The sequence below is a fragment of the Rhizobium sp. BT-226 genome, assembly GCF_025847085.2.
Taxonomy (GTDB): domain Bacteria; phylum Pseudomonadota; class Alphaproteobacteria; order Rhizobiales; family Rhizobiaceae; genus Rhizobium; species Rhizobium sophorae.
On the sequence record NZ_JAOYTI010000007.1, the window covers coordinates 1 to 55,665 of the forward strand.

Genomic DNA, 55,665 nt, shown 5'->3' on the forward strand with positions numbered 1-55,665 from the left:
ATGCGCGAGACGTTGATGCCGGAGCGGCGGGCAGCCTCCCTGTTGCCGCCGACGGCATGCATGGAGCGCCCCCATTTCGTGCGCGTCAGCGCATAGTTCATGGCGGCGACGAGCCCGACGAAAAGGCCGAACATCCAAGGAATGCCGCGCGACTGGTTGAGATAGAATGCGACTGCTTCGAGGGCGACCGTGATGATGACAGCGCGGATAAGCAGTCCGCCGGTCGATTTCGCAGACAGGCCGGCAGCCCGCCGGCGCGCCGAGGTGCGGTAGCTGGAGAAGAAGAAGGCAATGCCGGCAAGCGCCACCAGCAGATAGGCGACCGGGTCCGGCATGACCATGATCTGGCCGAAACTCACGAGCCAGGAACCATAGGGAAGATTGATCGAACCGGTCGCTCCGAGGATATAGAGCTGCAGGCCGAGAACCGCGAGCAGCCCCGACAGCGTCGACACGAAGCTCGGCATCCCGAAGCGGTTGAAGAGAAACGCGTAGAGTGAGCCGATCAGGGCGCCGATAATCATGGCGGCGAGGATCGCCAGGACCACCGGCCAGCCCTGGTTGACCCAGAAGACGCCGACCAGTGCCGAGGCGAAGCCGCTGACGGAGCCGACGGACAGATCGATCTCACCCACCATCAGGATGCAGACGATACCCAGCGAGATGACGCCGACGGTCGAGCAGTCGAACAGCATGTTGACGAGGTTGCTGCTCGAGAGAAACACCGGATTGAGCGCCTGGAACACCGTCCAGATGATCGCCAGGCCGACAATGACCGGCAGCGAACCGAGATCGCCGGAGCGGATGCGATCCCCAAAGGCGCGGATCGAGCCGGCGAGGCTATCGTCGTGGTGCACTCTTTCGTCACGTCGGTCGAGGAGCGCAGGTGCTGCCGGTTCATTCTGGATAGTCTTCATCATGGCCTGCCCTCCTCGTTTTGGTGGCTTTGCGCCTTGCGGCGCATCGCGCGGCGGGAGACGGAATTGTTGGATGCGCCGGTGATGGCGCTGACGAGCTGTTCGTTGGATGCGTCGGGCAACATGGTGCCGTTGTTGCGGCCGAGCCGAAGAACGACAATACGGTCCGCGACGGCCCGAACGTCCTCCATATTGTGGCTGATCATGATGACCGCGAGGCCGCGCTCCCGCACGCGCTCGATAAGGTCTAGCACCTCGGCGGTCTGGGCGACGCCCAGTGCAGCTGTGGGTTCGTCGAGCATGATCAGTTTCGGCTGGAGCAGCAGCGATCGGGCGATGGCCACCGTCTGGCGCTGTCCGCCGGAGAGTGAGGCGACAGGCTCGCGCACGCTCGGAATGCGGGCCGAAAGCTCGTTCAAGAGCTTCCAGGCGGCGATCTCCATCGCGACTTCATCGAGCTGATAGGGGTTGAGCTCCTTGCCGAGAAAGATATTGGCGACGACGTCCAGATTTTCGCAAAGCGCCAAGTCCTGGAAGACGGTTGCGATGCCGAGGTCGAGCGCAGCACTTGGGCTCGACAAGTTGACCGGCTTGTCCTCGAAGATGATCGTGCCCGAGCTTGGCTGGTGCACGCCGGCCAGGATCTTGACCAGCGTCGATTTGCCGGCGCCGTTATCGCCCACGAGCGCCACGACCTCGCCGGCATACACATCGAGTTCGATATCGGTGAGCGCCGACACTGCTCCGAAGTTCTTCGATATTCCACGCAGACTGAGGACAGGCTGACGGGAAGGGTCAGGAGTATGAGAGGTTTCAGACATTGCCTGGCCTTTCGAAAAAGCGAAAATCGGAAGCGCGGCCGGTGGCCCAGCCGCGCTTTCCCTTGGCTCGATTACTTGGTGATGCCGAGCTTCTTGCAGCCGTCGGCATAGCGGCCGGTGCACAGCTCCTCGGCGGTGTTGATCTTCTTGTCGATGATCTCGGCCTTGAGGTTCTCTGCCGTAACGACAGCCGGCACGAAGAGCTGCGCGGGCGTGTCGTAGAGCGTCATTTCGGCCTTGATCGTTTCTCCGGCCAGGAGCTTCACGGCGACGTTGGCAGCGGCAGCGGCGACAATTTCGCTCGGCTTAGAAATCGTATTGTACTGATCCCCTGCTATGATCAGCTGCAGCGCAGCGATCGTCGCATCATTGCCGGTTACCGGTGGCACCGGATCGACACCCGCCGCCTTGAAAGCTGCGATGGCGCCACCGCCGGTGCCGTCATTGGCGGCGACCACGCCGACAATCTGTTTGCCGAAGCGGGTGATCTGGCCGCCTGCCCATTGCTGGGCATTCGCCGGCTGCCAGTTCGGCGTGTCGAATTCGGCAAGCGTCTTGTATCCGCCGCTCGCCAGCCCCTCGTGGATACCGTCCTTGATTAGCCCGGCAGCCGCATCGGTCGGCGAACCGTTGATCTGCAGGATGCCGCCGCCATCGGTCGGCACGTTCTGCGCCTTCAGATGCTGGACGAGCGATTCCGCTATTGCCTTGCCGATCGCCTTGTTGTCGAAGGAGACGTAGAAATCGGCCTTGCCTTTGGGAATAGGACGGTCATAGGCAATGACCTTGACACCCTGGCTCTGCGCGAGTTGGACGAGCGATGCGGCGGCGGCCGAATCCACCGGGTCCAGTACGATGACCTTCGCGCCTTGCGTGATGGCTGAATTGAACTGCTGTTGCTGTTTTGCGATATCGGCATCGGCGTTCTGGTAGAGAACCTTGCATGACGCGCAGAGTTTCTTCATTTCCGCGACGAAGCCCGGGTGATCGTGCTCCTCGTAGCGGGTCGAGCCCTGATCGGGCATGAGGAATGCCACTGTCGCATCCGAAACGGCGGTTTGCGCAAAGGCGGAAGTACCGCCTGATAAGGCTAGGGCAAATGCCGCGGCGCCTGCCGCCTTTGTCGAGAATTTCATCATTTCCATCTCCTCCCATTGGTAAAAATTGTGTAGGTTCGTGATTGCACTGTCTGCCGTGGCCGTTCGGCTGAAGGAACGGTCGCGCCTGTCCTGGCGTTTGACGTTTTTGAGGACAAGCATCTCCGATCGCGAGCCGCTCATCGCGTGCCCGCGTTCAAGTCAGTGTCAGTTTCTGTTCCTCCTCCTCCTCCTCCTCGTCCTCCCTCGTCCCGTGCTTGTTCGGTTGTCTATTTTTTTGTTTTACGCAATTCCGGACGCAAAACCGCTGCGCACTTTTGCTGGTATTGCTCTAGGCCGCCTTTGCCACGTTGATATTGTCACCCAACAACCGCCGGAAACGGGACGGCGTCATGCCTTTTTCCGCGAGGAACTGCCGGTTGAAGTTGGACAGATTGTTGAAGCCGACCTCGAAGCAGATATCGGTGATCGATGCGTGGTCATCACTCATCAGGATCTGGCAGGCGAGATTGATGCGCAGGCGTTTCACATACTGTACCAGCGACATGCCGGTATGGCGTCGGAATGCGCGCGAAAAGGCGCCGGTCGACTGTTCGGCGATCGCCGCGAGATCGGCTTCGTCGAAGGATTTCGTCAGGTTCTCTCTGATATAGGCGAGCGCCTTGTTGATGCCGGCCGACATGTAGCCCGATGGATCGGGCAGATAGCTCGGGCTGGCAAGAAGCCGGGAATCCTGCGCCCGGCTGAGCAGGCCGACGATCATCATGAAGAGCTCGATACGACGCACACCGTGGGCCTGCTGCACCTCGTTCATCAGGGGAGCAACCTGTCGGCTGGTATCGGCGCCGAAGAGCACGCCACGGCGGGAGGCTTCAAGAACCGGATCGAAGGACCCAAGTTCGGCCAGCACCTTCATCGTGCCGCTGATGAAATTCTCGCTGAACTGAATGAGCTGACAGCGAAGCGGAATGCTCGATCCTTTCGGGACATCGCTGATCCAGTTATGGGGAAGATTAGGCCCGGCAAGCACAAGGTTACCCGGCTCGAACTCGCCGATGAAGTCGCCGACGAAATAGCGTCCCGTTGTCGCCACGACGAGATGAAGTTCGTATTCCGGGTGAAAATGCCAACGAACCGTATGGTAGGGGTAGCCATGCGCTTTCGTTGCGAAAGATTCGCCCGGGCGGATCTGAATGACTTCCAAGTCAGGTTCCATGTCTCCTCCTCCGAGGACGGTTCTAGGCCCGCCAGCCAAATTCCCTTTTTGGCTTTATTGTTGAAGGGGAGTGTAGTGGGCTCGTGTCACGCCCGCCACCACGATTCCCGGCTAAAACCGATACTTTTTTGACAATTGATGCCGCACAGCCGGCGTAAAGACGATAGCAATCCGCATGCACATCGTCCAACAGCGTGCCTCAGGCCGCCAAGGCAGCGATGACATTTCTAACCAGCGCAGAAGAGGACAGCCGGCTCGTGGCGCAGCTCGGAGCGCCGATCGCGCCGACACGCACCGAAACGCCGCCACGCGCATTGGCGATCGCAAACATCGACTCGTCGGTCAGATCATCGCCGATGGTAATCGGGCAGCGGTTCTTGAAGGGGTCGGACTGGAAAAACCGCTCCAGCGCATCGCCTTTGCTCGACCGTGCCGGGCGCAGTTCGAATACCATCTTGCCGAGCTGCAATGCCCAGTTCGGCCCGGCGAGCGCCGCATAATGGTTCATGCGGTCTTCGAGCACCTTTTCATATTCGGGCGCGAGCCGGTAGTGGGCGGCAACGGCCGCACCCTTATCCTCGATCAAGACTCCAGGATAGTGCTCGGCTTCCGCGGTCAGCGCATGCTTCAGCGCCTGAAACTCAGCTGTCGCCTCGACCGTCTGCATTCCCGCCGCGTTCCTGATTTCCGCGCCGTGAAGGCCTGCTGTCGGAAATGCAAAGGGTTTAAACAGCTCGTCTGCATAAGCAAGCGACCGGCCGGTGACCAACGCCAGGGCGCCGCCGAGCTTGTTGGACAGGCGATGAAGTTGTCCGGGAAGCGCCTCCGGGACCTCAATCGCATCCGGTGTAGGCGCGAGATTGAGCAGCGTCCCGTCGATATCGAGAAACATTGCCCAATGATCCGGCTCTTCCAAGACCAGTGAAAGCATTTCCTGAGTAGCGTCGTCGTCCTGCACGGCATTCTCCAAAACTCTGCAATCACTGAAGCTAGGTCGCTGGCCGACAAGGACAAGGTGGCTTTTCAGACTCCGGAACATCCGGAGGCTAGTCCGCGTTGTATCTCGCCGCCCGTTCGAGCACTCGCGCCGTAGAAGGTACATTGATGGCCAAAAGCAGTTCCGATCCCCGTGATGAGGTGAATGCCCCGTTGGCGCATGGCGCGTTAAACCTGCCATTGGTCACGATCGACGATTACAACAACGAACTGCGTGACAAGGATGGTTTCGTTGGCGACAACGCCAACAAGAAGACTTTTCAGTTGAAGCTCGACGATTGGAGAAAACGCATCCGCAAGGTCGGAGACGATCCGCTCGGCAAGGCCGCCACCGAGAAGCTTTCCAAGAAGAAGATCGATGCCTTTCTCAAGGGCGACGATATGGCGGCGGCGGCATTGGTCATGGGGGCGGTGGAGGACTTCTCCCAGGACTTCGCCGACGTGATCGGAAAGTTCCTGAAGGACAAGCGCTGGGTAAAGACGGAACGCATCGTCGTCGGCGGCGGCTTCCGGCAGAGCCGCTTTGGCGAGCTCGCGATCGCCAGGACCATGGTTATTCTCAAGGTGGCCGGCGTCGACGTCGAGGTCGTGCCGATCGTTCACCACCCCGATGAGGCCGGACTGATCGGCGCGGTCCACCTAATGCCGCGCTGGATGTTCAAAGGGCACGAGGCGATGCTCGCTGTCGATATCGGCGGCACGAATGTTCGCGCCGGCGTCGTTAAATTCGGAAGGGACGACGTGCCGAATTTTGCGGATGCAAGCGTCTGGGATTCAGCCATCTGGCGTCATGCCGACGACGAGCCAAGCCGTACGGCAACCATCGAGAAGTTGGCCGCGATGTTGCAGGATCTGATCGGCAAGGCCGAAAAGGCCAATCTCAAGCCGGCGCCCATCATCGGGATCGCATGCCCCGGCATCATCAAAGCCGATGGCTCCATCGAACGCGGCGGACAGAACCTGCCGGGCGGAAACTGGGAGAGCGATAGCTTCAACCTTCCTGCCGCACTGATGAAGGCCATTCCGGAGATCGGCGAGGACAGCACATTCGTGATGATGCACAACGATGCCGTCGTGCAGGGATTGTCGCAGATCCCTTTTATGAACGACGTGTCGAGATGGGCGGTGCTGACCATCGGCACGGGGTTGGGCAATGCCCATTTTACCAATCGCGAGGGAACGAAGGCGCGCTAGTGAAATGCCTGCCTCGTGCAACCCTGCTAGCAAGGAACGGGCTTGACCGGAGCCGTGGAGCATTATGGTAAATAGCAGGTAAACAAGAAGAAATTCCGCCGACGGAAGCGAACTCGCCAATAAGTTCCGCTAGGAAAGATGACCACGTTGCCGAACAGGGTGAGATCTGGTTGATCAGGCTAGGGCAAACGTCTTTACCAACGTATGATCCCGATTAGCAGGATTGATCTTACCCACCGCCACCTGATTCGCCTAGCATGCGCTGTTGTGATCTTCGCGGGGGATGACCCCCGGGATAGCGGAAACCTATTCGCGCACAACTGCCGGCATCTGATCGGATTGGTGTCTTCGGTCTGGCCTGGCGATCGATCGGATCTCCGGACAAACGATCCCCCACCTTTCAACGCCCCTGCCCTCGGTATTCTGCCGACTTAGACCGGCAAGAAAATCCAGGCCACACCTCCCTTCCCCCGATAGCACGCAGCAACAGCGCTCCCTGGAGTGAGCCCCACACCGACATCTCGGAATTCCGGCGATGCCGCATGATCGGAGACAACGCCGGTTCGCCGGTGAGCGGGCAAGCTTCAGTTTCGCATGGCAGTCCGCTCCTGCGCAGAAGAGAACCGAGACAATTGTCGCTGCCGAAGGCCGCATTTCAGAGCGGCTTGAAGATGGAGGTCTCCCTCCCCTTGCCCGCTTGGCATCGGAAAAGATGGTGATAACGCCGACGGGCGGTTCTCGGCAGGTTCAAATTGCGCTTATCTCTACGGCTTCACGCAATCGATGCGCAGACGAAAGATAGATCATGAACTTCAAGGGAATAAGCGCTCCGCTCAATGCCGGTCGTCTCGAACAAATGCTGAGCCTTGCTCAGCCACGCCGCGTTGCCGAAACCCAAGACGCAAATGACAAGGCCTCCGGCAGCGAACCCGTCCGCGGGCTGGAAGCCGAAAGCCTTTGCCGTTCGTCTGCCTATAAATGAAAAACGGATTGCCTGATCCAGCGTGCCCAAGCGGTGGATGTTGTTTTCAAGTGAGTCGGGTAATGGCGCTCTGTCGTATCGAATATGCTGAAGTGCGTTAGGGCTGCCGCCGATGGAGGAGGACACGGCCCCATTGTCAGCTGACAATCGCGCTAAGATTCCGGAATTCCACATGATTTTTTCGTCGAATCCCGTTTGTTATCCATTGGCTAACCAAGAAATCGCTTGACGGAATCGGCAGACTCACGATCATTTGCGCAAAATGACCCGATTTATCAGGATTTGCGTGAATGCCGACCAAGGCCGCGATTGTTGAGAAAGCCAAGAGAGCGAGTCGAGTTTCGATCGACGAGACGATCGCGCAGGACTCGACGATGCTCAGCAGCCAATTGCAGGTGCTGTTCGAGCGGTTGTTTTCGCCCGACGCCCGCAAATCGCTGCGGCGGTTCAGCAGCACGGAGACTGCCAAGCTGCTCGGCGTTACCGACAGCTATGTTCGCCACCTCGCCGCTCAGGTGGAAAGCATCAATCCGGAAAAGACGGCGGCCGGGCGACGGGTGTTCTCGCTTGAGGAAATCCATGCAATGCGCCACCATCTCGGGCGCACCAAACCCTCCTATCTGCCGATGCGCCGGCCGGGCGACCATCTCCAGGTGATCGCCGTCACTAATTTCAAAGGCGGCTCCGGCAAGACGACGACATCGATCCACCTGGCGCAGTTCCTGGCTCTTCGCGGCTACCGCGTGCTCGCCGTCGACCTTGATCCGCAGGCCTCGATGTCGGCGATGCTCGGATATCAGCCGGAATTCGACGTCGGCGAAAACGAGACGCTTTACGGTGCCATCAAATATGACGAAACGCGACGCGACGTAGCCGACATCGTCCGCCAGACTTATTTTCCGGGGCTCGATCTCATTCCCGGCAATCTCGAACTGCACGAGTTCGAACACGATACTCCAAAGGCGCTTGCCGACACCAACCGCGACGACAAGGACATGTTCTTCATGCGGGTCGGCAATGCGCTGCATTCGCTGGAGCAGAGCTATGATGTCGTCATCATCGATTGCCCGCCGACCCTCGGCTTCCTGACATTGTCTGCTCTCTGCGCTGCCACCTCCGTCCTCATCACCGTCCATCCGCAGATGCTCGATGTCGCGTCGATGAACCAGTTCCTGACGATGACCTCCGACCTTCTGGCCGTGGTCAAGCAGGCAGGCGGCAATCTCGATTATGACTGGATGCGCTATCTGATCACCCGTTATGAGGCAAATGATGGACCGCAGGCGCAGATCGTCGCCTTCCTGCGCAGTCTGTTCGGCGAGCGCGTGCTGACATCGATGATGGTCAAGTCGACAGCGGTCTCGGATGCGGGCCTGTCGAAGCAGACAATCTACGAGGCGGGACGCGAGACGATGCATCGCCAGACCTATGACCGCGGGGTGGAATCCGTCGACAGTGTCAATGCCGAGGTCGAGCAACTCATTCGCAGCGCATGGAGCAGGACATGAGCCCAAAAGGACGCGACATCCTGAAGAGCATGGTCGGCGCCGTCGAGCCGACACGGCCGGAGGTGCCAAGCGTGCAACAGCCGCACCGACCATCCGGAGCGGTCAAGGCGATGAACCTGTCGCTTGGGCGACTGGGAGAGGAAGCCGCCGCCGCCAAGGCTCTGCGCGAATCGCTGGCCTCCGGCGACAAGGTGCTGGAGATCGATCCGGCCGCCGTCGAAATGTCCTTCATCCGCGACCGTATCCCGGTCGACAAGGATGCCGAGTTCGAGCGATTGAAGCAGTCCATCCAGGAAAGCGGACAGCAGGTTCCGATCCTGGTGCGGCCGGATCCGGCAAGGGCCGGGCACTACCAGGCCGCCTATGGCCACAGGCGCCTGCGGGCGGCAGCGGAGATCGGGGTTCCTGTTAAGGCCGTCGTGCGAAAGCTCACGGATGAAGAGCTGATCCTGGCACAGGGTCAGGAAAATGGCCCCCGTGTCGACTTGAGTTTTATCGAGCGGGCACTGTTTGCGCGCCGCATGGATGAGCATGGCTTCAGCCGCGACATGATTGCCAAGGCGCTGGCGACAGACAAGCCGGAAACGTCAAGGCTCCTGCAGGTGGCTCAGACGATCGATCCCGAGATCATTCTCGCCATCGGGCCGGCCCCCAAGGTCGGGCGCCCGCGCTGGTTGGCATTTGCCGAGAAATTCAGGGAGACGGGCGGGCAGAAAAAGGCGCAGGCCGCCGTCAGTGTCGCTGGTTTCGGGACGTTGGAGACCAACAGCCGCTTCGATGTCATCTGGAAGGCGCTGGAGGAGAAGAGCGCACCGCAGCGGGCCGAGCAGACGCTCCGGACCCAAGGCGGCGCGCCGCTTGCTTTGGTGGCCCGCTCCGGCAAAACCTTTCGCATCACCGTCAAATCGGCGGCGTTTTCGGAATTCCTGGCTCAGCGGTTGGTAGGCCTCGCCGCCGAGTTCGAAGAGGAAAATGAGGGAAAATGAGGCAGTTAGACCGGTTGTCAGCTGACAATTCGGATAGGAGATAACGCGCAAAAGAAAAAAGCCCCCGAACGTCACCGTCACGGAAGCTTTCCTCGTAGTCTTGAACACCTCCGAGAATCGCACTTCCGAGAATCGCTGTCAAGAGTTTTTGGCGCCGTTTTGGTGAGCGGATTTCTTTTGCCTCGTTGAGGTGGAAGATATGGAAACCGGAAGTGTGACGACGCCCTTCGGGCGGCGGTCGATGACGCTTGGCATGCTCGCAAGCCAGGTCATGGTCGGGGAGATCAAACCGGATCAGTCGGTCGATAAGTGGAAATTGTTTCGCGCGCTGTGCGAAGCAAAGCCGCTGCTCGGCATCGGCGATCGGGCGCTTGCCGTGCTCAACGCTCTTTTGAGTTTTTATCCGAAGAATGAGCTGGCCCAGGGAAACGGTTTGATCGTCTTCCCGTCGAATATCCAGCTTTCGCTCAGAACGCATGGCATGGCCGAACAGACTGTGCGGCGTCATCTCGCCGCGCTCGTCGAGGCCGGTCTTCTGCTGCGCAAGGATAGCCCCAACGGCAAGCGTTACGTCCGCAGGGACAGGGCAGGGGAGGTCGATGAGGCGTTCGGCTTCTCGCTGGCGCCGCTGCTTGCCCGTGCCGAGGAGATCGAACAGCTCGCGGCCGCGGTGATGGCTGAGCGGCTGCATGTTCACCGCCTGCGTGAACGCATCACCCTTTGCCGCCGTGACATTGCCAAACTGATCGAAGCGGCAGTTGAAGAAGAGATCCCTGGGGATTGGCAAGGCGTATACCGCGAATTCCGGGACCTAATCGAAGGCCTGCCGCGATCACCGACGACAGCGCAGCTTGAACTGTTGCTGGATGAATTGGCGGCCCTGCGCACAGATATTCTTAACCGGCTGGAAATTCGGGTTAAATCAACAAAACAGCGCGGCAATGCCGATTATATCGAGCGTCACATACAGAATTCAAATCCCGAATCCACCTCTGAACTTGAACCAAGCTTCGAAACGAAGCAGGGCGCGATAGCTGAGCAAGACCACGACCGAGGGGCCGTGGCGCCAAAGAAGGCGAGGGGTGAGGCAGCCTATCCGCACGGGCAGAAGAAGGAGGAAGCGCAAAGTCGACGGCCGGACGTCCGCAATGATGGTGGCGGACTGAAATCCTTCCCGCTCGGACTGGTTCTGCAGGCCTGCCCGGAAATCCTTGCCTATGGGCCGGATGGCGCAATCCGCAACTGGCGCGATTTGATGGCCGCAGCCGTCATCGTTCGATCGATGCTGGGCGTCAGTCCGTCGGCCTACGAGGAGGCGGCAACCGTGATGGGTCCGGAGAACGCCGCCACCGTGATGGCATGCATCCTGGAGCGTGGCGGCCACATTAATTCGGCCGGTGGCTATCTTCGTGGCCTGACGCGGCGAAGCGAAAAGGGAGAATTCGCAATCGGCCCGATGCTGATGGCACTTCTGCGGGCAAATGCGCCGGCGGGGCGGAAAGTTGGATAGTGTTCAACCTTCGCGTGGGCAGCGTATGGCTAAGCGCGGATAAGCCTTCGCTCCAGAAAACTCTGCATGTCGCGACGTCCGTCTACGACGCAGTAGACGACGACGTCTGTGCCAAGGATCCGATAGATCATGCGCCACGGCTTATGGTGCAGTTCCCGATATTCGGAAATTCCGATACCCGCCAACTCCTTCGGAATATTTCCGCGGGTGGGAAATTCTTCAAGCTCGACGCAGGCACTCTCGATTTCCGTCAGGATGCGCTCTGCCGTCTCGGCGCCGTCGCGGCTAGCGATGAAGCGATAGAGATCCTCGATGTCGCGTTCCGCGTCTTCGGCGAAAAGAACACGATATGGCATCAGGATCGGCTGTCCGCCAGACGTTTGCGGATGCGCACGAAGGATTCCGCGGCGGGGCGCAGTTTGCCCTCCTCGACCTGCCGGTTGGTGAGCGCCAGCACCTTCAGCAGCGCCAGCGTCTCCTGTGTTTCTTCGTATTGGCCGACGTCCTGAAGGATGGCTTTCGCCTCTCCGTGAAGCGTAATGACGACCGGCTGCGGGTTATCCTTCAGTGTCCGGATGATCTCCGGCGCGTGCGCCTTGAGATAGCTGATCGGCTTGACCTGTTCTGACAGCTTCATGCGGTTACTCCTTTTCGACCAGAATATAGACCATCAAATGGTCGATTGAAAGAAGCCTTTCAATGCCGGCGGCGCACATTCCCGGCATCCGATTTTTTTCACTCAGCGTGTTCGAAAGAGAATGTCATTTCTTATAATGAAGTTTGTCTACTGATTTTATAGATTAAGCTTTGCAACCAGGGATCGGATCGTGGTGTCATGACCTACCTCCTCAGTCTTCTCGACAAAAGCCCGATCGAACAGGGTCTAACGGCCGCAGATGCGCTGCGTGCGACGGTAAAGATTGCCGCTCGGGCCGAGGAACTCGGTTATCACCGTTTCTGGGTCGCCGAGCACCATAACATGTCCAATCTGGCGAGCTCCGCGCCGGAGGCGCTGATAGCCTATCTTCTCGCCAGGACCTCGAGGATCCGCATCGGCTCCGGCGGCGTCATGCTGCAGCACTACAGTGCGTATAAGGTTGCGGAGACCTTCAATCTTCTGGCATCGCTTGCGCCCGGCCGCGTCGATCTCGGTGTCGGCAAAGCGCCGGGCGGGTTTCCGCTCTCGACACGCGCCCTGCAGCTTGCCGTCGATCCGTCCAGGAAGCCGGATTTTGCGAGCCAGCTTTCGGATCTCAACACCTATCTCGCCGCGGACCCGAATTATGACGGTGCGCAGGCAACGCCTTTCCCGCCGACGGCTCCTGAGCGTTTCCTGCTCGGCGCCAGCGTCGAAAGCGCCGAGCTCGCTGCCGAGAAAGGCTGGGAGCTTGTTTTCGCCGGTCATTTGAACGGCGATCCTGACAATTTGCGCAGAACCTTCGAGGCCTATGAGCGGGCATCCGGCGGCAAGCGCCCGATCCTGGCGCTCGCAGCCTTCGCCGCCGAAAGCGAGGACTATGCCCGCGAGCGCGTCGGCAAGCTGCGCATCGTCAAGGTGTTCCTGCCGAACGGCCAGACCGTCAATGTCGGCAGCGAGGAGGAGGCGGCTGAATTCGCCCGCCAGGCCGGCGTCACCGATTACCGCACCGAGGAAAAAGTGCCGAGCGTGCTGCATGGCACAGCGGAACAGATCCGCAAGGAACTGGACGAACTTCATCGCCGCTACGGGGTCAAGGAGTTCGTGCTCGATACGCCGGCGCTTTCGGTTGCCGAGCGCCTGGCTTCCATCGAGCTGCTCGCCAAGGAGCGGCTTTCCCTCGTCGCCTGACCGTTTCCAAGGAGGATTGATCCCATGGCTCAAAAACACGTCACCTTCGGCATCATGCTGCAGGGTCCAGGCGGTCACATGAATGCGTGGAAGCATCCAAGCGGACCGGCGGATGCCAGCGTCAATTTCGACTTCTTCGTCAAGACAGCGCGCAAGGCGGAGGCGGCGGGCATCGCTTTCGCCTTCGTTGCCGACGGGCTCTACATCAACGAGCAGTCCATTCCGCATTTCCTCAATCGGTTCGAGCCGATCGCCATTCTCTCGGCGCTCGCCGCCTTGACCTCGAAGATCGGCCTCGTCGGTACGGTTTCGACCTCTTACAGCGATCCCTTCACCATTGCCCGCCAGTTCGCCTCGATCGATCTCATCAGCGGCGGCAGGGCAGGGTGGAATGCGGTAACCTCGCCGCTCGAGGGTTCGGGGCGCAATTACAGCCGCGAGCATCCCGAGCACGAACTGCGCTACGAGATCGCCGAGGATTATATCGATGCGATCAAGGGCCTGTGGGATTCCTGGGACGACGACGCTTTCGTCCGCAACCGGGAGACCGGCGTCTTTGTCGACAAGACGAAAATGCATCGCCTCAACCACAAGGGCCGCTTTTTCCGCGTCGAGGGACCGCTCAATATCGGCCGTTCCAAGCAGGGCCAACCAGTCGTTTTCCAGGCTGGCGCCTCGGATTCCGGCATCAGGCTCGCCGGCAAACATGCCGACGCCGTCTTCACCAATGGCGGGCCGTTCGAGGAGGCGCAGGCCTTCTACCGACAGCTCAAGGACAGCGTGATCGCCCATGGCCGCAGTGCCGCTGAAGTCGGCATTTATCCTGGTATCGGGCCGATCGTCGGTGCGACGCAGGAAGAGGCGGAAGCCAAGTATCAGGAGATCCGCAACCTCGTCACGACAGAGGAGGCGCTGCTTTATCTCGGCCGTTTCTTCGATCATCATGATTTCAGCGTCTATCCGCTCGACGAGCCGTTCCCCGAACTCGGCGAGATCGGCAGGAACAATTTCCGCGCAACCACCGACCGCATCAAGAAGACGGCGCGGCAGAAGGGCCTGACGCTCCGCCAGGTCGCGCTGGATTCCGCAACGCCGCGTACGGCCTTCATCGGCACGGCCGAGCATATCGCCAACGAGATCATTCGCTGGGTGGACCATGGGGCCGCCGACGGCTTCATCCTCGGTTTCCCTGTCATCGCCGAGGGCTTTGACGATTTCTCCAGATACGTTCTGCCGATCCTGACGGAGCGCGGCTATTTCGATCCGGTCTTGAAGGGCGAGACGCTGCGCGACCATCTGGGTCTGCCCTTCCGCGAAAGCCGCTATGCGGCGGGCGCCGATCAGGTCGAACGCGGAAAGGCTGTCGGCGCCTGAAGCGCCGACGAACCGTCATGAACATCATCGCTCACAACCCGCGCAGCAACGATCCGGTCGAGAAGGGTATCGCCGCCCATCTCGACGAGATCATCGCGCTTCGCCACGACCTGCACCAATATCCGGAGCTCGCGTTTCAGGAGCTCAGGACCAGCAAGCTTGTGGCAACCCACCTTTCCTCCTGGGGCTATGAGGTGGCGACGGGCATTGCCGGAACCGGCATCGTCGCCACCCTCAGGCGCGGCGATGGCAAAAAGCGGATCGGCATCCGTGCCGACATGGACGCGCTGCCGATCGAGGAGGCGACCGGTCTTGCCTATGCCAGCAGCAATCCCGGCGTCATGCATGCCTGCGGCCATGACGGGCATACGTCGATCCTGCTCGCCGCTGCCCGTTATCTCGCCGAAAGCGGCAATTTCAGCGGCACGCTGCGGCTGATCTTCCAGCCCGCCGAGGAGATCGGCGCCGGCGCCCGCAAGATGATCTCGGAAGGCCTGTTCGAACGGTTTCCTGTCGATGCGGTCTTCGGGCTGCACAATTGGCCGGGTGTGCCGACGGGCCAATTCGGTTTCGTCGCCGGCCCGGCCATGGCTTCGGTCGACAAGGCAATCATCAAGATCATCGGCAAGGGCGGCCATGGTGCCGAACCCCACCGGACCGTCGATCCGGTGCTCGCGTCGGCCTCCTTCATCACCGCCCTGCAGAGCGTCGTCTCGCGCAATGTCGATCCGCAGGAGATGGCGGTCGTCACCGTCGGCTCGATCCATGCCGGCTCCGCCTCGAACGTCATTCCGGAAAGCGTCGAGATGCAGCTGACCATGCGGGCCTATAGCGAGGCGGTCCGCCAGCTGTTGCGAGAGCGCATTCCCGCACTTGCCCGCGCCCAGGCCGAAAGCTTCGGCGCCGAAGCGGATGTGAATTACCGCCTCGGCTTTCCGGCGCTGATCAACCATGCGGCGGAGACGGCCTTTGCCCGCGACGTCGCCTATGACGCACTCGGCGCCGCGGCGATCGAGAAGGATTTCCGGCCGAGAACCGCGAGCGAGGATTTTGCCTTCATGCTGCAGGCAAATCCCGGCAGTTATCTCTTCGTCGGGAATGGCGACAGCGCGCCTCTCCACAGTGCCCATTACAATTTCAACGACGCGATCATCGCGCCGGCCGCCCGCTACTGGGTGCGGCTCGCCGAAACCTTCCTCACTGATGACAACGGGTGATGAACGATATGAGCGATACGTTTCTCTATACCAGCCCTCTCGACCCGCGCGCCAAGCCGTTGATCGATGAGTTGATCTACGAATACGACAGCCGCTACGGCAACTATTTCAATGCCGAAGGAGCTGCGGCCGAGTTGAACCGTTATCCTCCCGAAGCCTTTGCGCCGCCTGACGGCAATTTTCTCCTGTTGATCCGTGATGGCGAAACCATCGGCGGCGGCGCCTTCAAGAATTATGACGAACGCACGGCCGAGTTCAAACGCATCTGGACGCGCTCCGATCTGCGCCGTCAGGGCCTTGCCCGCAAGGTGCTGGTGGAACTGGAGGCCCAGGCCGCCCGCCAAGGCTATTCCCGTATCTACCTGACGACCGGCTTTCGCCAGCCCGAAGCCGTCGGCCTCTATCTGAACTACGGCTACACCGCTCTCTTCGACACCTCCGCCGATCCCGAGATCTACAAGAGCCTGCCCTTCGAGAAGGACATCACCCATCTCGCTGAGCCTGCTCACGAAGATGCGGAACCGCGCCTGCGCGTGGCCGGCGCAAATTTCTGAAAACGGCAAAGACCGACAATCATAAAAGGGAAGCACAATGGCACTGACGACGGATTTCGCCGGCATCGACCCCGGCAGCAGGACGGCAGGATCGAAGGATTATTCCCGTTATCGCATCGTGCCTGCCCGCCATCCGGGCCGCTTGGCGGGTACGATCTTTGCCGCCGTCGTCATCATCGCCGTGCTCTATTCCATCTTCACCAATCCGCGCTGGGGTTGGGGCGTCTTTGCCGAATGGTTCTTTGCCGAACCCGTGCTCGTCGGTCTCGGCAGGACGCTGCTTTTGACCGTGCTTGCCGCCATATCCGGCTCCATCCTCGGAACGGCTCTGGCGCTTGCCCGCGTTTCCAAGTCGCCGCTGCTCTCCGGTCTCTCCTGGGGCTATATCTGGCTGCTGCGCTCGATCCCCGTCATCGTGCTGCTGCTGATCTTGAACAATCTCGGCTACCTCTATGAGACGATCAAGATCGGCATTCCCTTCACCGATACTATCTTCCTCGACTATCCCACAGTGCAGTTGCTGACGCCCTTTGCTGCCGCTTTTCTCGGCCTGACGCTCAACCAGTCGGCCTTCTTCGCCGAGATCGTGCGCGGCGGCATCCTCGCTGTGGATCACGGACAGTTGGAGGCCGCCGCAGCACTCGGTCTGCCGCGCCGCCGCCAGGCCTTCCGCATCGTGCTGCCGCAGGCCATGCGCTCGATCCTGCCGACCGGCTTCAACGAACTCATCGGACTGGCCAAGAGCACCTCCATGGTCTACGTGCTGGCGCTGCCGGAGCTCTTCTATACGGTCCAGGTGATTTATCGGCGCAATCTCGAAGTCATTCCGCTGCTGATGGTCGCGACCGTCTGGTATCTGATCATCATGACGGTGCTGTCGATCGCTCAGCGCTATATCGAACGCTACTTCTCCAAAGGCGCCGTGCGCAACCCGACGCCGTTGCCCTTCCAGGCATTTTTCGAGCGTTTCCGCCGTCCGCTGCCTGTCCTCGATACGGCGACCGACACCGTGCGCAAGATCGGTTTCCAGGATGCTGCGACGCTGCGGGCCGCAGGCGGCGCGGTGCGCATCCACAGTATCTCCAAAAGCTTCGGCTCGCTGAAAGTGCTCGATGATGTCGAGCTCAGCCTTCCCGCAGGCAGCGTGACCGCCATCCTCGGTCCGTCCGGCTCCGGCAAGTCGACGCTTCTGCGCGCCATCAACCATCTGGAGCGTGTCGATGAGGGTTTCATCTCGGTCGACGGCGATTTCGTCGGCTACAGCAGGAAGGGCGACACGCTCTACGAGCTCAAGGAGAAGGATATCCTCAAGCGCCGCGCCGATATCGGCATGGTCTTCCAGAGCTTCAATCTCTTCCCGCATCTGACCGTGCTCGAAAACCTCATCGAGGCACCGATCCAGGTTCGCGGCATCGGCCGCGAGGAAGCGGTGCAGCTGGCGCAGGAGCTGCTGGCACGCATCGGCCTCAGCGACAAGATCAACGCCTATCCGCGCCAGCTTTCCGGCGGCCAGCAGCAGCGTGTGGCGATCGCCCGCGCACTGGCGCTCCGCCCGAAGGTGCTGCTCTTCGACGAGCCGACCTCGGCGCTCGATCCCGAGCTCGTCGGCGAAGTGCTCGACGTCATCAAGGAACTTGCCCGCACCGGCACGACGCTCGTCATCGTCACCCATGAGGTCGGTTTTGCCCGCGAAGTCGCCGACACGGTAGTCTTCATGGACAGCGGCCGCATCCTGGAGGCTGGCCCGCCGGCCCGCATCTTCGCACAAGCGGAACATCCCCGTACGCGGGAATTCCTCGCCAAGGTTCTCTAGCGCCTGATAGCGCTGGCGAAATGCCGGGCCGCGACGGGCTGCTCCGGCAGAATAACAATAACCACAACCTAAAGATGAAATGGAGAAGGGGCATGACATTTAAAGATAGGGCAAGGCTTCTGATAGCGGGAGCCGTCACCATTGCCGCGATCGGTTTCGGTTCCGCTCAGGCGCAGCAGAAGTTCGATCTCAGCCCCGAGCAGCCGAACCGGCTGCGGGTGGAAAAGAACGAGAAACGCATCGCCGAAGTCAAGGACTTCAAGTTCGTCGAAAGCGGCGTCTTCACTGTCGGTATCAGCTCGAGCGGCAATCTGCCGCTGCATGATTATGCCTCCGATTCCAAGACGGTCATCGGTTACGATGTCGATCTGGCGCAGGCCATTGCCGATAGCCTGGGCCTGAAGCTCGAACTGGTTTCTGTTGCCTGGGCCGATTGGCCGTTGGGGCTGACCTCCGGAAAGTTCGACGCGGTGATCTCCAACGTGACGGTCACGGAAGAGCGCAAGGAGAAATTCGATTTCTCGACCTATCGCAAGGACGAGCTTGGCTTCTACGTCAAGGCCGACAGCCCAATCACCTCGATCAAGCAGCCGAAGGATATTGCCGGCCTGAAGGTCATCACCGATGCCGGCACCAACCAGGAGAAGATCCTGCTGGAATGGGACCGACAGAACGTAGCCGCCGGCCTGAAGCCGATCGAGGTGCAATATTATGACGACGACGCGGTCAAGGATCTCGCCGTTCAGTCCGGCAGAGCCGACACCGTCTTCAGCGTGAACGCGACGCAGGCCTATTCGGCAGGGATAAACGGCAAGACCAAGCTCGTCGGCACCGTCAGCGGCGGTTGGCCGATCACGGCCGAGATTGCTGTCACCACACGCAAGGGCAGCGGCCTGGCAGCGCCCTTGACCGATGTCGTCAATGACCTGATCGCCAGCGGCGCCTACCGGAAGATTCTCGATACGTGGAACCTCGGTCCCGAAGCGATCGACAAGGCCCAGACCAACCCGCCCGGCCTGCCGAAGAGCGGCTCCTGATGGATCCCTATTGAGCCGGCGGCAATGCTGCCGGCCATTCCTGCCTGACAATTTGGAGAAGACGATGATTGCCCTTCCGGCATTCCGGACCCTGCTGATCGCCGCCATGGCGTCTGCCCTTTCCTTCGGTGCAACTCATGCAGCCGAGGATTTCGACCTTAGCCCAGAGCAGTCGGGACGGCTTCACGCCGCCAGGAACGATGCGGCTATTGCCGCAATCCCCAAGGAGTTCAAGTTCGTTACACCCGGCAAGTTCACCATTGCCGTCAGTCCCGGCGGCCCTCCGCTTGCCACCTATGCCACGGATGCCAAGACCGTGGTCGGGGCAGATCCCGATTATGCCTATGCCATCGCCGACAGCCTTGGCCTGACGCTGGAGATCGTGCCGGTCGCCTGGATCGACTGGCCGCTCGGCCTTGCCTCGGGCAAGTATGATGCCGTCATCTCCAATGTCGGGGTCACCGAGCAGCGCAAGGAAAAATTCGATTTCTCCACCTACCGCCAGGGTCTGCACGGTTTCTTCGTAAAATCCGACAGCCCCGTCACCTCGATCAAGGAGCCCAAGGATGCGGCAGGCCTCAGGATCATTGTCGGGGCCGGCACCAACCAGGAGCGCATCCTGGTGAAGTGGAGCGAGGAAGATGTTGCCGGGGGCCTGAAGCCGATCGAGCTGCAATATTACGACGACGAGGCGGCATGCCTTCTCGCGCTGCGGTCCGGCCGGGCCGATGTCATCGTCCAGCCGCATGCACAGCTCGTCTTCATCGCCGCGCGCGACAAGAACATCAAGCGCGTCGGCACGCTGAGCGCCGGCTGGCCGGATCGCTCGGATGTCGCGATCACCACCCGCAAGGGAAGCGGACTGGCCGATGCGCTGACTGTCGCCACCAACGGCCTGATCAAGGATGGCACCTACGCAAAAATCCTCGATCACTGGCATCTTTCCGAGGAAGCCTTGCCGGTATCCGAGACCAATCCGCCCGGCCTGCCGAAATACTGATCATCGGATGGCACGAGTGGAAGGGACGACATGATCGGCCGCAACATATCCATCAGCCATATCGGCTTCCTCACCCCCGGCAATTATCCCGACGAAAATCCGTTGTCGGGATTGGAGCAGACGCTTCAGCAACTGCAATATGGTGAGGATTTGGGCTTCGATAGCGCCTGGGTTCGCCAGCGGCACCTGGAGCCTGGAATCTCTTCCGCGAGCGCCTTCCTGGCGGCGGCGACTCAGCGCACCAGCCGGATCGAACTTGGAACCGCGGTCATCCCGATCGGCTATGAAAGCCCTTACCGGTTGGCCGAAGATCTCGCCACCGTCGATGTTCTGTCGCGCGGGCGGCTGAATATCGGCGTCAGCGCCGGCCGGCCGTTGCACGCCGAGCTGATCGCTCCGCTTGTCTTCGACGGCGACTGGACGGGCTACGATTTCTCGCACGACCGCGTGCTGCGCTTTGCCGACAATCTGCGCGGCACTTATCTCGGAGACGAGCAGACCTTGATCAAGACGCCCTTCGGCCCGCAGCGGCCGCGGCTGCAGCCTTATGCCAAGGGCCTGATCGACCGGATCTGGTATGGCGGCGGGTCGCAGCGCTCGGCCGAATGGGCCGGCCGCAATGGCTTCAACCTGTTGACCGGCAATGTGATAACGGGCGAGGGGACCGATGATTTCTTCACCGCGCAATCGCGGCTGATCGAAACCTATCGTGCCGCCGGCACGCAGCGCCGGGTCGCGCTGGGCCGCGTCATCGTGCCTTTCGACAGCGCCGATGCCGCAACGCGGCGCCGGTATCGAGACTATGCCGATGGCCGCCATGAGCGAACCCTTTCACCGCAGGGCGAGCGGCGCACCCTGTTCGCCCGTGATGTCGTCGGCACATCGGACGAGATATTGGCGCAGCTTTTTGCCGATCCGATCCTGCCTGAGGTCGGCGAGTTGAGGCTGGAGCTCCCTTACGAGTTCGAGCACGAGGAATATCGCCAGATTCTCCACGACTTCGTGACAACAATCGCACCGGAACTCGGATGGAAAGCGCCATCCGAAGTTAGATCCGCTTCCTGAAAATGTCGTCGCCCATTCGACGCCAGAACAATCACCTCGCAGGGAACATGCATCAGTGACCAAATCAATAGAATACTTCTTTTCGATCGGATCGCCCTGGTCCTATATCGGCTTCGACGCCTTCGCTGAACTCGCGGCGAAGAACGACGTGGTCATCACGCCCTATCTGACGACGGTGGTCGAGGAAAATGGCGGTATCTTTTCGCGCAACCGCCCGGAGATCCGGCGCGCCTACTGGACGCGGGACCTCAAGCGCTGGGCGCGCGTGCGCGGCAAGGAACTGCGGCTCGAACATCGCCCTGATTTGAGCGATCCGACGCCGGCGTCCCTCTTCGTGATTGCGGCCTATCTCGACGGACAGGATTGGATCGGCGTTGCCCGCGCCCTGCAGCATGCCTTCTGGAGCGAGGCGAGGGATATCGGCAAGCCCGATGTGCGCGAGGCGATCGTGACATCAGCAGGTTTCGATGGCGCGGTACTCCTCAGACGACAAGCCGACGACGATGTCCAGAACAAATGGTCGGCAGACCGCGTGCATGCGCGCGACAGCGGCGTCTTCGGCTTTCCCACCTATATCTACGATGGTGAAATCTATTGGGGACAGGACAATTTGCCCTTCCTCGAACATCACCTTCACGGCGACAAGCCTTAGGCTTGGATTAAGCAATTCAGCCCCGGTTGAGACGGATTTTTTCAGATAAGCATATAAAATAGATAGGCCTTATTCTCTACTCCTGATGCCCTGCGATAGATTGGTGTGGTTGACGGGGAAATCACACGCATGCTCGACAGGACTTCGCAGGCGGCCGGAACCATTGCTTCCAGGCGTTCGACGGAATGGCCGACCGTCATTCTCGCACTCGTCATCCATGGCGGATTTCTTGCACTGACCCGGTGGTGGCAATCATTGCCGCTGATCGTGGTCGTGATCGCCGGAGGCTGGTTGGTTGCCTGGCACGGATCCCTCCAGCACGAAGTCATTCACGGCCATCCGACGGGAAACCAAGGGATAAACGACGCGATCGGGTCGGTACCGCTGTCGCTGTGGCTGCCTTATCCGATCTATAAGGATAGCCATCTGGAGCATCATCGCGACGATATCTGACCGATCCGATCGAGGATCCGGAATCTTCCTATTTCACCAAGGCCACCTGGGAGCAATTGGGCGCGACCGGCAGGCTGCTGGCGCGGTGGAACACCACCCTGTTCGGCCGTTTGACCATCGGCCCTGCCGTGATGCTGTTGAGTTTCCTTGGTCAGGAAGGGCAGCTGGTACGGGCAAACGAACCGGGACGACGACGGATATGGGGTGTGCACGGCATCGGTGTCGCCGCGGTTCTTTTCTGGGCGGCCATCGTCTGCGGCGTGCCGCTGTGGCTTTACCTCGCTTTCGTCTATACGGGTGCTGCGATGACGCGGCTCAGATCCTATGCTGAGCACAGATATGCCGAAAGCCATGAGGAACGCACCGCCATCGTGGAAAACAGCTATCTCTTCGGCTTGCTGTTTCTCTTCAACAACCTGCACGTTCTCCATCATCGTCGGCCGGGCATCTCCTGGTATCGCCTTCCGGCGGTCTATCGCAAAAACCGCGATACGCTCGTCCGTTCGAATGGCGGGCTTGTCTATGATGGCTATTGGGACATCGCGCGCCGGTTTTTTCTGAAGCCGCACGACGATCCGACGCATCCTCATCATTCATAACTGGTACGGCGCCCATCGCATCCGAGGTCACCGGCCGAGCGGCCAGTGCCATCGCCACGCAGCCGTGACGTGAGGGACAGCGGCTCAACCTTGCTGGGCCTGGGTCTCATTGCCTTTGCTGAGGTGCTTCGCGCTAAGCAGGGAGTGCTGGCCGGCGAAGCGAGCATCGCTCCGCTCGAGCGATGATAGCGGACAGAATTCCGTTATCTTGGCAAGATTGCGCAATCCTCTCGAAATCGTTCCATTCTATTGGAGGAAAAGATATGGGAAGATTTTTTTACATTGTTTGCTGCAATTAGTTCTTTTATCTCCCCGCTCATTGAAACGCGAAACGCCGCTGTATTGATCGGAGAGAGACATGAACCCCGCCATGAACATGATGCCGATGATGAACAACATGATGCCTGCCATGATGAACCCGATGATGGGTGGAATGATGCCGATGGGTGGCATGCCGATGATGAGCGGCGCGATGATGCCGATGATGGCCTCCATGCCGATGATGATGATGATGATGGGCTCCATGAAGTGCAGCATGACTGCCGAAGGCATGGTCTGCGAAATGAAGCCGATGGAAGGCATGGACAAGGACATGTTCATGGAGTGCTGCAAGCGCATGATGTCCATGATGTCCGGCGGCATGCCCGTGATGATGAACTGCGGCGGCATGATGATGTGCTGCATGATGGCTGCCTGAGCCATCCGCCTCTGAGAGCAAATGACCAAGAGCCTCCGGAGACGGGGGCTCTTTTTGCGTCAGACGCGAACGTCTTCGAGATAGGTTGTCACCAGGTAGAGGATTGCTTCCGTTCCTGTCATGTTGCGGTAGATATGGGGCACATCGGCATCGAAGATGATGGCGTCGCCTTCACCCAGGATGTGCGGTGCCTGCCTGCCGGCGATGATTTCGACAGTGCCTTGGGCAACGACCAAATTTTCGACCGTTCCATGCTGATGGGCATCGGCACTTTCGCTATGGTGCGGAGCGATCCTGAGCTCGTAGAATTCCACCTTTCTCTCGCCTTCGAAGGGGAAAAGAGCCCGTGTCCGGAAGCGTCCTTCGGAAGAGGCGAGGATTTTCGATCTTGCCCGCGGCACCGCAATGATCGAGGTTTCGCCGCGTTCGGCAATCAGTGCTGCGCAGGGAATACCGAGAGCAAGCGCGATCTTCGAGAGGATGCTTAACGTCGGGCTGCTTTTGCCCGTTTCGATTTGCCCGAGCATGGCACGGCTGACGCCGGCGATCTTTGCCAGCCGGTCCAGGGAGTAGCCGCGGCGGGTGCGAATGCGCCGCAAATTCTGTCCTGTCTGAACCGTGATCTCCTCGGCGGTGTCTCTCGCTTCGCCGTCGGGAAGAAGCGCTTGATCAGACGCCATATCCCGCAATGCCCATTGCCATGACCGGGACAAAACCCCAATACGGCACCCACATCAGAACCGGCTGCATCGCAAAGGATACGGGCGCGGCCGCCTTGAACGCATCGGGCGCATCTTTGCTGCGCGATTGCCGGTAGGCCTGGAAATCGATGACATCAGCCGTCTGCACTGACATGAAAAGCTCCCACTAAAATCTATAAGAAGTGTATATTTTCCGCAGAGGAAAAGGCAGGGCTTGTCATCCAATCGTTCCGCTGAACCGGAAATCTTATACCAATTATATTCGACCTTGCGGCAAAGCCATTTATGGCGGGCCGTTTGCAAGAGCCTCTCGCCGGGCTCGCGACATCACGATGCCGCCTACATCTGCGTCCCTCCCTGTCGTCTTCCCACATGCGAGGTCGAAGCGGTCGCCGGATCGGCGATCCCTTGTGACCATCGCCATGCAGCTTATGCGTGCCGGAGCGGCGGCGAACGTTTTTTTCAACCAGGCGAAGAAGGAGAGATGCACGTTCCTTTAATCTATCAATTTTGTAGACAATAGTTGGAGCAACGCAATGAGAGGAAAAACCATGTCAGGTTTCAAACTCGTCGGCATCGCTGGCAGCTTCAACCGTCCATCGAAGACATTGGCGCTCGTCCGGCACGTCGCCGAACGTGCGAGCATTCGCTACGGATTTACGAGCAAGACCTATGATCTGCATGATGTCGGTTCGTCGCTGGGCAGCGCCTTGTGGCGCAAGGATCTCGACGCGCAGGCCAGGCATGTCATCGACGAGATCGTGCAGGCCGATGCCCTGATCATCGGCTCGCCAACCTACAAGGGCTCTTATCCCGGCCATTTCAAGCACCTGATCGACCTGATCGACCCCCACGAACTTCGGGGCAAGCCGATCATCATCACGGCGACCGGCGGCGGTGACCGGCATGCGTTGATGGTCGAGCATCAGCTTCGGCCGCTGTTTGGATTTTTCATGGCCCATACCTTGCCGACCGCCGTCTATGCGTCCGATCGCGATTTTACAGACTATGCGGTTTCATCCGACGCGCTTTTGGCCAGGATCAACGAAGTGATCGGCGAATTGGCGGCCTTCTTTCCGGGCGCAAATCCGGCCCTGGCGGCGGCCGAGTAGGAGTCGCCGCCATGGTTCGATCTAAGGAAGCGACGATCACCGATGCGGAAAGGCCGGAGCCAGGCGAGCAATTGTGGAGCGTCTTCGAATTCGCCCGACGATATCGTCTCGCCAAACGCGAGGAGAACCGCCTGCTGATGCTCTACAGACCAACGGCATCGCTTCACGTTCTTCTCGCCAAGGCACAACGTCATTCGCTGATTTCGTAGAGCAATTCCAGCAGAAGTGCACAGCGGTTTGCGTCCGGAATTGCATGAAAACAAAGAGATAGAGCACCTCCGTGACTCGAAGAAAAACGGAAATGCTCTAGCCGAAGAATACCGGTTCCTGACAGGAGGTTCGCATGAAGCTTGATTTTCACTTCTGGCTGAAGCTTTCGATCGGCCGGTTCCTCGGCCTGAGGCCGCCCGCTGCACGGGAGCCTGTAAACGGATTGTTCGCGCGGGACGACGAGCGCGACCGGTCCGCTCGCGAATACGAACTCCATTATTGGGGCACCATGCCCGGCCTTTGGTATTGAGGAGAACGGTGTGATGGCGATTGTCGTTGAGACCGACCTGCGTCGGCACGGTGCGAGAAGAGCGGAAGGCAGCGTCATGTCGCATTTCAGGCATGCGGCCGGAATCTGCACGATCGTCAGTTCCTTCACATTCCTGTTCGCCCTGGTGATCGGGTGGATCTGATGAGTGATGTCCGATGTTTGCCCCGATCGGGAAAAAGACCGGCGCGCAGCTTCAGAGAGGGTGCCGTCAGATGATCGATGTACTTATTCTTCCCGGGCTTTTCGGCTCAGGAGAAGGGCATTGGCAACAGCACTGGCTGCAGGATCAGCCGGGCAGTCGGTGCGTCGCTCAGGACAACTGGGATCATCCGAACCTTGACAACTGGCTGCCGCGATTGGAAGGCGCACTTGAAGAGGCCAGCGAGGCCTATCTGGTTGCCCATAGTCTCGGATGCCTGCTTGCCGCCCGCTTGGCCGGGCGAAGTGCTGCCCGTCGCGTCAAAGGAGCATTGCTCGTTGCTCCATGCGATCTGCCGGTCACGGAAAACCTGCATCCCGGGCATATCTCGTTTGGTGCCATGCCGACGGCGCCTTTGCCTTTTCCAAGCATCGTCGTCGGCAGCATGAACGATGCTTACATGACGGTCGATCGGTTGACCCTGTTCGGCCGCTTGTGGAACGCCGAGACCAGGAATATCGGCCTTGCCGGGCACATCAATGTCGCCAGCGGCTTTGGCCGCTGGCGCAACGGCTACCGATTGCTGGAAGGCTTGAAGACGCAAACGCGCGGTCGAAGGCATGTCGTTTCGATGCCGCCGGCTTTTGCTATGTGAGACAGAGTGGAATGTCCGATATTGTCGCCGACCTGTTCCGCCTTAGCGAAGATCCAAATGCCGATCCAAGAACCAGGCGCCGTCAAACCATGGAGCGACTGGTACAGACGCTGCTTGCCATGGCCGATGCCGAAATCGGACCGGGAGATGCGCAGCATCGCCATTCGATCCTCCATCTGACGACGATCATCCGCGAGATGACGGAAAGGATCGCAGAAGCCGATGATGTGACGTTTTCGGCAATCGTCAGGGAGGCCGCGATGCTGATACGCAGCCTGCAGCGGCGCCAGGCCGATGCGGCCAGATTTACGGTGCATTGACCATGATGGATATCCGGGAGCATAAACAGTCGGCGGTCCGCGAAAGCAAACTTTTGATGACCGGATCAAGAATGGCTCTGACGGACGAGCTCGTATCGCTGAGCCTTCGCCCCGCGATCGATGTCGGCCCCGAGCCACATCGAAAACCGCTGACCGAAGCGGAGGTGGAGATGCTCGCCAACCGGCTTCTTCACGAGTCTACCGGCGCGCCGCTTTGGATCTTCGCCTATGGATCATTGATATGGAAGCCGGACTTCGATGCCGTCGAATCACAGCATGGCGCAACAAGAGGGTGGCATCGCTCCTTCTGCCTGCAGATGACCCGCTGGCGGGGAACGCGGGCCCAGCCGGGTCTGATGATGGCACTTGACCGCGGTGGACGTTGCAACGGCATCGTCTTCAGGCTTGCCGATGATGATCGCCTTGGCCAGATTCGGCGGTTGATCCGCCGTGAAGTCGGCACGATCGAAGACGCTGCGTCGGTTCGCTGGATCCCGGTCGCCACCGCGCACGGGCTCGTGCGCGCGCTGGTCTTTTGGGCTGGCCCGAAGGGCGAGCGTGTTTCCCGCAAATTGCCGCTGGAGACGGTGGCGCAGGTGCTCGCAAGAGCCTGCGGACATATGGGCTCCTGCGCCGAATATCTGTATCTGACGGTGAAGCATCTGGAGGAACGTGGCATCCGGGACCGCAATCTATGGCGGCTTCAGAAGCTGGTTGCAGCCGAGCTTGTTGCCATACACGGGCTGAACGCGGCGACAGGAAGCCATTGAAATAGGCTCCCTCCCGCCCTCTGGTCAGAGCTTGCCCTTCCAGGGCACGAGGAACGCCTCCAGAAATCGAATGGCGGCCGAGAAGGTGAAGGCGCAGATCGCGATGATGCCGATGCCGACGAAGACGACGTCGGTCGCCAGGAACTGTGAGGCCGACATGATCATGAAACCGATCCCGCGCGTGGAGGCAATCAATTCAGCCGCAACCAGCGTGCTCCAGCCGACACCGAGCGCAATTCGAATGCCGGTGAGGATTTCGGGCAGGGCGGACGGCAGGACGATGTCCAGGAAGAGCTGCAGCCGGCTCGCGCCCAGCGAACGCGCGGCATTGACGCGCTCGATCGGCAGCGAACGGACACCGGCCTGGGCCGAGAGGCAAATCGGCGCGAACATAGCAAGCACCAGCAGCGTGATTTTCGACGTCTCGCCGATGCCGAGCCAGATGATCATCAGCGGCAGGTAGGAGAGCGGCGGAAGCGGCCAGTAAAACTCGATCGGTGCGTCGAGCACGCCTTTCGCCCAACGGTTCAGGCCCATGAGCAATCCGAGCGGAATGCCGGCGGAAACGGCGATGAGGGCGGCGACCACGATGCGGAACAGGCTCGCAAAAACATGCTCGGACAGTGACGCGCCGGCGTAACCGTCGCGATAGATGGCGCCGATCTGTGTCAGCACCTCGTCTGGGCGCGGCAGGAACAGGTGTGGAACGACACCGAGCGCGGATACGAGCCACCACAGCAGCAGTATGGCCAGCGCCGTGGCAATGCTGATGGCCACTGTCGATTTCTCGCCGGCTCCGAAGCTTACCATTTTTACCAGCTTGACCTGGCGGTCCTCTCTACCCGCCGCAATCGGCGGGGCCTGCACTATATCGCTCATGCGGCGCTCCTGAGGTCTTCGGTGCTGTGCAGAATGGCGCGGATCTCCTCGCGCAGCTCGGCAAATTGCGGCGACGCCTTGATCGATCGGGCGTCGCCGGTTTCGGCGAAGCGGCGAACGAAATCCAGATCGAAGCGTGCCACGACGCGTCCCGGTCGAGGTGACATGACCAGGACCTGCGTGCCCAGGAACAAGGCCTCTTCGATCGAGTGCGTGATGAAGAAGACCTTTTTTGCCGTTTTATCCCAGATGGAAATCAGCAGTTCCTGCATCTGCTCGCGCGTCAGGCTGTCGAGCGCGCCGAACGGCTCGTCCATCAGCAGGATGTCGGGATTTGTCGCCAGAGCCCGGGCGATGCCGACACGCTGGCGCATGCCGCCCGACAGCTCATAGGGAAAAGCGCCGGCGAATTCATCGAGGCCGACGAGACGGACAAGCTCCAGGGCGCGGGCTTCGCGCTCCTTGCGCTTGACCCCGCCGAACTTCAAACCGAGCGCGACATTGTCGACAACCGATTTCCAGGGCAGCAGCGAGTCCTTCTGGAAGACGACGCCACGGTCTGCGCCGGGTTGTTCGACCGCGCGACCATCGAGCGTGATCCGGCCATCCGAAAGCGGAAGGAAACCGGCAATCGCGTTGAGGAGGGTTGATTTTCCGCATCCTGATGCCCCGAGTGCGACGACGAAGCCTCGTTCGGGAATATCGAAGGAAACGCGATCGAGCGCGTGAACGATTCGTCCGTCGCGGGCTGCGAAGAAAACGCTGGCGTGATCGACTTTAAGCATGTTGCCGCTCGCAGGTTTGACACCGGCGCGGCAAGCCGCGCCGGTGTCGCGGAGGATCAGTTGCTGACGCCGGTGAGCGCGTCTGCAGTGACGAAGGCGCCGTAATTCGCCAGCACGTCGGAAACCTTGCCCTGTTCCTTCAGAAACGATGCCGTGTCCTTGAGGATCTTGCCGGCACCTGCCTTTTCGCCGCCGCCAAGCCAGGCATCCGATGCCTGAACCTCAGGCGTCAGCAGCGTCAGGTTCTTCAGGGCCGAGGCCTGCTGTTCAGCTGTTCCGCCGAGAAGCTTGGCAAGCGACTTGGCATTGTCGCTGTCGGGACCCCAGGCGGATTTGTCCGATGCGAAGGATGCGTAGTATTTGGTGATGACCGAGGCGAAACCCTTCAGAAATTCCGGGTTGTCGGCGGCAAATTTCGAGGTCGCGACCCAGGCCGAGAATGTCGGCGCACCCTTGTCTGCCACGTCTTTGGAGGTCACCAGGACCTTCCCGTTTTTCTTCAATTCGGTGAGTGCCGGATCCCAGACGAAGCCGCCATCGATATCGCCGCGATTATAGCTCGCGACGATCTCGGGCTGAGGGATTGCGAAGACCTGAACGTCCTTTTCGGTCAGGCCCAGCGATTTGATCAGCGCCAGCAACTGATAGTGGTCCGTCGACACCGGCGCGGCGGCAAGCTTCTTGCCCTTCAGATCATTCAGGCTTTCGATGCCGGAACCGTTGCGGACGACGAGAGCCTCGTCGATGCCCGAGATGGAGGCGAGGTAAAAGGCCTTGACCTCGAGCCCGCGTGACACCGCAGCCGCAAACGGGCTGGAGCCGACATAGCCGACCTGGACGTCACCGGAGGCAATCGCCGCAAAGATTTCGGCACCCGAATTAAACCTGCGGAAGTCGATCTCGTATCCCGTTTCCTTGGCAAATTCTCCATTGGCGATCGCCACGGAAGACGGCAAGGCGTCGGTTTGATAGGCGACGACAACCTTCTTGTCCGCCGCTTCAGCGACCACGGCCGTTGCAAGAGTGCCGACGCCGACGGCGATTGCGGCAACCAAATTCCTGAAATTCATCTTGAGCCCCTTTGTTCAGGGCCGCATGGCCCTTGATCTCACCCTCAAAAGCGTAATGGTTGGGGAGGGGCTAGCGGGAGAAATAACAAACTATATTTATAGACTATAGAGATAATTGTTTTCGTGATTCTGCCGCTCGTGCGATCAGCAGGGACGGGTGAGGGACACGCGGCTGAATGACGAAATGTCTCGATGACGTTCTGAGCTTCAGGGAGAATGCATTTGACATATGATGTTATCGTGGTCGGTTCCGGTTTTTCAGCGATCGCGGTTACCTGCAATCTCATCGAGCAGCTTCCCGCTTCGGCGAAGATCGCCGTCGTCGGCGACGATCCTGGCTTCGGCCGCGGGACGGCCTACCGGACGGAGCTCTATCTCCATCGCCTCAATGTTCCCGCCGGCCGCATGAGCCTCTTGCCGCATCAACCCGACGACTTTGTCGACTGGCTGAAAAGCCATGGACGCCCGTTGAAGGCCGGCGATTTCGCCTCGCGCAGCGATTACGGTCTTTATGTCCGCGATACGCTTGCACGGCTGCTTCGAAAGCGGGACGGCCGTTGCCGGGTCGATTTCATCAAGGCCAAGGCGGCGGGATGCGTGGAACGTTACAGCAGCACGCTGGCCTTCCATCTCGGCAATGGTGACGAGATTGCCGGCAAGAACGTGGTGCTCTGCCTCGGCGTCGGGAACGCAACCCTGCCGGTCGCTCCGGACGGAGTCCTGTCATCACTGCGATCGCGGATCATCGAAAACCCGTGGCGGCTTTCGTGGCTGAGGCGCGTCGCACCGTCCGATGCGGTGTGTATCCTCGGATCCGGCCTGACGATGATCGATCAGGTTCTCGCGCTTCGCGCCCATGGCCACAGCGGCAAGATCGATGTGCTTTCGCGGCGTGGCCTTGCGCCGCTTGGGCATGCGTGGACGCCGCCGGCGCCTCTGCCGATCGACGTTCACACGCTTCCGGATACGATCAGCGGCATATTGAAGACCCTGCGGGGAAAGAGCCGGACGGTTGCCGACTGGCGAGCCGTGATGGACGGTCTGAGGCCTGCAACGCAGGCTCTCTGGCAACGGCTTTCGAGCAAGGAGCGGGCACGCTTCCTCAGACATGCGCTTCCCTGGTGGAACATCCATCGTCACCGGGTAGCACCCGACGTGTTCGACAGGTTTGAGAAACTGGTCTTAGACGGAACTGTTCGTTTCCACGCGGGCTTCCTGAAATCGCTCGGGGCCGAGGAGGGCCGGCTCGTTGCCAGCTACAGGGTCAGAGCGACGCGCGACATCGCCGAGATCAGGGCGGACTGGCTCGTCAACTGCACGGGAATGGAGCGGGCCGGGATCAGTCATTCACCGCTTTTGAAGGAAATGAGCCGCTTTGAGTTGATCATTCCCGATCCTCTTGGTCTTGGGATCCAGGTGGATGCCGCTTCCGAGGTGATAGCCCCGTCCCGAATCTCGCCGGCCCGACTATTCGCGGTCGGCGCCCTGACGGCAGGACAATTCTGGGAGATCACGGCCGTTCCGGATATCCGGGTGCAGGCCAAAGTCGTGGTCGAGGAGATTGTTTCAAGAGGCTAGCTCCCGACGTGTCGGCAGCAGATCAAAGCTACAGCGTCCTTTGCGCGTCTGACAAGACGGGCGGCGCTATAGGTCGGCACGGCGCTTGTTGAATTGCCGTCCGCCGCCAGCTACAGTATCTGGTACGCCATAATACGATTCTTGCATTCGGCTGCCGCGGCGGAAGTTGAGCGTGCAAAGTCCAACACTGAGGTACAGAATGAGCGGTGCTCTGAAGGACGCCATTAGAGTCGAGCGTCCTGCAAAGACCTTGCGGGAATTGGCGCTCGACAAGGTCCGCGAAGCCATCGTCAACGGATATTTCCGTCCCGGAGATCGCCTTGTCGAGCGCGACCTCTGTGCCCAGCTCGGCGTCAGCCGAACAGTCGTGCGCGAGGTTCTGAGGCATCTGGAATCGGAAGGGCTTGTCGCCAATCTGCCGAACAAGGGGCCGATCGTCGCGCAGCTCGACATCGACGAAGCCAAGCAGATCTATGAGATCCGCGGTGCGCTGGAAGGCATGGCGGCGCGGCTGTGCGCGGAGCGCCGCAGTCCCGAGATCGTCGCTGCGCTGGAGGAATCTCTGGCCGGGATCCGCAACAGTTACCGCGACAACGACATGGCGGCTGTGCTGACGAACACCTCTTCCTTCTATCACACGCTGTTCACGATGGTTGACAGGAACGTTGCCTGGGGTGTCGTCAATCTCCTCACAGTGCGCATAAACCACCTGCGCTCGATGACGATCAAGACGGAGAGGCGCGGCATCGAAGGACCGCTGCAGATGTCGAAGATCGTCGACGCCATCCGCCGCGGCGACGGCGAGGGGGCTTACCGGGCCGCGATGGATCACGTCGCCGCCGCGAGCGCGATCGCCGAAGCGGTGCTGTCGGCCAAGAAGCCTGCCGAATAGGCACGAGCGAAGCCCTGACGCTTCCCCCGCAGGCCTGGCAAAGCGCTCATCTCAGCTGTCGATATCACTCCATGCGCGATGATGTTCCGCGCAATTTAGCGGAACCCATACTCCGCGCTTGACTCCTAACTTTGTCCAATGTGATGGTATGCCATATTAAGTAATATGTAAGGCGGTACCATGAACTGGGATGACCGTGACTTCTGGACTCGGCCTGCCTCCGCGGGGCGCCGCCATGTCGTTTGTCAGCTGACAACGCGTTGACGGGAAGAAAGCGCTGCCCGGTGGATCGAGAGTGCGCGCGCGCCGAATTGAAAAACTCCGCCTCGGCCTGAACTGCGTCCTCGCGGGAACCAACTTGACACTCATATATTATGGTATACCATAATACGAAATTGAGAAATGAGGTGCTCGATGGCCATTCAAATTCGCAAGACGGGACTGCAGATCGAAACGACGCTGATCGAAGGCGGCAAGGCCGCGGCGGTTCCGCTGAAGCTGTTTACCGCCTTCGCGGTCGTGAAGAATCCCTGGGCCGGGCGTGGCTTCGTCGACGACCTCAAGCCCGAAATTCACGCAGGCGCTCCGGTGCTCGGCGAGTTGCTGACCAAGATGATCATCGAGGCGGTTGGGTCCGGCGAGGCTGTCGAGGGCTATGGAAAGTCTGCTGTCGTCGGCCTGGACGGCGAGATCGAACACGGGTCCGCGCTTATCCACACGCTGCGTTTCGGCAATTTTTATCGCCAGGCCGTCGGCGCCAAGTCCTATCTCGCCTTCTGCAACACACGCGGTCCTGCCAACGCGCCGATCATGATCCCGCTGATGGACAAGAACGATGAAGGCCGCCGTTCGCACTACCTGACCATCCAGACGTCGATCCCCGACGCGCCTGCTGCCGACGAGATCGTCGTGGCTCTCGGTGCTTCGATAGGCGGGCGCCCCCATCACCGCATCGGCGACCGCTACCAGGATCTGAAAGACCTGGGGCAGGACGTTGCCAATCCTGCGGGCGTTTGAAGGAGCGCTCTGAGATGCTGACAGCCGGATCGACCACACGCACCGCTGCAGCAACAAACGCCGCTGGTGCCTTGCCCCGAAAGACGACGTTAAGCGGAACGGCCTATCACGAGGCCGGCAGCGGTGAGCCGCTGGTTCTCATTCATGGCGTCGGCATGCGGCTCGAAGCCTGGGCTCCGCAGATCGCATTCCTGTCTGCAGGCCATCGCGTCATCGCTGTTGATATGCCGGGACATGGCGAGAGCGCAAAGCTGCCGGCGGGCAGTCGGCTCGAGGAGTTCGTCGCCTGGTTCGGACGCTTTCTCGACGAGATGGCGATCGGCACGGCAAATGTTGCCGGGCACTCGATGGGTGCACTGGTTTCAGGAGGGGCGGCCGCGACCTTTGGCGAGCGTGTCAGCCGTGTTGCTTACCTCAATGGCGTCTACAGGCGTGACCCCGAGGCAAAGGCCGCCGTCCTTTCGCGCGCCGCGGCCATTCCGGTATCGGGCGTCGACAAGGAAGGCCCTCTGGCCCGCTGGTTCGGGGAGGATGCGGATAGCGTCACTGCGCGTGAATTGACGCGAAAATGGCTGAACCTCGTCGATCCCCAGGGATATGCCGTCGCTTACGCCGCCTTCGCGGGAGGAGACGAGACCTATGCTGACGGCTGGAAAGACGTGGCTGGTCCGGCCCTGTTTCTGACGGGGTCCGATGATCCGAACTCGACGCCCTTGATGGCAATGCAAATGGCAGAGCTTGCGCCGCGGGGCTACGCCCGCATCGTCGAAGGTCATCGTCATATGGTGAACCTGACCGCGCCGGATATCGTCAATTCGCTGCTCGCTGAGTGGCTATCGTTCGGGGAGGATGAACGATGACAATCCAGACTGTCGACCCAAGAGCACTGCGAGATGCATTCGGGGCCTTTCCGACCGGGGTAACTGTCGTCACCGCCTGCGACGGGGAAGGACATCCGATCGGCTTCACGGCGAACTCCTTCACCTCGGTCTCGCTCAATCCACCTTTGCTCCTCGTTTGCCTTGCAAAGACATCGCGCAATTTCGCCATCATGACCGGAGCGCAGCATTTCGCGATCAACGTGCTTTCGGAAACGCAGAAAGACGTGTCGAACACCTTTGCGCGACCAGTCGAGGATAGATTTGCGGCGGTCGAGTGGGCGAGGGGATCGGCAGGCTGCCCGATATTCTCGAGCGTGGCGGCCTGGTTCGAATGTGCCATGGAGCAGGTCATCGAAGCCGGCGACCACGTCATCTTGATGGGGCGTATCGAAGCTTTCGACAATAGCGGCCGCAACGGTCTCGGCTATGCGCGTGGCGGTTACTTCACGCCGACGCTGGCAAGCAAGGCGGTGTCCGCGGCAAGCGAAGGCAATATGGAACTTGCAGCCGTCGTCGAGCGCCGCGGCGAGGTTCTGCTGCTCGGCGAGGATGTGCTCTCCCTGCCAAGCATTGACGCCCATGACGGCAGCCCGACCGAGACTCTGCAAAAATACCTGGAGACGCTCACTGAGCTGAAGGTCAGTATCGGCTTTCTCTATTCGGTTTATGAGGGCAAGAGCGACGGCAAGCAGCACATCGTTTATCACGCCGTTGCCGGAGAGGGTGAGCCTGCCGGCGGCAGGTTCCTGAAGCCTGACGCATTGGTTGCGGCAAAGTTCAAGACCAGTTCGACTGCCGATATCGTCAACCGTTTTGCGATGGAAAGCTCGATCGGAAATTTCGGCGTCTATTTCGGCGACGAGACCGGCGGCACTGTTCACCCAATTCCAGCCAAGGACGCAAAAGCATGAAGTTCTCCCTCTTCGTCCATATGGAACGGCTTGACGCCAGCCAAAGCCACAAGAGCCTCTACGAGGAGTTCGTCGCGCTCTGCGAGATCGCCGACAAGGGCGGCATGCACGCGATCTGGACGGGCGAGCACCATGGCATGGAGTTCACCATTGCGCCCAATCCGTTCGTGACCATTGCCGATCTGGCGCGCCGCACATCGCGGGCAAGGCTCGGCACGGGAACGGTGATTGCCCCCTTCTGGCATCCGATCAAACTCGCCGGTGAGGCGGCCATGGCCGACATCATCTGCGACGGAAGGCTGGATATCGGCATCGCGCGCGGTGCCTATTCTTTCGAATACGAACGTTTGCTGCCCGGTCTCGATGCCTGGGGTGCTGGCCAGCGCATGCGCGAGCTCATCCCGGCGGTCAAGGGCATATGGGCCGGCGACTACGCGCATGACGGGGAATTCTTCAAGTTTCCGTCGACCACGTCGGCGCCGAAACCGCTGCAGCAGCCGAACCCGCCCATATGGGTGGCAGCGCGTGATCCGAACTCGCACGAATTTGCGGTCGCCAACGGCTGCAACGTTCAGGTGACGCCGCTCTGGCAGGGCGACGACGAGGTTCAGTCGTTGATGGAGCGCTTCAACGACGCATGCGCCAAGCATCCCGATATCGAGCGGCCCAAGATCATGTTGCTGCGCCATACCTATGTCGGCTCGTCAGAGGACGATGTCGCCCAGGCCGCTCATGAGCTCAGCATCTACTACAATTATTTCTTCGCTTGGTTCAAGAATGAGAAGCCGATTGCCCAGGGTCTGATCGAACGGATCCCTGACGAACAGATCAGAGCAAACGCCATGCTGTCGGATCAGGTCATGCGCACCAACAATGTCGTTGGCGACGCTGAGACCGTCATCGCCAGGCTCAAGGCGTACGAAGCGCTCGGCTATGACGAATATTCCTTCTGGATCGACACCGGCATGAGCTTCGAGCGCAAGAAGGCGTCGCTCGAGCGCTTCATCACCGAGGTCATGCCAGCATTTCAGGAGTAAGACCATGCGGCGTTTTCAGCACTACATCGACGGCGAATTCTCAGATGGCGAGGCCAGCTATCCGAGCATCGATCCAGCCTCCGGCACGGTCTGGGCTGATATGCCCGAAGCGCGTGAGGGCGATGTCGATCGGGCTGTCAACGCGGCCGACAGGGCGCTTTACGACGGCCAATGGCCGAAAATGACGGCCACCCAACGCGGCAAGCTGCTCTACAAGCTGGCCGATCTGGTTGCCGCCAACGCGCAGATCCTCGCAGAACTGGAGACGCGCGACACCGGCAAGATCATCCGCGAAACCTCGGCGCAGATCGCTTATGTCGCCGAATACTATCGCTATTATGCCGGTATTGCCGACAAGATCGAAGGCGCCTACCTGCCGATCGACAAGCCTGACATGGATGTCTGGCTTCGCCGCGAACCGATCGGCGTCGTTGCGATGGTCGTGCCGTGGAACAGCCAGCTCTTCCTCTCTGCCGTCAAGATCGGACCGGCGCTCGCGGCCGGCTGCACGATGGTGGTCAAGGCTTCGGAGGATGGGCCGGCGCCGCTTCTCGAATTTGCGCGTCTCGTGCACGAGGCAGGTTTTCCCGCCGGCGTCGTCAACATCATCACCGGTTTCGGCGCCTCCTGCGGCGCCGCCCTCGGTCGGCACCCGAAGGTCGCGCATGTCGCCTTCACCGGCGGCCCTGAAACCGCCCGACACGTCGTTCGCAATTCGGCCGAAAACCTCGCCTCCACCTCGCTTGAACTTGGCGGCAAGTCGCCGTTCATCGTCTTTGCCGATGCGGACCTCGAAAGTGCGGCCAATGCCCAGGTCGCAGGCATCTTCGCCGCGACAGGCCAGAGCTGCGTTGCCGGATCGCGCCTCATTGTCGAACGCAGTATCAAGGATAAATTCGTCGCCTTGCTGCGTGATAAGGCGGAGGCGATCCGGATCGGTGCTCCGCTCGATATGGCGACCGAAGTTGGCCCGCTTGCCACCAAGCGCCAGCAGGACAATATCGGCGCCCTCGTTGCCAGGTCGATTGAAATCGGCGCCCGCCTTGTCACGGGAGGGCGCAAGATCGATGGCGACGGCTACTATTTCCCGCCGACGATTCTCGATTGCGACGATGTCGCCTCGCCATCGCTGATCGAGGAGTTCTTCGGGCCGGTCTTGTCCGTCGTGTCGTTCGAGACGGAGGCCGAGGCGCTGCGGCTCGCCAACGACACCCGTTATGGCCTGGCTTCCGGCGTCTTCACCCAGAACCTGACCCGGGCGCACCGGCTGATGAAGGGGCTGCGTGCCGGGATCGTCTGGGTCAACACCTACCGCGTGGTATCGCCGATCGCGCCGTTCGGCGGTTTCGGCCTGTCAGGCCATGGCCGGGAAGGCGGCATGGCCGCGGCGCTCGACTATACCCGTACCAAGACGATCTGGCTGAGGACATCGGACGATCCGATCCCTGATCCCTTCGTGATGAGGTAGCGCGGATGTTTTACGAGATCCGCACCTATCGGCTGAAGAACGGCACGATCCCGCAATATCTCAAGGTCGTCGAGGAGGAGGGGATCGAGATCCAGAAGAGCCATCTTGGCACGCTCGTCGGTTACTTCTTTTCGGAGATCGGGACGATCAACGAGATCGTCCACATCTGGGCCTTTGCGAGCCTCGACGACCGGGAGGCGAGGCGCCAGAGGCTTCTGGCCGATCCCCGGTGGCAGGCCTTCCTGCCCAAGATCCGCGATCTGATCGAGGTGGCGGAAAACAAGATTATGAAGCCAGCCAACTTTTCTCCCAGGAGCGAGGCGCACTGACGGCATAAGGCATACCCGTAGGACAAACCAGCACAAGGATAAGGGAACATGAAAACAACATTTGCTGTCGCGGCGGTTGCCGCATTCGTGGCTGTGTCCGTACCGGCACACGCCGACAACATGGTTTTCTCGAGCTGGGGAGGAACGACCCAGGATGCACAGAAGGCCGCATGGGCCAGCCCGTTCACGGAGAAGACCGGTATCACCGTCGTACAGGATGGGCCGACGGATTACGGCAAGCTCAAGGCGATGGTCGAGGCTGGCCAGGTCACCTGGGACGTTGTCGACGTCGAAGGCGACTATGCCGCCCAGGCCGGCAAGAATGGCCAGCTCGAGAAACTCGATTTCTCGGTCATCGACAAGTCCAAGCTCGATCCGCGCTTCGTGACCGATTATTCGGTCGGCAGCTTCTATTATTCCTTCGTGATCGGCTGCAACGCCGATGCCGTCAGCGCCTGCCCGAAGACATGGGCGGATCTGTTCGATACGGCGAAGTTTCCGGGAAAGCGCACATTCTACAAGTGGTCGGCGCCCGGCGTGATCGAGGCGGCGCTGCTTGCCGACGGCGTGGCCGCCGACAAGCTCTATCCGCTTGATCTCGACCGCGCCTTCAAGAAGCTCGATACGATCAAATCGGATATCGTCTGGTGGTCGGGCGGCGCACAATCGCAGCAGCTTCTGGCATCCGCCGAGGCTCCCTTCGGCAGTGTCTGGAATGGTCGCATGACCGCGCTTGCGGCGAGCGGTATCAAGACCGAGACCTCATGGGAACAGAACATCACCGCTGCGGATTCGCTCGTCGTGCCGAAGGGTTCGCCGAACGTGGAAGCGGCGATGAAGTTCATTGCAATGGCGACCTCGGCCGAACCGCAGGCGGCCCTTGCAAAAGCCACCGGATATGCGCCAATCAACGTTGACTCGGCCAAGCTGATGGATCCGGAGACGGCCAAGACCCTGCCGGATCAGCAGACGGCCAACCAGGTGAATGCCGACATGAATTACTGGGCGGACAATCGCGATGCCATCGGCGAGAAGTGGTACGCCTGGCAGGCGAAATAACCTGAAACTTGAGATGAACGTGCACGGCGAATGTTCGCCGTGCCTCCCGCAGCGTCGGTGCCCATTGTTGGACCTCGGCGCCTGCGGAAATTGACGGGTGGGAAGGACTGTCATGTCGACATTTAGCGAAGCCTCCGCTGCAATTGCGCCCCTGCCAAAGGCGCGCAGGGCAACAGGGTTTGGCGGGGTCCTTCCGGCTCTCGCCTTCGTGGCGATTTTTTTCATCGCGCCGGTGGCGGTGCTCTTGTTGCGAAGCGTGCTGGAACCCGTGCCGGGCCTTGGAAACTATGCACAGCTGATCGGGTCCGCGACCTATCTCAAGATTTTCGCCAACACCTTCATCGTCTCGGGTCTCGTCACGGTGATTTCGCTGCTGATCGGATTTCCCGTTGCCTGGGCGCTGGCAATCATGCCCGGGCGGCTGACCTCGGTGATCTTTGCGATCCTGCTCCTGTCGATGTGGACCAACCTGCTTGCCCGCACCTATGCCTGGATGGTGCTTTTGCAGCGGACGGGGCTGATCAACAAGATGCTGATCGGAATAGGGCTGATCGACAAACCCCTGGCGCTGGTCAACAATCTGACCGGGGTCACGATCGGCATGACCTATATCATGCTGCCCTTCATCATCCTGCCGCTCTACGGCGTGATCAAGAAGATCGACCCGTCGACACTGCAGGCAGCAGCACTTTGCGGCGCCAACCGGTGGCAGTGCCTGACCCGTGTCCTGCTGCCCTTGGCCATGCCCGGCATGGCCGCCGGTGCCCTCATGGTCTTCGTCATGTCGCTTGGTTATTTCGTCACGCCGTCGCTGCTCGGCGGCACCGCGAACATGATGCTCGCGGAGCTGATCGCCCAATTCGTGCAGTCGCTGGTCAACTGGGGAATGGGAGGTGCCGCGGCGCTGGTGCTCCTCGTGGTGACCCTGTCGCTTTATGCCGTGCAGTTGCGCTTCGTCGGCAACCAGAACCCGGGAGGGCGTTGAGATGTTGCTCAATTTCGACCGCCTCGGCTGGTGGAAATATATCCTGCTGGCGATCACGCTTCTGACTGCGGCCTTTCTGCTGCTGCCGATCGTCTTTATAGCCGCCCTGTCCTTCGGCTCCTCGCAGTGGCTGATCTTTCCGCCGCCCGGCTGGACGTTTCAATGGTACAGCGACCTCTTTGCCGATCCGCGCTGGCTGGAATCGGCTTGGACGAGTTTCAAGATCGCGGTCATCGTGACTGTTCTGTCGGTGCTGCTCGGGCTTGTGACTTCCTTCGGGCTGGTGCGCGGTTCGTTCCTGTTCCGTGATGCGCTGAAAGCGCTGTTCCTGACGCCGATGATCCTTCCTGTCGTGGTTCTTGCGGTTGCCCTTTATGCCTTTTTCTTAAGAATCGGCCTCGGCGGCACGTTGGCGGGTTTCGTCATTTCACACCTCGTTCTCGCACTGCCCTTCTCGATCCTCTCCATCTCAAATGCGCTGGAGGGCTTCGACAAGTCGATCGAGGATGCGGCCGTGCTGTGCGGCGCCTCGCCTCTGGAAGCAAAGATCAGGGTCACCCTGCCTGCGATCAGCCATGGGCTGTTTTCGGCTGCCGTCTTCTCGTTCCTGACATCCTGGGACGAGGTGGTGGTGGCGATCTTCATGTCCAGTCCGACCTTGCAGACGCTGCCGGTCAAGGTATGGGCGACGCTCCGGCAAGACCTGACGCCCGTTGTCGCTGCGGCGTCGACCCTTCTCATCCTTTTGACGATCCTCTTGATGGCGCTGGTTGCCGTCGTGCGTAAGGTACTGAAACAATGAAAGAACCATTCCTTCAGATCCGCGGAATACGCAAGGAATACGGCCCTGTCGTCGCCGTCCACGACGTCAATCTCGACGTTCGGCGCGGAGAGTTCCTGACCTTTCTCGGACCGTCCGGATCCGGGAAAAGCACCACCCTCTACATCCTGGCCGGTTTTGAAACTCCGACGAAAGGCGACATCACGCTGGAGGGCAAGACCCTGCTCGACACGCCGTCGCACAAGCGCAACATCGGCATGGTGTTCCAGCGCTACACCCTGTTTCCGCACCTGACGGTGGGCGAAAACATCGCATTCCCGCTGAAGGTCCGCCGCAAGTCCAAAGCCGAGGTCGACAGCAAGGTGAAGGAGATGCTGCGCCTCGTCAGGCTCGAAGGCTTCGAGGATCGCAAGCCTGCGCAAATGTCCGGTGGCCAGCAGCAGCGCGTCGCCCTTGCCAGAGCCCTTGCCTATGATCCGCCGGTGCTTCTGATGGACGAGCCGCTATCGGCGCTCGACAAGAAGCTGCGTGAGGAAATCCAGCATGAGATACGCCGGATCCACCAGCAGACCGAAGTGACGATCCTCTATGTCACGCACGACCAGGAGGAGGCGCTGCGGCTCTCCGACCGCATCGCCGTCTTTTCCAAGGGCGTCATCGATCAGATCGGCACGGGGCCGGAACTCTACGCCGATCCGCGGACCCGCTTCGTGGCCGAATTCATCGGCGACAGCGACTTCATTTCATGCGACCTGCTGTCATCCTCCGATGGGCAGGCTACCATTTCGCTTGGCGGCGGGAGCGTCTTCAATCATATTCCGGTGCATGGAAAAGGAACCTCCGGGACGAGGGCAGCCCTGATGCTGAGGCCTGAGCGCATTCGGTTGTCGCGAAACCAGGCGGCGGGAGCGGGTCTTGCCGCAACGGTCAGCGACATTACCTTCCTCGGCAACAATATTCACGTCTCGACCGAGACGGCGACGGGCGAGGCACTGGCGGTTCGCCTGCCATTCGGTCACGAGGCTATCGCGGGGCTCAGCCGTGGCGATATAGTCCATCTGAATTTCGATCCCGGTGCCGCTCACGTATTCTGTTGAAAGTTGTCATATGAAGCTCAATGATCCCTCGCTGTTCCGTCAGGCATGCCCCATCGCCGATCGCTGGATCGAAACGGAAGGCCGCAAGGCGGCGACGGTCCGCAATCCGGCGACAGGCGAGCCGCTGGGGGTGGTCCCTGACCTCGGCGCCGCGGAAACGGAAGATGCCATCCGCGCTGCCGTGATTGCGCAGAAGCTTTGGGCGAAGAAGACCGCCGGGGAGCGCGCCGCCGTTCTCAAGGCTTGGCACCGGCTGATGATCGAAAACTGCGACGATCTGGCGATGATCCTGACGCTGGAGCAGGGAAAACCCCTGGCCGAGGCCAAAGGGGAGATCACCTATGGTGCGAGCTTCATCGAATGGTTCGCGGAAGAGGCGAGACGCATCAACGGCGAGGTCGTACCGGGACATCAGCCGGACAAGCGGATCCTCGTCCTGCGCCAGCCTGCAGGCGTGGTGGCGGCGATCACGCCCTGGAACTTTCCGAACGCGATGATCACCCGCAAGATCGGCCCCGCGCTTGCCGCCGGCTGTGCCGTCGTTCTCAAGCCGGCGCTGCAGACACCATTCTCCGCCATCGCGATCGCCGTTCTCGCTGAGCGCGCCGGCCTGCCGCCGGGGCTTCTCAACATCGTCACGGGTGATGCAGCGGCAATTGGCGGGGCGCTGACGGCAAGCCGTGACGTTCGGGTCCTGACCTTCACCGGCTCCACGCGGACGGGCGAGCTGCTTTACCGGCAATGCGCGCCGACCATCAAAAAGCTCGGCCTCGAGCTTGGCGGCAATGCACCCTTCATCGTCTTCGACGACGCCGATCTCGACGCTGCGGTCGAAGGCGCGCTCATCGCCAAGTTCCGCAACAACGGCCAGACCTGCGTTTGCGCCAATCGCCTTTATGTCCAGGATGGCGTCTACGAGGCCTTTGCCGCCAAGCTCGCCGAGGCCGTTTCGGGTTTGAAGGTGGGTAACGGTCTCGACCGTGACGTCGTGCTTGGCCCGCTTATTGACGACAACGCCGTCGCCAAGGTCGAAAGCCATATCAGCGATGCCGTAGCAAAAGGCGCCGGGATCGTCCTCGGCGGCAAGCGCCACGCGCTTGGCGGCCATTTCTTCGAACCGACGATCCTGCGCGATGTCAGTGCCGGCATGCAGGTCGCGCGCGAGGAAACCTTCGGGCCGCTGGCTCCGCTTTTCCGTTTCCGCGACGAGCAGGACGTCATCGACCAGGCAAACGACACCGAATTCGGGCTTGCCTCGTATTTTTACGCGCGCGACCTGTCGCGGGTGTTTCGCGTGGCCGAAGCGCTCGAATACGGGATGGTCGGCGTCAATACCGGTGTCGTCTCGACCGCGGAAGCGCCGTTCGGCGGCGTCAAGATGTCGGGCCTCGGCCGTGAAGGATCGAGCCACGGGTTGGACGAATATACTGAACTCAAATATGTGTGCCTCGGCGGCATCGCCTGAGCCGGTCGATGCTTGGGCAGTCTTCGATCACCTCTGCCGAGGTCCGCCGTTTCGATTGCGGCCATCGCCATGCGTGCAGTTCTGGATCTCGTTGATATTTCGGTGCTTTCTGAAGCCGATGGATTCACCCGGATGGAGTCAAAGTACCGGCTTTGCTTCCGTTTCCGCCAGACGATGGGCGATGCGGTCGGCATTGGCCATGATCGTCATCGTCACGTATTTCGAGGAAAGATCGGGAAGAATTGAACCATCGACGACGTGAAGACCGGGATGGAGATTCATCTCGCCATCCGAAGAAGTGCCGAACGGGCCCGCTGCGCCCATCGGCAGAGTGCCGGCGAAATGGGCATCGATGCCAGGCTCTGCCAGCGATGCGCCCGGGAGCTGTATCAGTCCCAACCGTTTCCATTCACGGCGGAGCGTTTTTTTCAAAGTCTCGGCGTGAATATCAAAGCCTTCCGCGAAGCCGCCGCGGACGGTCAGACCCTTTCCTGCCGTTTCATCACGACGGATGTAGCTGTGGCTTTGATCGCCGGGATAATAGATCGTTGCGACGAGGAGACTGCCGCCGATAAGCTCGAACGCCGCGCGCCCGGCCTTTCGACCGAGCGGCATCCTGTTGACGAAGCTCTGCGCCGGCAGAGTACCAACTTCATAGATCGCTCCCGTCACATAATCGGATGCGCCGCTGCCGTAGCGCAGAGATAACCCAAGTTGCGCAAGGCTGTGCGTCGGCGTCGGGGAACGCAACAGCCTTGTGGGGCAGAGCAGGGGAACGGCCAGCGTGGGGCTGTTCAACAGACGCAGCCCTTGCTCGCCAAACGGCAAGAGATCGGCCAGCAGAGCGGCCGTTCCAAGAACCCCTGCGGCAAGAATTATCCTCGGCGCGGAAAATGACGATCCGTCTGCCGTTCCGACTGTCCAGCCCGAGCTGCGTGTCAGCGACATCGCCTGCATGTTGTCGAGCAAACGAAAATGCGGAGACTTTCGCAACAGAAGCAGATCCTGCCTGCTGTTATAAATCGCGCCGCTCGGGCAGCCATAGAGACAGTCGCCGCGCAGGTCGCATGCCGCCCGCCCGGACCTCGCCTCCGAAAGTATGGCATTGACGGCGGGAAAAAGCCGAAATGATGCATCAGCCGGCTTTGCGGCCTGATGCCGATGGAGAACATGGGCTGCTGTCGCTCCAAGCGGCAGGACGGGCTCGCCGTGAGCGCCTGTCGTAACATCCGTATTTCTGCTGATGCCGATGCGCTTCGCCACATGCTCGTAGGATCTCTGCAGGGAGGCGATGTCTATTGGCCAAGCCGTGATGTCCTCGGCATCGAGATAGCTGATCTGCGCTCCCCAGATGTTGGAGAGACCGCCGCGGGCAAGGCTGCCGATTGGGATGAAACCGTCGCCAGTTATGCCGGATTGGCGTCGAAAAGGTTCGAGAATTCCGCGTGCCGCAGGGGTTTGCAATTTTGGCGAACTTCCGTCGTCCGTTCGCAGCGATTCCAGTTTGCTTCCCAGGACGCGGACGCTGCGGTTTTCCTCCTGCGAACCGGCATCATCCCCGCCATCCAGCATCAGAACGCGGCGTCCGGCCGCTATCAGGGGAAACGCGGCGGAAACACCTGCAGGTCCACTGCCGATGATGATGAAGTCGGCGTCCGGCCCATTCATCGATATCTCCCGGCTAAAAACGCGCGGAGCGGAAGGAGCAGGACATCACTGGAAATCGCCAGTATCGCGCCAAAAAATCCGGCCTTTTTGCCCAGGCGCCTTTCCGGTTCGCTCGCGAGGTCGGCCAAATAAAGGGCCTGCGCGAGGCGATGCCGTGTTCGATTGGCCGGCGGTTCAAAGAGGGCCAGCAATCCAGGATGCAGGATCATTGCCGGGGAGAGGCCAAGCGGCGACAATCCCTCACGCCGCAGCCCTTCGCAAAGTCGCTGCAGCTGTATTTCCGTGGGTGCGTCGCCTAGATATCGCAGCAGGGCCCGTGCCTCACGTCGCGATTGGTCCTCGTGTGTCTGGCCGAATTCCCCGGCAAGCACCATCGCCGGGTCAGACAGCTTCAACTTCAAGAGCCTGAGGCTCTCGCTACTCTCCATCGGTGCGGCGCCCGCGAGCCCCAGGACGCGCTCCGGATCGACCGTCGGGATCAATGGCACAAGCTTCGTCATGCGGCAGGCAAGCAGGGCGGCGGCGACGGGGATCGGTATGAAATGCAGGTTCCCTTTGCCTTGGCTGCGGCGCAGGATTCGAAGCCAGGCAGCAAAGCTTATGGGCTTCTCCTGCGCGAGCACGAATGTTTGCGGCGGCTGGCTTTCGTCTGTCGCCAGCGCCAACAGGCCCGCGGCCACTTCGTCGAGATGAATCGGCTGAACGTGTCGGCCAAGCCCTATCATCGGCAGAAGCGGACTTAAGGCGGACAATTTCGCCATTAGACCGTACATCGCTGTGCGCGACCCGCCGTAAACAAGCCCTATCCGCGCGATCCGAACGATCGGCGCCGCGGAGCTGGCGGCCAACTGCTGTTCGATCCTGAACTTGGTGCGGCCGTAGACGTTAAACGCTTCCTGCCTGGACGAGGTGGATGAGGCAAAGACGAAACGCGGCACTCCGGCTGCCTTTGCCGCTTCCGCCAATTTCACGGTGCCTGAGATATTGATGTTGTTTTCCTCGGCCGTCTCCGGCCCGGTGGCCCAGGAATGGGCGAGATGAACGACGGCAGCAGCCCCTTCCAGATCGGACGCGGCGGGCTCGTCACCTATGCGCCATTTTGCTTCGGAGCGCCGGCCGAGCTCGACCACGTCGAAGCCGCGCTCACGCGCCATGACTGCAAGTCTTGCGCCGATATAGCCGGTCGATCCGGTGATGATGAGACGTGGTGCCATTCCCACTCTCTACTGCGCAAAGGCGATGCGCGCGCCGCTCCAGTCAAAACGAAACTCGATTTCCTTGAGCTGCGACAGCGCTTGCCGGACTTTTTCCTGACGGTCTTTCGGGCAATAAAGAACGAGGAATCCCCCTCCGCCCGCACCCGCGAGCTTGCCACCGATAGCGCCGGCAGCGCGCGCTGCCTCGTAAAACTCGTCGATCGCGTTGTTGGTAATCTTCGACGTCAGCGATCTTTTCATCATCCATCCGCGGTGCAGCGCTTCGCCGAACGCACTGAGATCTCCAGCCATCAGGATGTCGCGCATTTCGTAACTCAACTGCACCATGCGCTCGACGGTCCGGAATTTCTCTTCGTCCGCCTCCATGGCTTGCACCTGTGTCGACAGCACCGAGCGCGTGTCGCGCTGGCTTCCTGTGAAAAACAACAGGATGTTGCTCTCGAGTTCCGCCATCTTTTCGGAGCCGAGGACGACGGGCTGAACGTTGACGCCGCCATTGGAATTGAATTCGATGAAATTCAGGCCACCATGGGCGGCTGCGTACTGGTCCTGTTTGCCGATCGGCTCCTTCAGGATGTCGATCTCGAGCTTGCAGGCTTCTTCTGCCAACTGATCCTTGGAGGCGAAGCGCGACCTGTGGGCATAGAGCGCGTTGATCAGTGCCACGGAAAAGGAGCTGGATGATCCGAGGCCAGTCCCGGAGGGAATATCGGCGACGGAGGCGACTTCGATGCCCGGTTCGACCCGATGCATGCGCAAGGCCTCGCGCAGCAGCGGATGCGCGATCTCCTCAAGGGTGTCGGCAAGCTCGGTGCGAGTATATTTGAGATGGTATTTGTTCTCATTGAAATAGTTGTGCACGATAACGAAGCTGTACTTGGCTATCGCGCAGGACAATACCGCGCCCGCCTGGCGACGGTAATAGGACGCTATATCCGAGCCGCCGCCGGCAAAACTTACCCGAAAAGGTGCGGATGAAACGATCAAAGAATTGTCTCCTCGAGATTGATGACAATATCGACCGATGTGCGCTGCAGATCGATCCTCGGCCACTCTTCCTGAATTCGCGACTGCCAGAGCCCCTCGGCGGCAACGGGCGTGAGGCCTTTCCAGGCGTAGAATGTGTGAAAGCGGTTCAGCAGCGTCTGCTGCGACGCTTCGACGAAGACGGCCATATCGACCTCTTCGCGGATCGACGCATGCCCGGCAAAGATGCCGTCCAGGAGGATCACCTCGGCATCTCGCGCGTCATAGGTGGTGGTATCCCTAGGCTGGCCACGGCTTGCCGCGTCATAGCCGGGCGCTTCGACCTGTCCGGATCGGCGCAGCATACTGACGATCTCGGGGTAGAGCTCTACCCTGCTGCGCTCTTCCGCGCTCATATCGGGGCTGCGATGTTCGAGCGGCAGTATCCAGCGGTCGAGTTCCAGCCGCAGCACCTTGCGCCCTGCTTCCGAGAGCATGCGTTGAACGGCATGCGCAAACGTAGTTTTCCCGGACCGGGAACGGCCACATATGCTTACGATCAGAGGACCCGCCGTATCTGCAAGCCGTTCATCGATCGCTCTGGATAAAGCTTGGCCGATATCTTGGTAGCCGCACTGGAAGCGAACGGCGTCATAGACCGTGTCGAAGATGAGATCGGCTTGCGGAATCGCCGTTTCGGCGGTGGGATAGCTCTTCTTGTCCCGCACCCCATAACCAGTCCGGACGCCATAGGCCCAGATGCCCGCCTTGCGGCCCGCACCTATGTCGCGCAAGCTGTCGCCGATGATGACTGATTTCGATTTTTCGATAGGCAGTTCGGACATGGCTTGACGGATCATCAGGTCTCCTGGCTTCCGGCAAGCACAATCGATCTTGAGCGCGGCGACTTCATTGGGAAATCCTTTGTCCGGATGATGCGGACAAAAATAGATGCGGTCCAGGACGCCGCCATCTTCGGCGAGCTCGGCCTCGAGGCGACCGAGGACGTGATCGAGACCGGTTTCATCCAGCAGGCCTTTGGCGACCTGCGGCCTGTTGGTTACGGCAACCGTAAGGAAGCCCGCCTCACGGGCGAGCCGCACTGCTTCGCCGGCGCGGCCGACCAGCTTCACCTGGTCTGGATGTATGACTCCATGGCCGCCGACGTCTTCATTGAGCACGCCGTCGCAATCGAAAAACACTGCAGGTCTTCGAACCGACAGATGGACGGCATGAACCCGGTCATGCCGAATATCCTCGGCCGCGGCGGCATGTCGGCTCGGAGATCCGGTATCCTTCATATATTCGGGCGTATCATAAATTGCGACCGGTATGGATCGCTCGAGGAGACCGGGGATCACATCGTGGATCATGTCGGCCGGCTGCCCCGGCAGGAGAGTCTCGAAGAACTGGCCGCAAGCCACGTATAAACCGGCTGGCACGAGATTGCGCCAATCCGCATCACGCGGCACTTTGCGAGGCAACAGGCGCTGGAGATAGCCGTTCTTCTGAACAACGATATCGGATGTGCGGGGATGATCGTTGGGATGAGCGATGATCGTCAGGGCGGCGGGAAATTGCCGACGATGACGCGCAAGTGCCGACAGATCGATATCAAAAAGCATGTCACCGTATACGATAAGGACGTCATCGGCGATCGTCTCCAAAGTCGTCAAGCAACCGGCCGTACCGAGTGGGGATTTCTCAACGAAGACGTCGATCGTAATGCCTAGTCTTTCAGCTTCCGGACTAAGGGCAGGCTCGAGCTGGCTGCCGAGATGTCCGCCAAGCACACGCACATGCCGAACACCTTCGCGAGCGAGGACACGAATCTGCCTGACAATGATCGGCACGCCGTCGAGGGGCAGAAGAGCCTTCGGGATGACATCACCCGTCATGCTGCGCGCGCGTGTTCCCAGGCCCCCGGCAATGATGATTGCCTCGCGGATGGCGTTTTCAGAACCCATTCGCAAGGATCCGCTCGACGGCGAGTTCCACAGCCTCGGTCGACTTTCGCTTCGGCGTCCAGCCCAGAGCGACAAGTCGGCTTATGTCGTAGCTGAAGCGCGGCACATCGCCCAGCCAGCCGCGGTCTTCGCTTCCATATTCGATAGCGGCTCCGGATGCGACCTTCGAGACCACGATCTCGGCGATATCACGGACGGATGTTTCGCCGATGCCGCTGGCATGAAACACCTCATAGACGCCGGGTGCCTTGTCCCAGGCAAGGAGGATCGCGTCCACCAGGTCGCCGACATAGAGATAAGGTTTCGTCTGCATCCCGTTGCCGAGCACCTGAAGTCTCGTCGGATCAGCCTTCAACCTGTTGATGAAGTCGTAGATAGCCCCGTGCGTTGAGCGTTCCCCAACCACATTCGGAAAGCGCAGCACGAGCGTCTTGATGCCGAATGACAGCGCATAGACGGACAAATAGGCTTCGGCGGCAAGCTTGCTGGCGCCATAGAGAGAAATCGGCCGCAGCGGGCCGTGATTCTCATGGATGTTTCCTTCGGCTTCACCGAATACGGCGGAGGTGCTGGCGAAAAAAAGCCTGCCGATCTCATGCTTGCGCATAATGGCGAGCAGCGTCGTCGTCGTCAGCTGGTTCAGCTGGAGGTCGAGCTCTGCATTGGCATTGCCTGCGGCAATATCGGAATTGGCGGCGAGATGGAAAATAGCGTCGGGACGGTCCGCCCCGATGAGCCGATCCATACCTTCCCGATCGAGCATGTCCAGCTCATGGAAGCGAAAATCCGATCGCTCCAGCAGATGATCGATGTTGCGCATGCGGCCAAGATGAAGATTGTCGATCACGGTTACCCGATAACCCGAATCCAAGAGACGATCGCAGAGATGGCTGCCGATAAAACCGGCCCCTCCTGTTACCAAGGCATGCATGTCGGCAGCTCCATATGATCTGTAAAGGCTCTTCAGAGCGCTTTGATCTTTCCCGAATGAGGACGCGATAGGACGAATACACCACCGGCCAAGCCGACCACAAGCTGCAAGAGGCCGAAAACCACTGACAGCGTGGCGGCGTCCGTCGTGCCGATGCCAAACACGGCAAGTGAAATGATCATGCCGCCTTCCCGCAGGCCCCATCCTCCGACGGAGATGGGGACCATGGCGATCAATAGGACTGGCGGGAAAGCGGCTGCGGCCTGGCCCCAATCGAGCGGGAGATCAAGACCGAGAACGAGGATTTCAAGCGAGATGACACTCAATCCGTGAATGACGAGGGTCAACAGAAATATCCCGAGCATTCTTCGGTGGTTGAGAAAAGCCCCGAGCGCATCGTTCAGCGCGTGGAGCTTTGCCGGAAGAACCCGGACGAAGAATTGCCGACGCCAGCTGAATACCAGGGCCGATGCCACTGTTCCCGCGACGCCAAGGGCCGTGAGTTCGAACAGATAGGGGATTGGGAAGTCCTGCCCGTAAAAGCCGCGCATGATGACCAGTCCGATCAGCGCAACGACCGCCAGCCCAAAAAGAGTGAGGATACGGTCGATGACGACGCCCAGCGTCGCTTCCTTTATTGTCAGGCCATATTTGATGGCGCCGAATATGCGGGCGGCATCGCCCGGAATGGGACTTGGCAGAGCCTGATTGTAAAAGAGGCTTTCCATGAAGAGCTTCATGGCGCCGGTCATTTTCAGCCTTTGACCTATCATTTCCGACAGAAGGCACCACCGCCAAGCTGAAAGCAGGGCCTGCAAGAGAAGAAGGAAGATGTTGACCCAGATGGTCGTCGCCGACAAGGTTCGGACCGCAGCCCACCCTTCTGCGAAATCGACCCTGCGCGCGATCCATATGACAAGGCCAAGCGCGACAGCCACTTTCAGAACCGGTATGGCGACACGAAGCAAAGCGCGGGGGGACGGAGTAGTCACGATGCCCGATCCGCGTCAAAACGGTAGAGCTTCCAGCCGAACCGATCCGTCAATATCACGGAGGAGCGGGGCATCATGCGGGCTATGACGCTGTTGGCCAACATGATTTTGTCTTCTCCAATGCGTTCGGCGAGGAACGCGCTACCGGCATCGGGGGGAACGATGAAGTAGGCTATATGATTGTCCTTGATGAACGCATCGATATCCGAACCCGGTTTAGGCAGCACGTAGCGCGGCAATTGCCAGCCGCCGTCACGGCCGTCGTTGTAGGCGGTGGACAATAGCGTATTAGCGGTATCGAAAGGCTGAAAAACGGTCCGCAGGTCGTGCTCGGCGATATAGCGATACATGAAATAAGCTTCGCGGTGGCTCTCCATATATTTGTCGACGCTTATCATCCCAAGCACGACGTCGAGTTCTTTCGCCTTGACGGGATCAATGTCGCCGCCCACTCGATGCCAGTGGGAAATCCAGAGGCCCCCGGCCAGCAAGCTGATGACCACCGGGCTGGCGACCATGCATGCTGGCGAAGAGACAATTTTCGCAAGTGGGGCTATCTGCGGCAGGACTCGCCGGTCGAGCCATTTATCCAGCCGTTCGCGAACCAGGGAGGCGCCGATAAACCCGGTCGAAAAGAAAAGCAGATAGGCTGGCGTCGCCCACCGTATGTGATTGAACATGACGGTGTACCATATAACAAACATGGCAGCGACAATCGCTGCCAGAAATGCAATGCGCCGGAAAGCCACTGCCAGACCGGCCAGTATCAAAGCAAGAGCGACGAAAGTATTCGGCTTGCGAGCGAGAAACCAGTCGTAAAGAATATAGAGGAAGTCGTGCCAACCCTGCAGAGTTGCAAGGTTCGTCACGAAATGTCGGTTGGCAGGATCGAAAGCCCGGCCCAATTCGAGCGTGTAGTCCGCCATCCAAGCGTCGGTGAGGCCCGGATGACCGAACAGGAAGGGATAGATCGGATTGCCGAGGACGATCAGGTTTTTCGCGTACCAATAGCCCGCGACGACGAGAAATGCGCAGAGGCATGACAGGAAGAGCGGCAGCGATACTCTTCCCTTGAGAAGAGCCGGCATCAATGCCAGCCCTATAAGGCCAACCATTTGCAGTTCCGTATACTTTCCTCCGACCGCTCCTCCTAAGACGAGCGCACAATGAAAAAGCTCCGCCGGACGTCGGGTTTCCAAATAGCGCCACAGAAAAAGTACGGCTGCGACTGAGAAACACGACCGGGCCAGATCCGTCATCGGTTCGCCGACACTCGCCCTGAAGAAGGGGATGCTGAGGATCAGGGCTGCCACCAGGAAAAAACCGCATGCCCGCCAACGACTGGCGCAGCTTGAAAGCAGGAACAGAAATCCGAAGAAAATTGCGATATTCATGGTCGCCGCGCCGGTCCAGTGACCGCTGACCATCATGACGAGCGCAAACAACAGATTGAAGAAGAGTGGAATATTGCCGTAGAAGGGATGGTCGATCTGTGGCGACACAAAGCCGGCGTGCTCGATGATGCTGTTCGCGAGCGGGACGTGGAAAACCCATACGTCGGCAATGCCCGGCGGAAATAGGGCCAGAACGCTCCACACATAGCAAAGTACAATGCATGTGAGTGCCGCAAGCACCGGAAACGGGTTTCCGATTTTCGCTTCAGCGGCGATTTTACGAAACAGCGAACCCACGTCGCAAAGAACGGCAACGAGATCGCGCCGGCGCCAGATCATCGAAGCGGCCACGATAGGAAGAACGATTTCCCATCGCAGCCCATGAAATGCGCCAAGGACGGTAGCTGCACCGCCTGATATCGCCAGAGCCGGCAAAATACCGCTGAATAGGAAATCGATACCATCTCGAAATGGCTGATCGCAACGTCGGTTGAGCCAAGCAACGAGGCTCCTGTCGATTACGAGGCCCCATAATATTATGGAGAGAACCGTGCACCAGCCTACGATCATTATCGCCCTTTCGTGGCTCCTATCCCGCGAGAGGCGGCGCAGGCTTCTTGATTGGCAGCATGACCCCAAGCGCTCGTATCATGAGTCCTGAAATAAAGATCTGAAACGCTGTTGTGATAAGCCAGAGCCCGAAGACGGCCCAGTTCGTTTCGACGCCAATCTCAGGCAGCATGTATCCGCTCCCGACATAGGAATCGAAGAGCGGAAACGCCAGCAAAACGCCTGCAAGAACGGCCACGACCGTTCCCCAAATCGTTGCGTTATAAGGCAGGAGGCGCTCGAAACGAGGCTGCACGCGTCCCGAATAATCGAAGATAACCCGACCGATCGCAGCCGAAACCAGCATTGATTGACCAAGCACGGCCAGGGCCATGGCAAAAAGCATGGCATTAGACGAGAACCGCACCCCGGCAATAGACATGGGTCCAGCGAGCAACGGCAGCATGATGATCAAGCCGAGGGCCAGAAGCAGGAAGCCCGGCCAGATGAGAAAGAAATCAAACCCGTAGACGAACATCGCCTGAAGATTACGCCAGCCTGCGCGCCATGGCTCCATCCAACCCCGCCGCTTCATGTGGCTGAGCCGTCCATCCGGATCTTTTAGGAAGTGGATCGGCACTTCGGTAGTCGGAAGCTCCATATGCACGGACTTTAGCACCATTTCCGATGCATATTCCCACCCTTGCGACCGAAGATCCATGCGCAGCAATGCATCGACACTGATGCCCCGCATGCCGCAATGGATGTCGGAAAAGCGGCTGGCGAACATCCGATTGAGAATCCACGTCGTCAGTGGCGTTCCGAAATAGCGATGCAGGGGCGGCATCGCATTGTCTTCGATCGAGCCCTTGAACCGTGAGCCCATCACGAAATCATAGCCGTTCCGGAAGGCCTCGATAAACGGCGCAATCTGGCGAAAATCATAGGTGCAGTCCGCATCGCCCATGATGATGAACTTGCCGCGGACGAATGGAATGGCATCGATATAAGCTCTGCCCAAACCGCGCTTTGGCGTCCGCAACACGCGGGCCCCCCTGTCGCGCGCGATTTCGGGTGTGCGATCGGTCGAACTGTCGACGATGAGGATCTCCACGGCCGCACCGCTTGCCGCGATACCCTCGCGGCACCAGTCGACGAAGGTTCCGATCGTCAATTCCTCGTTAAGAGACGGGACGAGGATCGTCACTTCAGGGTTGGCGACATCATCGTCAGGCGTAAGGAGCGACAATTCCGGATCGTGAATGCTGGGGAAATTCATGCGCGTGAAACGGCTCGTTAGGAGAGAGTGGGCGGGACAAGTCCGCAGGAAAAATCCAATACGGCATGGCAAATCGCCAGATGTGCGATCTCCACATAGCCATATTGATCGGAAGCCACATAAAAGTTCAGGTCACCGAGATCACGCAGCGGATTCCCCGGCGCGAATCCGCTCAAAGTCATGACGGCGCAGCCTTTTTCCCGGGCCGTACGGACGGCCTTGGTAATGCTTTCTGATCTCCCCGAACTGCTGATTGCCACCAGCAGGTCACCTTCGTTCGCGTGCATGGCGATTTGCGTCGAGAACACGTTCTCATATCCAAGATCGTTTGAGAGGCATGTCAGCGTCGCGCCGTCGTTCATCGCCATGGCGCGCAGCCCACCGTTTTTGGCATAGTCCGTCGCCATGTGGCTGGCGATTGCCGCGCTGCCGCCGTTGCCAATGAACATAATCTTCCGTCCGGCATCGTGCGTGGCGCGAGCCAGCTGCATGGACTCGGTCACCGCTGCTGCATAATCCAGGCTCTCTCCCGCTGACCGCGTAGCGGTTGTATTCACAAGAACATGGCGGAGAAATGTGAAGTAGCGATCCAGGTCGCCGGCTGTTACGCCAAGCCCTGAGGATCTGGTGTCGTTCTGTGACATGCTTGTTCAGTCCCTGCGCCTTGGAAATTGGGGCGTCCTTAAAGATTAAATGGGGCGAAGGCAAGTTGCT

General features: G+C 60.0%; 56 protein-coding genes and 1 pseudogene. 34 read left to right on the plus strand and 23 right to left on the minus strand.

The features are described from left to right. The 5 genes from OIU37_RS30965 to otsB all read right to left on the minus strand — a co-directional run. Nucleotides 1–920, minus strand: a 920-nt coding sequence (locus OIU37_RS30965; RefSeq protein ID WP_264259713.1) for a sugar ABC transporter permease, incomplete at its 3' end; no start/stop codon positions are given. After that, on the minus strand, nucleotides 917–1,738 hold the full coding sequence (locus OIU37_RS30970; RefSeq protein WP_180697179.1) for an ATP-binding cassette domain-containing protein: 822 nt from the start codon (nucleotides 1,736–1,738) through the stop codon (nucleotides 917–919). The genes OIU37_RS30965 and OIU37_RS30970, both read right to left, overlap by 4 nt. Nucleotides 1,739–1,809: 71 nt before the next feature. After that, nucleotides 1,810–2,883: a sugar ABC transporter substrate-binding protein gene (locus tag OIU37_RS30975; RefSeq protein WP_180697180.1), complete on the minus strand. Its 1,074-nt coding sequence runs from the start codon at nucleotides 2,881–2,883 to the stop codon at nucleotides 1,810–1,812. Between the two features lie 283 nt (nucleotides 2,884–3,166). Next, nucleotides 3,167–4,051, minus strand: a complete 885-nt coding sequence (locus tag OIU37_RS30980; RefSeq protein ID WP_180696985.1) for an AraC family transcriptional regulator — start codon at nucleotides 4,049–4,051, stop codon at nucleotides 3,167–3,169. A gap of 199 nt (nucleotides 4,052–4,250) precedes the next feature. Next, on the minus strand, nucleotides 4,251–4,982 hold the full coding sequence (gene otsB / locus OIU37_RS30985; RefSeq protein WP_180697181.1) for a trehalose-phosphatase: 732 nt from the start codon (nucleotides 4,980–4,982) through the stop codon (nucleotides 4,251–4,253). Between the two features lie 173 nt (nucleotides 4,983–5,155). On the opposite strand from otsB, the gene OIU37_RS30990 reads away from it, so the two are divergent. Continuing rightward, nucleotides 5,156–6,241 carry an ROK family protein gene (locus tag OIU37_RS30990; protein ID WP_180696986.1) on the plus strand — a complete coding sequence of 362 codons (1,086 nt, stop codon included), beginning with the start codon at nucleotides 5,156–5,158 and terminating at the stop codon, nucleotides 6,239–6,241. A 772-nt stretch (nucleotides 6,242–7,013) separates the two neighbouring features. Here OIU37_RS30990 and OIU37_RS30995 read toward each other — a convergent pair. Continuing rightward, nucleotides 7,014–7,397: a hypothetical protein gene (locus OIU37_RS30995; RefSeq protein WP_264259855.1), complete on the minus strand. Its 384-nt coding sequence runs from the start codon at nucleotides 7,395–7,397 to the stop codon at nucleotides 7,014–7,016. Between the two features lie 116 nt (nucleotides 7,398–7,513). Between OIU37_RS30995 and repA the strand changes: the two genes are divergently transcribed. The 3 genes from repA (at nucleotide 7,514) to repC (ending at nucleotide 11,227) form a co-directional block, all read left to right on the plus strand. Continuing rightward, nucleotides 7,514–8,731 (plus strand): plasmid partitioning protein RepA, encoded by a 1,218-nt coding sequence (gene repA / locus OIU37_RS31000; RefSeq protein WP_017958286.1) that lies wholly within the window; start codon nucleotides 7,514–7,516, stop codon nucleotides 8,729–8,731. Continuing rightward, on the plus strand, nucleotides 8,728–9,717 hold the full coding sequence (gene repB, locus OIU37_RS31005) for a plasmid partitioning protein RepB (RefSeq protein ID WP_180696988.1): 990 nt from the start codon (nucleotides 8,728–8,730) through the stop codon (nucleotides 9,715–9,717). The genes repA and repB overlap by 4 nt, the downstream gene beginning before the upstream one ends. Before the next feature lie 199 nt (nucleotides 9,718–9,916). Then, nucleotides 9,917–11,227: a plasmid replication protein RepC gene (gene repC / locus OIU37_RS31010; protein ID WP_180696989.1), complete on the plus strand. Its 1,311-nt coding sequence runs from the start codon at nucleotides 9,917–9,919 to the stop codon at nucleotides 11,225–11,227. 29 nt (nucleotides 11,228–11,256) lie between these two features. Here the strand turns inward: repC and OIU37_RS31015 are convergent, their stop codons facing one another. Both OIU37_RS31015 and OIU37_RS31020 read right to left on the minus strand, forming a co-directional pair. Beyond that, nucleotides 11,257–11,583, minus strand: a complete 327-nt coding sequence (locus tag OIU37_RS31015) for a type II toxin-antitoxin system RelE/ParE family toxin (RefSeq protein WP_180696990.1) — start codon at nucleotides 11,581–11,583, stop codon at nucleotides 11,257–11,259. Then, entirely contained in the window at nucleotides 11,583–11,864 is a 282-nt protein-coding gene (locus tag OIU37_RS31020; RefSeq protein WP_180696991.1) for a type II toxin-antitoxin system Phd/YefM family antitoxin, read from the minus strand. The genes OIU37_RS31015 and OIU37_RS31020 overlap by 1 nt, the downstream gene beginning before the upstream one ends. A 198-nt stretch (nucleotides 11,865–12,062) precedes the next feature. Between OIU37_RS31020 and OIU37_RS31025 the strand changes: the two genes are divergently transcribed. The 10 genes and pseudogenes from OIU37_RS31025 to OIU37_RS31070 all read left to right on the plus strand — a co-directional run bounded on the left by OIU37_RS31025 (nucleotide 12,063) and on the right by OIU37_RS31070 (nucleotide 22,819). Next, nucleotides 12,063–13,055, plus strand: coding sequence for an LLM class flavin-dependent oxidoreductase (locus OIU37_RS31025; protein ID WP_180696992.1), 993 nt, complete (start codon nucleotides 12,063–12,065; stop codon nucleotides 13,053–13,055). A gap of 24 nt (nucleotides 13,056–13,079) precedes the next feature. Continuing rightward, nucleotides 13,080–14,429, plus strand: a complete 1,350-nt coding sequence (locus OIU37_RS31030) for an LLM class flavin-dependent oxidoreductase (RefSeq protein WP_180696993.1) — start codon at nucleotides 13,080–13,082, stop codon at nucleotides 14,427–14,429. A gap of 17 nt (nucleotides 14,430–14,446) precedes the next feature. Continuing rightward, a complete protein-coding gene (locus OIU37_RS31035; protein ID WP_264259714.1) occupies nucleotides 14,447–15,646 on the plus strand; it encodes a M20 aminoacylase family protein in 1,200 nt (399 codons plus the stop codon). Continuing rightward, nucleotides 15,643–16,200, plus strand: coding sequence for a GNAT family N-acetyltransferase (locus tag OIU37_RS31040; RefSeq protein WP_180696995.1), 558 nt, complete (start codon nucleotides 15,643–15,645; stop codon nucleotides 16,198–16,200). Before OIU37_RS31035 ends, OIU37_RS31040 begins: the two co-directional genes overlap by 4 nt. A 37-nt stretch (nucleotides 16,201–16,237) precedes the next feature. Then, a complete protein-coding gene (locus OIU37_RS31045) occupies nucleotides 16,238–18,013 on the plus strand; it encodes an amino acid ABC transporter permease/ATP-binding protein (RefSeq protein ID WP_180696996.1) in 1,776 nt (591 codons plus the stop codon). Nucleotides 18,014–18,105: 92 nt separating this feature from the next. Next, nucleotides 18,106–19,050, plus strand: a complete 945-nt coding sequence (locus tag OIU37_RS31050; RefSeq protein WP_180195906.1) for an ABC transporter substrate-binding protein — start codon at nucleotides 18,106–18,108, stop codon at nucleotides 19,048–19,050. A gap of 64 nt (nucleotides 19,051–19,114) precedes the next feature. Beyond that, complete coding sequence (locus OIU37_RS31055) at nucleotides 19,115–20,050, plus strand: ABC transporter substrate-binding protein (protein WP_264259715.1); 936 nt, start codon at nucleotides 19,115–19,117, stop codon at nucleotides 20,048–20,050. A 30-nt stretch (nucleotides 20,051–20,080) separates the two neighbouring features. Beyond that, on the plus strand, nucleotides 20,081–21,115 hold the full coding sequence (locus tag OIU37_RS31060) for an LLM class flavin-dependent oxidoreductase (protein WP_180696998.1): 1,035 nt from the start codon (nucleotides 20,081–20,083) through the stop codon (nucleotides 21,113–21,115). Nucleotides 21,116–21,170: 55 nt separating this feature from the next. Then, nucleotides 21,171–21,767, plus strand: a complete 597-nt coding sequence (locus OIU37_RS31065) for a 2-hydroxychromene-2-carboxylate isomerase (protein ID WP_180696999.1) — start codon at nucleotides 21,171–21,173, stop codon at nucleotides 21,765–21,767. 129 nt (nucleotides 21,768–21,896) lie between these two features. Beyond that, a pseudogene (locus tag OIU37_RS31070) lies at nucleotides 21,897–22,819 on the plus strand (fatty acid desaturase). 246 nt (nucleotides 22,820–23,065) lie between these two features. Here the strand turns inward: OIU37_RS31070 and OIU37_RS31075 are convergent. From OIU37_RS31075 to OIU37_RS31085, 3 genes are all read right to left on the minus strand, one after another. Then, nucleotides 23,066–23,503, minus strand: coding sequence for a hypothetical protein (locus tag OIU37_RS31075; protein WP_264259716.1), 438 nt, complete (start codon nucleotides 23,501–23,503; stop codon nucleotides 23,066–23,068). 72 nt (nucleotides 23,504–23,575) lie between these two features. Continuing rightward, on the minus strand, nucleotides 23,576–24,196 hold the full coding sequence (locus tag OIU37_RS31080) for a helix-turn-helix domain-containing protein (RefSeq protein WP_180697000.1): 621 nt from the start codon (nucleotides 24,194–24,196) through the stop codon (nucleotides 23,576–23,578). Next, complete coding sequence (locus OIU37_RS31085; protein WP_168311844.1) at nucleotides 24,186–24,371, minus strand: hypothetical protein; 186 nt, start codon at nucleotides 24,369–24,371, stop codon at nucleotides 24,186–24,188. Before OIU37_RS31085 ends, OIU37_RS31080 begins: the two co-directional genes overlap by 11 nt. 397 nt (nucleotides 24,372–24,768) lie before the next feature. Here OIU37_RS31085 and msuE point away from each other — a divergent pair, with 397 nt between their 5' ends. The 7 genes from msuE (at nucleotide 24,769) to OIU37_RS31120 (ending at nucleotide 27,754) form a co-directional block, all read left to right on the plus strand. Continuing rightward, on the plus strand, nucleotides 24,769–25,329 hold the full coding sequence (gene msuE / locus OIU37_RS31090; RefSeq protein WP_180697001.1) for an FMN reductase: 561 nt from the start codon (nucleotides 24,769–24,771) through the stop codon (nucleotides 25,327–25,329). 11 nt (nucleotides 25,330–25,340) lie between these two features. Continuing rightward, complete coding sequence (locus tag OIU37_RS31095; protein WP_180697002.1) at nucleotides 25,341–25,538, plus strand: hypothetical protein; 198 nt, start codon at nucleotides 25,341–25,343, stop codon at nucleotides 25,536–25,538. Nucleotides 25,539–25,672: 134 nt separating this feature from the next. Next, nucleotides 25,673–25,849: a hypothetical protein gene (locus tag OIU37_RS31100; protein WP_180697003.1), complete on the plus strand. Its 177-nt coding sequence runs from the start codon at nucleotides 25,673–25,675 to the stop codon at nucleotides 25,847–25,849. A gap of 13 nt (nucleotides 25,850–25,862) precedes the next feature. Further along, nucleotides 25,863–26,012: a hypothetical protein gene (locus OIU37_RS31105; RefSeq protein WP_164902886.1), complete on the plus strand. Its 150-nt coding sequence runs from the start codon at nucleotides 25,863–25,865 to the stop codon at nucleotides 26,010–26,012. A 70-nt stretch (nucleotides 26,013–26,082) separates the two neighbouring features. After that, a complete protein-coding gene (locus OIU37_RS31110) occupies nucleotides 26,083–26,664 on the plus strand; it encodes an alpha/beta hydrolase (protein ID WP_264259717.1) in 582 nt (193 codons plus the stop codon). Between the two features lie 11 nt (nucleotides 26,665–26,675). Further along, the gene (locus tag OIU37_RS31115) at nucleotides 26,676–26,984 is read left to right on the plus strand and encodes a hypothetical protein (RefSeq protein WP_264259718.1); all 309 of its coding nucleotides are present in this window, start codon (nucleotides 26,676–26,678) and stop codon (nucleotides 26,982–26,984) included. A 2-nt stretch (nucleotides 26,985–26,986) separates the two neighbouring features. Further along, nucleotides 26,987–27,754, plus strand: a complete 768-nt coding sequence (locus OIU37_RS31120) for a gamma-glutamylcyclotransferase (RefSeq protein WP_180697005.1) — start codon at nucleotides 26,987–26,989, stop codon at nucleotides 27,752–27,754. Between the two features lie 24 nt (nucleotides 27,755–27,778). Here OIU37_RS31120 and OIU37_RS31125 read toward each other — a convergent pair whose 3' ends face one another. Genes OIU37_RS31125 through tauA form a run of 3 tightly spaced genes read right to left on the minus strand, consistent with a single transcriptional unit; the run spans nucleotide 27,779 to nucleotide 30,488 of the window. Continuing rightward, nucleotides 27,779–28,633: an ABC transporter permease subunit gene (locus OIU37_RS31125; protein ID WP_180697006.1), complete on the minus strand. Its 855-nt coding sequence runs from the start codon at nucleotides 28,631–28,633 to the stop codon at nucleotides 27,779–27,781. Beyond that, nucleotides 28,630–29,418: a taurine ABC transporter ATP-binding protein gene (locus OIU37_RS31130; protein WP_180697007.1), complete on the minus strand. Its 789-nt coding sequence runs from the start codon at nucleotides 29,416–29,418 to the stop codon at nucleotides 28,630–28,632. The genes OIU37_RS31125 and OIU37_RS31130 overlap by 4 nt, the downstream gene beginning before the upstream one ends. Before the next feature lie 56 nt (nucleotides 29,419–29,474). Further along, nucleotides 29,475–30,488 carry a taurine ABC transporter substrate-binding protein gene (tauA, locus tag OIU37_RS31135; protein ID WP_180697008.1) on the minus strand — a complete coding sequence of 338 codons (1,014 nt, stop codon included), beginning with the start codon at nucleotides 30,486–30,488 and terminating at the stop codon, nucleotides 29,475–29,477. Nucleotides 30,489–30,704: 216 nt separating this feature from the next. Between tauA and OIU37_RS31140 the strand changes: the two genes are divergently transcribed. The 13 genes from OIU37_RS31140 (at nucleotide 30,705) to OIU37_RS31200 (ending at nucleotide 43,988) form a co-directional block, all read left to right on the plus strand. Then, nucleotides 30,705–32,066, plus strand: coding sequence for an FAD/NAD(P)-binding protein (locus OIU37_RS31140; RefSeq protein WP_180697009.1), 1,362 nt, complete (start codon nucleotides 30,705–30,707; stop codon nucleotides 32,064–32,066). Between the two features lie 199 nt (nucleotides 32,067–32,265). Then, entirely contained in the window at nucleotides 32,266–32,958 is a 693-nt protein-coding gene (locus OIU37_RS31145) for a GntR family transcriptional regulator (protein ID WP_075225080.1), read from the plus strand. A 414-nt stretch (nucleotides 32,959–33,372) separates the two neighbouring features. After that, nucleotides 33,373–33,975 (plus strand): amino acid synthesis family protein, encoded by a 603-nt coding sequence (locus OIU37_RS31150; RefSeq protein ID WP_018071756.1) that lies wholly within the window; start codon nucleotides 33,373–33,375, stop codon nucleotides 33,973–33,975. A gap of 14 nt (nucleotides 33,976–33,989) precedes the next feature. After that, nucleotides 33,990–34,835 carry an alpha/beta fold hydrolase gene (locus OIU37_RS31155; RefSeq protein ID WP_264259719.1) on the plus strand — a complete coding sequence of 282 codons (846 nt, stop codon included), beginning with the start codon at nucleotides 33,990–33,992 and terminating at the stop codon, nucleotides 34,833–34,835. After that, nucleotides 34,832–35,767, plus strand: a complete 936-nt coding sequence (locus OIU37_RS31160) for a flavin reductase family protein (RefSeq protein ID WP_264259720.1) — start codon at nucleotides 34,832–34,834, stop codon at nucleotides 35,765–35,767. The genes OIU37_RS31155 and OIU37_RS31160 overlap by 4 nt, the downstream gene beginning before the upstream one ends. Beyond that, complete coding sequence (locus OIU37_RS31165) at nucleotides 35,764–36,804, plus strand: LLM class flavin-dependent oxidoreductase (RefSeq protein WP_264259721.1); 1,041 nt, start codon at nucleotides 35,764–35,766, stop codon at nucleotides 36,802–36,804. The genes OIU37_RS31160 and OIU37_RS31165 overlap by 4 nt, the downstream gene beginning before the upstream one ends. 4 nt (nucleotides 36,805–36,808) lie before the next feature. Then, nucleotides 36,809–38,272: an aldehyde dehydrogenase gene (locus tag OIU37_RS31170; protein WP_264259722.1), complete on the plus strand. Its 1,464-nt coding sequence runs from the start codon at nucleotides 36,809–36,811 to the stop codon at nucleotides 38,270–38,272. A 5-nt stretch (nucleotides 38,273–38,277) separates the two neighbouring features. Further along, on the plus strand, nucleotides 38,278–38,601 hold the full coding sequence (locus OIU37_RS31175; RefSeq protein WP_003538302.1) for an NIPSNAP family protein: 324 nt from the start codon (nucleotides 38,278–38,280) through the stop codon (nucleotides 38,599–38,601). 48 nt (nucleotides 38,602–38,649) lie between these two features. Continuing rightward, nucleotides 38,650–39,660, plus strand: coding sequence for an ABC transporter substrate-binding protein (locus OIU37_RS31180; RefSeq protein ID WP_264259723.1), 1,011 nt, complete (start codon nucleotides 38,650–38,652; stop codon nucleotides 39,658–39,660). Between the two features lie 112 nt (nucleotides 39,661–39,772). After that, a complete protein-coding gene (locus OIU37_RS31185; RefSeq protein WP_264259724.1) occupies nucleotides 39,773–40,645 on the plus strand; it encodes an ABC transporter permease in 873 nt (290 codons plus the stop codon). A gap of 1 nt (nucleotide 40,646) precedes the next feature. Beyond that, nucleotides 40,647–41,447 carry an ABC transporter permease gene (locus OIU37_RS31190; RefSeq protein WP_264259725.1) on the plus strand — a complete coding sequence of 267 codons (801 nt, stop codon included), beginning with the start codon at nucleotides 40,647–40,649 and terminating at the stop codon, nucleotides 41,445–41,447. Next, nucleotides 41,444–42,523: an ABC transporter ATP-binding protein gene (locus OIU37_RS31195; RefSeq protein WP_264259726.1), complete on the plus strand. Its 1,080-nt coding sequence runs from the start codon at nucleotides 41,444–41,446 to the stop codon at nucleotides 42,521–42,523. The genes OIU37_RS31190 and OIU37_RS31195 overlap by 4 nt, the downstream gene beginning before the upstream one ends. Before the next feature lie 10 nt (nucleotides 42,524–42,533). Beyond that, a complete protein-coding gene (locus OIU37_RS31200; RefSeq protein ID WP_264259727.1) occupies nucleotides 42,534–43,988 on the plus strand; it encodes an NAD-dependent succinate-semialdehyde dehydrogenase in 1,455 nt (484 codons plus the stop codon). A gap of 138 nt (nucleotides 43,989–44,126) precedes the next feature. Here the strand turns inward: OIU37_RS31200 and OIU37_RS31205 are convergent, their stop codons facing one another. Genes OIU37_RS31205 through OIU37_RS31245 form a run of 9 tightly spaced genes read right to left on the minus strand, consistent with a single transcriptional unit; the run spans nucleotide 44,127 to nucleotide 55,595 of the window. Further along, nucleotides 44,127–45,656 carry an FAD-dependent oxidoreductase gene (locus tag OIU37_RS31205; RefSeq protein ID WP_264259728.1) on the minus strand — a complete coding sequence of 510 codons (1,530 nt, stop codon included), beginning with the start codon at nucleotides 45,654–45,656 and terminating at the stop codon, nucleotides 44,127–44,129. Continuing rightward, the gene (locus tag OIU37_RS31210; RefSeq protein ID WP_264259729.1) at nucleotides 45,653–46,870 is read right to left on the minus strand and encodes an NAD(P)-dependent oxidoreductase; all 1,218 of its coding nucleotides are present in this window, start codon (nucleotides 46,868–46,870) and stop codon (nucleotides 45,653–45,655) included. The genes OIU37_RS31205 and OIU37_RS31210 overlap by 4 nt, the downstream gene beginning before the upstream one ends. Nucleotides 46,871–46,879: 9 nt before the next feature. Continuing rightward, a complete protein-coding gene (locus tag OIU37_RS31215; protein ID WP_168316487.1) occupies nucleotides 46,880–47,860 on the minus strand; it encodes a GHMP kinase in 981 nt (326 codons plus the stop codon). Then, on the minus strand, nucleotides 47,857–49,806 hold the full coding sequence (locus tag OIU37_RS31220) for an HAD-IIIA family hydrolase (protein WP_264259730.1): 1,950 nt from the start codon (nucleotides 49,804–49,806) through the stop codon (nucleotides 47,857–47,859). The genes OIU37_RS31215 and OIU37_RS31220 overlap by 4 nt, the downstream gene beginning before the upstream one ends. Further along, nucleotides 49,796–50,737: an NAD-dependent epimerase/dehydratase family protein gene (locus OIU37_RS31225; protein WP_168316485.1), complete on the minus strand. Its 942-nt coding sequence runs from the start codon at nucleotides 50,735–50,737 to the stop codon at nucleotides 49,796–49,798. Before OIU37_RS31225 ends, OIU37_RS31220 begins: the two co-directional genes overlap by 11 nt. A 32-nt stretch (nucleotides 50,738–50,769) precedes the next feature. Next, nucleotides 50,770–51,729, minus strand: coding sequence for a lysylphosphatidylglycerol synthase transmembrane domain-containing protein (locus OIU37_RS31230; protein ID WP_264259731.1), 960 nt, complete (start codon nucleotides 51,727–51,729; stop codon nucleotides 50,770–50,772). After that, a complete protein-coding gene (locus tag OIU37_RS31235) occupies nucleotides 51,726–53,693 on the minus strand; it encodes a hypothetical protein (RefSeq protein ID WP_264259732.1) in 1,968 nt (655 codons plus the stop codon). Before OIU37_RS31235 ends, OIU37_RS31230 begins: the two co-directional genes overlap by 4 nt. A 19-nt stretch (nucleotides 53,694–53,712) precedes the next feature. After that, nucleotides 53,713–54,951 (minus strand): glycosyltransferase family 2 protein, encoded by a 1,239-nt coding sequence (locus tag OIU37_RS31240; RefSeq protein ID WP_264259733.1) that lies wholly within the window; start codon nucleotides 54,949–54,951, stop codon nucleotides 53,713–53,715. Between the two features lie 17 nt (nucleotides 54,952–54,968). Beyond that, nucleotides 54,969–55,595: an SIS domain-containing protein gene (locus tag OIU37_RS31245; RefSeq protein ID WP_264259734.1), complete on the minus strand. Its 627-nt coding sequence runs from the start codon at nucleotides 55,593–55,595 to the stop codon at nucleotides 54,969–54,971. Nucleotides 55,596–55,665 lie beyond the last annotated feature (70 nt).

Bases quoted from the DNA above. Each gene is read 5' to 3' on its own strand.
- OIU37_RS31120 (WP_180697005.1), top strand. From the start codon at position 26,987: ATGATGGATATCCGGGAGCATAAACAGTCGGCGGTCCGCGAAAGCAAA.
- OIU37_RS30975 (WP_180697180.1), bottom strand. From the start codon at position 2,883: ATGGAAATGATGAAATTCTCGACAAAGGCGGCAGGCGCCGCGGCATTT.
- OIU37_RS31075 (WP_264259716.1), bottom strand. From the start codon at position 23,503: ATGCAGCACATCATCATGCCGCCGCAGTTCATCATCACGGGCATGCCG.
- OIU37_RS31100 (WP_180697003.1), top strand. From the start codon at position 25,673: ATGAAGCTTGATTTTCACTTCTGGCTGAAGCTTTCGATCGGCCGGTTC.
- OIU37_RS31060 (WP_180696998.1), top strand. From the start codon at position 20,081: ATGATCGGCCGCAACATATCCATCAGCCATATCGGCTTCCTCACCCCC.
- OIU37_RS31205 (WP_264259728.1), bottom strand. From the start codon at position 45,656: ATGAATGGGCCGGACGCCGACTTCATCATCATCGGCAGTGGACCTGCA.
- OIU37_RS31105 (WP_164902886.1), top strand. From the start codon at position 25,863: ATGGCGATTGTCGTTGAGACCGACCTGCGTCGGCACGGTGCGAGAAGA.
- OIU37_RS30995 (WP_264259855.1), bottom strand. From the start codon at position 7,397: ATGTGGAATTCCGGAATCTTAGCGCGATTGTCAGCTGACAATGGGGCC.
- OIU37_RS31155 (WP_264259719.1), top strand. From the start codon at position 33,990: ATGCTGACAGCCGGATCGACCACACGCACCGCTGCAGCAACAAACGCC.
- OIU37_RS31195 (WP_264259726.1), top strand. From the start codon at position 41,444: ATGAAAGAACCATTCCTTCAGATCCGCGGAATACGCAAGGAATACGGC.
- OIU37_RS31115 (WP_264259718.1), top strand. From the start codon at position 26,676: ATGTCCGATATTGTCGCCGACCTGTTCCGCCTTAGCGAAGATCCAAAT.
- OIU37_RS31180 (WP_264259723.1), top strand. From the start codon at position 38,650: ATGAAAACAACATTTGCTGTCGCGGCGGTTGCCGCATTCGTGGCTGTG.
- OIU37_RS31080 (WP_180697000.1), bottom strand. From the start codon at position 24,196: ATGGCGTCTGATCAAGCGCTTCTTCCCGACGGCGAAGCGAGAGACACC.
- OIU37_RS30990 (WP_180696986.1), top strand. From the start codon at position 5,156: ATGGCCAAAAGCAGTTCCGATCCCCGTGATGAGGTGAATGCCCCGTTG.
- msuE (WP_180697001.1), top strand. From the start codon at position 24,769: ATGTCAGGTTTCAAACTCGTCGGCATCGCTGGCAGCTTCAACCGTCCA.
- OIU37_RS31150 (WP_018071756.1), top strand. From the start codon at position 33,373: ATGGCCATTCAAATTCGCAAGACGGGACTGCAGATCGAAACGACGCTG.
- repB (WP_180696988.1), top strand. From the start codon at position 8,728: ATGAGCCCAAAAGGACGCGACATCCTGAAGAGCATGGTCGGCGCCGTC.
- OIU37_RS31175 (WP_003538302.1), top strand. From the start codon at position 38,278: ATGTTTTACGAGATCCGCACCTATCGGCTGAAGAACGGCACGATCCCG.
- OIU37_RS31165 (WP_264259721.1), top strand. From the start codon at position 35,764: ATGAAGTTCTCCCTCTTCGTCCATATGGAACGGCTTGACGCCAGCCAA.
- OIU37_RS31030 (WP_180696993.1), top strand. From the start codon at position 13,080: ATGGCTCAAAAACACGTCACCTTCGGCATCATGCTGCAGGGTCCAGGC.
- OIU37_RS31110 (WP_264259717.1), top strand. From the start codon at position 26,083: ATGATCGATGTACTTATTCTTCCCGGGCTTTTCGGCTCAGGAGAAGGG.
- OIU37_RS31015 (WP_180696990.1), bottom strand. From the start codon at position 11,583: ATGCCATATCGTGTTCTTTTCGCCGAAGACGCGGAACGCGACATCGAG.
- otsB (WP_180697181.1), bottom strand. From the start codon at position 4,982: ATGCTTTCACTGGTCTTGGAAGAGCCGGATCATTGGGCAATGTTTCTC.
- OIU37_RS30970 (WP_180697179.1), bottom strand. From the start codon at position 1,738: ATGTCTGAAACCTCTCATACTCCTGACCCTTCCCGTCAGCCTGTCCTC.
- OIU37_RS31160 (WP_264259720.1), top strand. From the start codon at position 34,832: ATGACAATCCAGACTGTCGACCCAAGAGCACTGCGAGATGCATTCGGG.
- OIU37_RS31085 (WP_168311844.1), bottom strand. From the start codon at position 24,371: ATGTCAGTGCAGACGGCTGATGTCATCGATTTCCAGGCCTACCGGCAA.
- OIU37_RS31055 (WP_264259715.1), top strand. From the start codon at position 19,115: ATGATTGCCCTTCCGGCATTCCGGACCCTGCTGATCGCCGCCATGGCG.
- OIU37_RS31220 (WP_264259730.1), bottom strand. From the start codon at position 49,806: ATGGGTTCTGAAAACGCCATCCGCGAGGCAATCATCATTGCCGGGGGC.
- OIU37_RS31095 (WP_180697002.1), top strand. From the start codon at position 25,341: ATGGTTCGATCTAAGGAAGCGACGATCACCGATGCGGAAAGGCCGGAG.
- OIU37_RS31020 (WP_180696991.1), bottom strand. From the start codon at position 11,864: ATGAAGCTGTCAGAACAGGTCAAGCCGATCAGCTATCTCAAGGCGCAC.
- OIU37_RS31045 (WP_180696996.1), top strand. From the start codon at position 16,238: ATGGCACTGACGACGGATTTCGCCGGCATCGACCCCGGCAGCAGGACG.
- OIU37_RS31185 (WP_264259724.1), top strand. From the start codon at position 39,773: ATGTCGACATTTAGCGAAGCCTCCGCTGCAATTGCGCCCCTGCCAAAG.
- OIU37_RS31240 (WP_264259733.1), bottom strand. From the start codon at position 54,951: ATGAATTTCCCCAGCATTCACGATCCGGAATTGTCGCTCCTTACGCCT.
- OIU37_RS31025 (WP_180696992.1), top strand. From the start codon at position 12,063: ATGACCTACCTCCTCAGTCTTCTCGACAAAAGCCCGATCGAACAGGGT.
- OIU37_RS31140 (WP_180697009.1), top strand. From the start codon at position 30,705: ATGCATTTGACATATGATGTTATCGTGGTCGGTTCCGGTTTTTCAGCG.
- OIU37_RS31245 (WP_264259734.1), bottom strand. From the start codon at position 55,595: ATGTCACAGAACGACACCAGATCCTCAGGGCTTGGCGTAACAGCCGGC.
- OIU37_RS31225 (WP_168316485.1), bottom strand. From the start codon at position 50,737: ATGCATGCCTTGGTAACAGGAGGGGCCGGTTTTATCGGCAGCCATCTC.
- tauA (WP_180697008.1), bottom strand. From the start codon at position 30,488: ATGAATTTCAGGAATTTGGTTGCCGCAATCGCCGTCGGCGTCGGCACT.
- OIU37_RS31035 (WP_264259714.1), top strand. From the start codon at position 14,447: ATGAACATCATCGCTCACAACCCGCGCAGCAACGATCCGGTCGAGAAG.
- repC (WP_180696989.1), top strand. From the start codon at position 9,917: ATGGAAACCGGAAGTGTGACGACGCCCTTCGGGCGGCGGTCGATGACG.
- OIU37_RS31170 (WP_264259722.1), top strand. From the start codon at position 36,809: ATGCGGCGTTTTCAGCACTACATCGACGGCGAATTCTCAGATGGCGAG.
- OIU37_RS31125 (WP_180697006.1), bottom strand. From the start codon at position 28,633: ATGAGCGATATAGTGCAGGCCCCGCCGATTGCGGCGGGTAGAGAGGAC.
- OIU37_RS30980 (WP_180696985.1), bottom strand. From the start codon at position 4,051: ATGGAACCTGACTTGGAAGTCATTCAGATCCGCCCGGGCGAATCTTTC.
- OIU37_RS31235 (WP_264259732.1), bottom strand. From the start codon at position 53,693: ATGATCGTAGGCTGGTGCACGGTTCTCTCCATAATATTATGGGGCCTC.
- OIU37_RS31130 (WP_180697007.1), bottom strand. From the start codon at position 29,418: ATGCTTAAAGTCGATCACGCCAGCGTTTTCTTCGCAGCCCGCGACGGA.
- OIU37_RS31145 (WP_075225080.1), top strand. From the start codon at position 32,266: ATGAGCGGTGCTCTGAAGGACGCCATTAGAGTCGAGCGTCCTGCAAAG.
- OIU37_RS31050 (WP_180195906.1), top strand. From the start codon at position 18,106: ATGACATTTAAAGATAGGGCAAGGCTTCTGATAGCGGGAGCCGTCACC.
- OIU37_RS31210 (WP_264259729.1), bottom strand. From the start codon at position 46,870: ATGGCACCACGTCTCATCATCACCGGATCGACCGGCTATATCGGCGCA.
- OIU37_RS31190 (WP_264259725.1), top strand. From the start codon at position 40,647: ATGTTGCTCAATTTCGACCGCCTCGGCTGGTGGAAATATATCCTGCTG.
- repA (WP_017958286.1), top strand. From the start codon at position 7,514: ATGCCGACCAAGGCCGCGATTGTTGAGAAAGCCAAGAGAGCGAGTCGA.
- OIU37_RS31200 (WP_264259727.1), top strand. From the start codon at position 42,534: ATGAAGCTCAATGATCCCTCGCTGTTCCGTCAGGCATGCCCCATCGCC.